General features: G+C 61.5%; 42 protein-coding genes, 1 tRNA gene, 1 pseudogene and 1 riboswitch. Of the genes and pseudogenes, 12 read left to right on the top strand and 32 right to left on the bottom strand.

Translation table 11 applies throughout. From position 1 onward, the window contains the following. Window positions 1-168: 168 nt before the first annotated feature. The 9 genes from HKD46_RS15575 to tadA all read right to left on the bottom strand — a co-directional run bounded on the left by HKD46_RS15575 (window position 169) and on the right by tadA (window position 11,270). Window positions 169-1,578 (bottom strand): basic amino acid/polyamine antiporter, encoded by a 1,410-nt coding sequence (locus HKD46_RS15575; protein WP_171865636.1) that lies wholly within the window; start codon window positions 1,576-1,578, stop codon window positions 169-171. A gap of 9 nt (window positions 1,579-1,587) precedes the next feature. Continuing rightward, the gene (locus tag HKD46_RS15570) at window positions 1,588-2,490 is read right to left on the bottom strand and encodes a homocysteine S-methyltransferase family protein (RefSeq protein WP_039040257.1); all 903 of its coding nucleotides are present in this window, start codon (window positions 2,488-2,490) and stop codon (window positions 1,588-1,590) included. A gap of 295 nt (window positions 2,491-2,785) precedes the next feature. Beyond that, the gene (locus HKD46_RS15565) at window positions 2,786-3,328 is read right to left on the bottom strand and encodes a hypothetical protein (protein ID WP_042017561.1); all 543 of its coding nucleotides are present in this window, start codon (window positions 3,326-3,328) and stop codon (window positions 2,786-2,788) included. 18 nt (window positions 3,329-3,346) lie between these two features. Beyond that, window positions 3,347-4,666, bottom strand: a complete 1,320-nt coding sequence (locus HKD46_RS15560; protein WP_041213150.1) for a hemolysin family protein — start codon at window positions 4,664-4,666, stop codon at window positions 3,347-3,349. A gap of 241 nt (window positions 4,667-4,907) precedes the next feature. Next, window positions 4,908-5,618 carry a phosphate signaling complex protein PhoU gene (gene phoU / locus HKD46_RS15555; RefSeq protein ID WP_029314752.1) on the bottom strand — a complete coding sequence of 237 codons (711 nt, stop codon included), beginning with the start codon at window positions 5,616-5,618 and terminating at the stop codon, window positions 4,908-4,910. A gap of 108 nt (window positions 5,619-5,726) precedes the next feature. Continuing rightward, a complete protein-coding gene (gene pstB / locus HKD46_RS15550) occupies window positions 5,727-6,545 on the bottom strand; it encodes a phosphate ABC transporter ATP-binding protein PstB (protein WP_010675264.1) in 819 nt (272 codons plus the stop codon). A 104-nt stretch (window positions 6,546-6,649) separates the two neighbouring features. Continuing rightward, on the bottom strand, window positions 6,650-8,299 hold the full coding sequence (pstA, locus tag HKD46_RS15545; protein ID WP_124813012.1) for a phosphate ABC transporter permease PstA: 1,650 nt from the start codon (window positions 8,297-8,299) through the stop codon (window positions 6,650-6,652). A gap of 17 nt (window positions 8,300-8,316) precedes the next feature. Beyond that, window positions 8,317-10,554, bottom strand: coding sequence for an ABC transporter permease subunit (locus tag HKD46_RS15540; RefSeq protein WP_043153846.1), 2,238 nt, complete (start codon window positions 10,552-10,554; stop codon window positions 8,317-8,319). Window positions 10,555-10,721: 167 nt separating this feature from the next. Beyond that, complete coding sequence (gene tadA / locus HKD46_RS15535; RefSeq protein WP_080770013.1) at window positions 10,722-11,270, bottom strand: tRNA adenosine(34) deaminase TadA; 549 nt, start codon at window positions 11,268-11,270, stop codon at window positions 10,722-10,724. A gap of 385 nt (window positions 11,271-11,655) precedes the next feature. Here tadA and HKD46_RS15530 point away from each other — a divergent pair. The 4 genes from HKD46_RS15530 to aceA all read left to right on the top strand — a co-directional run bounded on the left by HKD46_RS15530 (window position 11,656) and on the right by aceA (window position 15,812). After that, window positions 11,656-11,732: transfer RNA gene (locus HKD46_RS15530), tRNA-Pro, on the top strand. Between the two features lie 256 nt (window positions 11,733-11,988). Then, complete coding sequence (locus HKD46_RS15525) at window positions 11,989-12,129, top strand: hypothetical protein (RefSeq protein WP_171865635.1); 141 nt, start codon at window positions 11,989-11,991, stop codon at window positions 12,127-12,129. A gap of 692 nt (window positions 12,130-12,821) precedes the next feature. Next, window positions 12,822-14,429, top strand: a complete 1,608-nt coding sequence (gene aceB, locus HKD46_RS15520) for a malate synthase A (protein WP_171865634.1) — start codon at window positions 12,822-12,824, stop codon at window positions 14,427-14,429. Window positions 14,430-14,498: 69 nt separating this feature from the next. Next, window positions 14,499-15,812 carry an isocitrate lyase gene (gene aceA / locus HKD46_RS15515; RefSeq protein ID WP_041214877.1) on the top strand — a complete coding sequence of 438 codons (1,314 nt, stop codon included), beginning with the start codon at window positions 14,499-14,501 and terminating at the stop codon, window positions 15,810-15,812. Between the two features lie 214 nt (window positions 15,813-16,026). On the opposite strand, the gene hda is transcribed toward aceA, so the two are convergent. The 3 genes from hda to upp all read right to left on the bottom strand — a co-directional run bounded on the left by hda (window position 16,027) and on the right by upp (window position 18,627). Beyond that, window positions 16,027-16,728: a DnaA inactivator Hda gene (gene hda / locus HKD46_RS15510; protein ID WP_171865633.1), complete on the bottom strand. Its 702-nt coding sequence runs from the start codon at window positions 16,726-16,728 to the stop codon at window positions 16,027-16,029. A 102-nt stretch (window positions 16,729-16,830) separates the two neighbouring features. Beyond that, on the bottom strand, window positions 16,831-17,859 hold the full coding sequence (locus HKD46_RS15505; protein WP_171865632.1) for a DUF2066 domain-containing protein: 1,029 nt from the start codon (window positions 17,857-17,859) through the stop codon (window positions 16,831-16,833). Window positions 17,860-18,000: 141 nt separating this feature from the next. Continuing rightward, window positions 18,001-18,627 (bottom strand): uracil phosphoribosyltransferase, encoded by a 627-nt coding sequence (gene upp / locus HKD46_RS15500; protein ID WP_005302745.1) that lies wholly within the window; start codon window positions 18,625-18,627, stop codon window positions 18,001-18,003. 176 nt (window positions 18,628-18,803) lie between these two features. Between upp and purM the strand changes: the two genes are divergently transcribed. Both purM and purN read left to right on the top strand, forming a co-directional pair. Then, window positions 18,804-19,841, top strand: a complete 1,038-nt coding sequence (gene purM / locus HKD46_RS15495; protein WP_010675274.1) for a phosphoribosylformylglycinamidine cyclo-ligase — start codon at window positions 18,804-18,806, stop codon at window positions 19,839-19,841. Between the two features lie 32 nt (window positions 19,842-19,873). Next, window positions 19,874-20,512: a phosphoribosylglycinamide formyltransferase gene (gene purN, locus HKD46_RS15490; RefSeq protein ID WP_043153886.1), complete on the top strand. Its 639-nt coding sequence runs from the start codon at window positions 19,874-19,876 to the stop codon at window positions 20,510-20,512. Window positions 20,513-20,626: 114 nt separating this feature from the next. Here purN and HKD46_RS15485 read toward each other — a convergent pair whose 3' ends face one another. The 5 genes and pseudogenes from HKD46_RS15485 to HKD46_RS15465 all read right to left on the bottom strand — a co-directional run bounded on the left by HKD46_RS15485 (window position 20,627) and on the right by HKD46_RS15465 (window position 26,537). Beyond that, the gene (locus HKD46_RS15485) at window positions 20,627-21,388 is read right to left on the bottom strand and encodes a Nif3-like dinuclear metal center hexameric protein (RefSeq protein WP_042864115.1); all 762 of its coding nucleotides are present in this window, start codon (window positions 21,386-21,388) and stop codon (window positions 20,627-20,629) included. Between the two features lie 107 nt (window positions 21,389-21,495). Continuing rightward, window positions 21,496-22,830 (bottom strand): sigma-54 dependent transcriptional regulator, encoded by a 1,335-nt coding sequence (locus HKD46_RS15480; protein ID WP_010675277.1) that lies wholly within the window; start codon window positions 22,828-22,830, stop codon window positions 21,496-21,498. Window positions 22,831-22,900: 70 nt separating this feature from the next. Then, window positions 22,901-23,935 (bottom strand): PAS domain-containing sensor histidine kinase, encoded by a 1,035-nt coding sequence (locus tag HKD46_RS15475; protein ID WP_010675278.1) that lies wholly within the window; start codon window positions 23,933-23,935, stop codon window positions 22,901-22,903. 105 nt (window positions 23,936-24,040) lie between these two features. Then, window positions 24,041-25,458: pseudogene (locus HKD46_RS15470) on the bottom strand (sigma-54 dependent transcriptional regulator). Window positions 25,459-25,697: 239 nt separating this feature from the next. Beyond that, on the bottom strand, window positions 25,698-26,537 hold the full coding sequence (locus HKD46_RS15465; protein ID WP_171865631.1) for a DUF2726 domain-containing protein: 840 nt from the start codon (window positions 26,535-26,537) through the stop codon (window positions 25,698-25,700). A gap of 258 nt (window positions 26,538-26,795) precedes the next feature. Between HKD46_RS15465 and HKD46_RS15460 the strand changes: the two genes are divergently transcribed. From HKD46_RS15460 to ppx, 3 genes are all read left to right on the top strand, one after another. Further along, window positions 26,796-27,308, top strand: coding sequence for a glycine cleavage system protein R (locus HKD46_RS15460; RefSeq protein ID WP_005331931.1), 513 nt, complete (start codon window positions 26,796-26,798; stop codon window positions 27,306-27,308). 76 nt (window positions 27,309-27,384) lie between these two features. Further along, window positions 27,385-29,454, top strand: a complete 2,070-nt coding sequence (gene ppk1 / locus HKD46_RS15455) for a polyphosphate kinase 1 (RefSeq protein ID WP_010675282.1) — start codon at window positions 27,385-27,387, stop codon at window positions 29,452-29,454. After that, window positions 29,444-30,934: an exopolyphosphatase gene (ppx, locus tag HKD46_RS15450; RefSeq protein ID WP_171865630.1), complete on the top strand. Its 1,491-nt coding sequence runs from the start codon at window positions 29,444-29,446 to the stop codon at window positions 30,932-30,934. The genes ppk1 and ppx overlap by 11 nt, the downstream gene beginning before the upstream one ends. A 59-nt stretch (window positions 30,935-30,993) precedes the next feature. On the opposite strand, the gene mgtE is transcribed toward ppx, so the two are convergent. The 14 genes from mgtE to HKD46_RS15380 form a co-directional block, all read right to left on the bottom strand. Then, a complete protein-coding gene (gene mgtE, locus HKD46_RS15445) occupies window positions 30,994-32,337 on the bottom strand; it encodes a magnesium transporter (RefSeq protein WP_139736373.1) in 1,344 nt (447 codons plus the stop codon). Window positions 32,338-32,460: 123 nt separating this feature from the next. After that, window positions 32,461-32,630, bottom strand: a riboswitch (M-box (ykoK) riboswitch). Window positions 32,631-32,807: 177 nt separating this feature from the next. Continuing rightward, window positions 32,808-34,016, bottom strand: a complete 1,209-nt coding sequence (flgL, locus tag HKD46_RS15440) for a flagellar hook-associated protein FlgL (RefSeq protein ID WP_171865629.1) — start codon at window positions 34,014-34,016, stop codon at window positions 32,808-32,810. Between the two features lie 3 nt (window positions 34,017-34,019). Then, entirely contained in the window at window positions 34,020-36,017 is a 1,998-nt protein-coding gene (flgK, locus tag HKD46_RS15435; RefSeq protein WP_171865628.1) for a flagellar hook-associated protein FlgK, read from the bottom strand. A gap of 3 nt (window positions 36,018-36,020) precedes the next feature. Next, complete coding sequence (gene flgJ / locus HKD46_RS15430; protein WP_042017546.1) at window positions 36,021-37,121, bottom strand: flagellar assembly peptidoglycan hydrolase FlgJ; 1,101 nt, start codon at window positions 37,119-37,121, stop codon at window positions 36,021-36,023. 46 nt (window positions 37,122-37,167) lie between these two features. Next, on the bottom strand, window positions 37,168-38,265 hold the full coding sequence (locus tag HKD46_RS15425; protein WP_010675288.1) for a flagellar basal body P-ring protein FlgI: 1,098 nt from the start codon (window positions 38,263-38,265) through the stop codon (window positions 37,168-37,170). Between the two features lie 60 nt (window positions 38,266-38,325). Next, the gene (gene flgH, locus HKD46_RS15420; RefSeq protein WP_010675289.1) at window positions 38,326-38,997 is read right to left on the bottom strand and encodes a flagellar basal body L-ring protein FlgH; all 672 of its coding nucleotides are present in this window, start codon (window positions 38,995-38,997) and stop codon (window positions 38,326-38,328) included. A 16-nt stretch (window positions 38,998-39,013) separates the two neighbouring features. Then, a complete protein-coding gene (gene flgG / locus HKD46_RS15415; protein ID WP_010675290.1) occupies window positions 39,014-39,802 on the bottom strand; it encodes a flagellar basal-body rod protein FlgG in 789 nt (262 codons plus the stop codon). 14 nt (window positions 39,803-39,816) lie between these two features. Beyond that, entirely contained in the window at window positions 39,817-40,563 is a 747-nt protein-coding gene (flgF, locus tag HKD46_RS15410) for a flagellar basal-body rod protein FlgF (protein WP_010675291.1), read from the bottom strand. Window positions 40,564-40,709: 146 nt separating this feature from the next. Then, entirely contained in the window at window positions 40,710-42,056 is a 1,347-nt protein-coding gene (gene flgE / locus HKD46_RS15405) for a flagellar hook protein FlgE (RefSeq protein ID WP_039040233.1), read from the bottom strand. A 10-nt stretch (window positions 42,057-42,066) separates the two neighbouring features. Next, a complete protein-coding gene (locus HKD46_RS15400; RefSeq protein WP_171865627.1) occupies window positions 42,067-42,804 on the bottom strand; it encodes a flagellar hook assembly protein FlgD in 738 nt (245 codons plus the stop codon). Between the two features lie 90 nt (window positions 42,805-42,894). After that, window positions 42,895-43,314 carry a flagellar basal body rod protein FlgC gene (gene flgC / locus HKD46_RS15395; RefSeq protein WP_005329775.1) on the bottom strand — a complete coding sequence of 140 codons (420 nt, stop codon included), beginning with the start codon at window positions 43,312-43,314 and terminating at the stop codon, window positions 42,895-42,897. Beyond that, window positions 43,311-43,712: a flagellar basal body rod protein FlgB gene (gene flgB / locus HKD46_RS15390; RefSeq protein ID WP_010675294.1), complete on the bottom strand. Its 402-nt coding sequence runs from the start codon at window positions 43,710-43,712 to the stop codon at window positions 43,311-43,313. The genes flgC and flgB overlap by 4 nt, the downstream gene beginning before the upstream one ends. A 61-nt stretch (window positions 43,713-43,773) precedes the next feature. Beyond that, a complete protein-coding gene (locus HKD46_RS15385; RefSeq protein ID WP_128295959.1) occupies window positions 43,774-44,598 on the bottom strand; it encodes a protein-glutamate O-methyltransferase CheR in 825 nt (274 codons plus the stop codon). Window positions 44,599-44,615: 17 nt separating this feature from the next. Beyond that, window positions 44,616-45,527: a chemotaxis protein CheV gene (locus HKD46_RS15380; RefSeq protein ID WP_010675296.1), complete on the bottom strand. Its 912-nt coding sequence runs from the start codon at window positions 45,525-45,527 to the stop codon at window positions 44,616-44,618. A gap of 237 nt (window positions 45,528-45,764) precedes the next feature. On the opposite strand from HKD46_RS15380, the gene flgA reads away from it, so the two are divergent. The 3 genes from flgA to HKD46_RS15365 all read left to right on the top strand — a co-directional run bounded on the left by flgA (window position 45,765) and on the right by HKD46_RS15365 (window position 47,198). After that, entirely contained in the window at window positions 45,765-46,370 is a 606-nt protein-coding gene (flgA, locus tag HKD46_RS15375; protein WP_039040281.1) for a flagellar basal body P-ring formation chaperone FlgA, read from the top strand. A gap of 94 nt (window positions 46,371-46,464) precedes the next feature. Next, window positions 46,465-46,785: a flagellar biosynthesis anti-sigma factor FlgM gene (flgM, locus tag HKD46_RS15370; RefSeq protein WP_010675298.1), complete on the top strand. Its 321-nt coding sequence runs from the start codon at window positions 46,465-46,467 to the stop codon at window positions 46,783-46,785. After that, window positions 46,782-47,198: a flagella synthesis protein FlgN gene (locus tag HKD46_RS15365; protein ID WP_039040232.1), complete on the top strand. Its 417-nt coding sequence runs from the start codon at window positions 46,782-46,784 to the stop codon at window positions 47,196-47,198. The genes flgM and HKD46_RS15365 overlap by 4 nt, the downstream gene beginning before the upstream one ends. A gap of 43 nt (window positions 47,199-47,241) precedes the next feature. Here HKD46_RS15365 and yfcE read toward each other — a convergent pair whose 3' ends face one another. Next, window positions 47,242-47,805, bottom strand: coding sequence for a phosphodiesterase (yfcE, locus tag HKD46_RS15360; protein WP_311699276.1), 564 nt, complete (start codon window positions 47,803-47,805; stop codon window positions 47,242-47,244). Between the last annotated feature and the right edge of the window lie 139 nt (window positions 47,806-47,944).

The raw sequence follows: 47,944 nt of genomic DNA, 5'->3' as shown, positions 1-47,944 counted from the left end.
AGGACAGGCGTGAATGAAGTCGAGAGCTTGGTCGATACGCATAAAAAAATCCGAAACCCAACAAGGAGTTTCGGATTCTTACACAGCCTGAGGATCGGTCAATGGATCCTTAACTGATCGGCATTACGCCCAGGGGCGCTCTTTTTCATGACAGGGACAACCCCCGGGTCAGACGTGAACGAAGGACCAGACGGCGGGGATCAGGCTCAGCAGCGTCACCCCGGCCAGCAGCCGTTCGCGCCCGCTGAGCCGCTGTTCGGCGCCGAGCTGGCGACGGCTGTAGAGAAACAGCAGCAGACCCGGCCCGTAGAGCAGAAGCGACAGCAGCAGGTACTCCACCCCGGCGGCGTAGAGCAGCCAGAAACCATAACCGCTCGACACCAGCGCCACCACCCGCATCAGGCCGCGGCCCTGCCCCCCCTTGCCACCGAAGACCAGCTTGAGCAGGAAGAGGCCGATGAGCAGGTAGGGCACCAGGATCATGGAGGTGGAGATGAGCAGCAGGTTGGTGTAGCCCTTGCCAAGCAGCCACACCAGCAGCAGACAGCCCTGCACCGTCAGGCTGGTAAGCCAGAGCGAGGCGATGGGGGTTCCGTTGTCGTTCTGGCGCCGGAAGATGGCCGGGAAGGCCCCGTGACGCGCCGCGCTGAACGGCACCTCGGCCGAGAAGAGGGTCCAGCTCACGTAGGAGGCGAGCACCGACACGATGAGGCCGGCGCTGATGAGCAGCTTGCCCCAGGAACCCGTCATCTGGGCCATCAGTCCCGCCATGGAGGGGTTGGGCAGGGCCGCAAGCTCCGGGCGGCTCAATATTCCGAGCGCCAGCACCGAGATGAGCACATAGAGCAGCAGCGCCAGTACCACACCGAGCACGGTGGCGGTGCCCACGTCCCGCTTGTTTCTCGCCCGGGCCGAGAGCACCGCTGCCCCTTCGATGCCGGTGAAGACCCAGAGGGTGATGAGCATGGTGTTGCGCACCTGCTCGGAGACCGGTACCGCCAGGGTGCTGCCCTCCTGATCCGCCGCAAAGGTGACCGGATCGAACCAGTAGCAGGCGAACAGGATGAACAGCAGCAGCGGCAGGCTCTTGGCCAGGGTCGCCACCAGATTGAACAGGGCCGCCTGCTGTACGCCTCGGGCCACCAGCAGGTGCACCGCCCAGAGGATGCAGGACTCGCCGATGAAGGCCGCCAGGGTGTTGCCCTCGCCAAACCAGACCCGCTCCGGCGTGTCGACGAAGCTGCCCAGCGCCGCGAAGGCGATCACCAGATAACCCACCACGCCGATGGTGGCACAGAGCCAGTATCCCCAGGCGGAGAAGAACCCCACCAGCTCGCCAAAGCCTGCCCGGGCATAGCTGTAGATGCCGCTGTCGAGCTCGGGTTTGAGCCGCGACAGGTAGAGGAAGCTCATGGCCAGCGCCAGTATGCCGACCCCGGTGACGGCCCAGCCGATCAGCACGGCGCGAGCGCCCGCCACATCGGCCATGTTCTGGGGCAGGCTGAAGATGCCGGCCCCCACCATGGAGCTGAACACCAGCGCAGTGAGGGACCAGAGCCCGATCTTGCTCTCTTTCATGGGCGCTCCTTAACGCAGCCGGCTGGCCAGCGCCTCGATGTGTTCCGGGCCGATGCCGCAGCAGCCGCCGATGAGGTTTGCCCCGGCTCTGCGCCAGCGCTCGGCCCAGCCGAGGTAATCCAGCGGCCCCAGATCGCCACGGATCTCGTCCAGACCGTCATTGGCAGTCGCCTCCTTGGGCTGGGGCGGGAAGGCGTTGGCATAGGCGCCGAGGCGAACGTCGGTGCGCCCCTGAACCTGCAACGCGGCGACGGCCACCTTGAGCGCCCCTTCAATCACCTCGGGCTGGCAGCAGTTGAACAGGATGGCATCCACCCCGGCCGACGCCAACGCGGTCACGGCATCCGCCACCCGCTCGCCGGAGCGCAGGGTGGGCTCACTGCCCGGCGCCTCGTCTTCCAGAGTAAAGGAGACCCAGAACGGCTTGCCGTCCTCGGGCAGCAGGGCCTTGAGGGCCAGGGGCTCGGCGATGAGGCTCATGGTCTCCGCCAGCCAGAGATCCACATGGGGTGACAGGGCCCGGATAAGCGGTGTCGCCAGCTCGCTCACCCGCTCGGCTTGATAGAGGTCCGCACGATAGGAGCCAAAGAGCGGCGGCAATGAGCCGGCCACCTTGACGGCTCCCCCCTGCTCGTCGGCCACGTCTCGGGCCAGTTGCCCGGCCAGGGCTGCAAGTGCCTCCCCTTGGGCGGCAAAGCGTGCCTCACCGATATGGAAGGGCACCAGGGCATAGCTGTTGGTGGTGATCACCCGGGCACCGCTCGTCGCATAGGCCTGGTGTACCTCGCGCACCGTCTCGGGCGCTTCCATCAACGCCAGTGCCGACCACTCCGGTTGACGGAACGGCGCACCACGCCGCGCCAGTTCACGGCCCATACCGCCATCGAGTACCCACAAATCCTGCTTGTCCATCTCTGTCTCTCTGCGTCTCCCCGCCATGACGGGTGTTTATTGTGTGAAACCACATTAAGCCATCAAAACATCTAGACGGCTAGAAATCCCAAATATCATGACCCAAAGTAGAACAAGAGGCAATCGGGGGCTACGAACAAATCCGGGCAAGCTCAGTATGATGGCGGCAAAGGGAGGTCTCCCCGGCACAGGCATCACCTGGCCAGGCACTGAAACGACAAGAGGCCACCCCGGGGGGTGACCTCTTGTGAAACAGGGGATCAAGGCGGGCACAGCCGCCGATAACCAGAGGGACTCAGCGCCCGGCCAGCACCCGCTTGGTCTGCTTGACCCAGTCGGAGACCCGGCCCTGCTGGGGATAGCCCTGCCAGATTTGCTCCCACTGGGCGGGGCTGAGCGGGCGGCCCAGCCGACGCTGCACCCCGGCATAGAGGTAGTCGTGGGCCGTGGTGCGGGCCTGGGCCGAGGTGAGGAACTTGGCAACAGGGTCAGTGAGACGCACGTCCCGCATGCCGAGCAGCGGATAGTCGCTGTGCACCGCCGCCAGCATGGTCTCCCGCATGGCGGATTCGATGTAACCCCGGGCAAACAGGGCGGTGACCGATTCAAGCGACCCTTGATCCGGGCCGTGATACTCCTCGTCGAACACCGGGCTGGGCTCTGCCACGGCGCTTTGCACCACCGCATCGGGATCCTGCTGCGGGACCACCACGGCAGGCTCGGGGGTAACGGGTTTGGCAGGCGTCACCGGCTTGCGCGGTGCGCTCTGGCTGCAGGCACCCAGTGCCAGGGCGAGCGCCACACAGGCCAGCGCACGGGAATGAGTCTTCATCTTCATGATTGCTAACGAACTCCTTTAGGATTCCTGAGCGGGCTTCTCATTGCTCGCAGGTTCTACCCGGGTGACCAGCAACTGGTCAATCTTGTAACTGTCGATGTCCACCACTTCGAACTTGTAACCGGCATATTTGACCGAGTCGGTGCGCTTGGGGATCTTGCGCAGCATGTACATGATGAAACCGGCGATGGTCTCGTAATTCTGGTTTTCCGGGAACTCCTCGATGTCGAAGGCGCGCATCACGTCGGAGATGGGGGTCACCCCGTCCACCAGCCAGGAGTTCTCGTCCCGCTGGACGATCTGCTCTTCCACCACGTGGGTGGCCCACTCCCCCATGACGGTACTCATCAGGTCATTCATGGTGACGATGCCCACCACCAGGGCGTATTCGTTCATCACCACCGCAAAATCGCCGCGATGGTTCTTGAAGTACTCCATTGCCTCGTAGAGGTTGAGGGTGTCGGGAATGATGATGACGTTCTGCACCAGGGAGCCGCTGTTGAGATCGATGCTCTGGCCGCTGATGACGCGGATCAGCAGCTCCTTGGCATCCACGAACCCCTTGATGCTGTCGAGGTTGTGGTCGCACACCAGGAACTTGTTGTGGGGGTGCTCGGCGATCTTCGCCTTGATGCTCTCCTCCCCCTCTTGCAGGGTGAAGTAGATGAGGCTCTCCCGCGCCGTCATGGCGGAAGTGACACCCAGAGACTGGAGCTCGAACACGTTCTCGATGAGCTGGTGCTCCTCGCGCTGGATGACACCGGCTTCGGCACCTGCATCCATCACCGCATAAATATCGTCGGAGGTGATCTCGTCGTTGCGCACCATGGAGATGCGCATCAGCCGGAACAGGCCGTTGGCCATGCCGTTGAACAGCCACACCAACGGCATCAGCAAGGTGACGCACAGCATCATGGGACGCACCACCACCACGGCGATCCGCTCGGGCATGGTCATGGCAAGGCGCTTGGGCATCAGATCCGCTATCAGGATGAACATGCCGGTGACGAAGACGAACGAGGCCGCAGAGCTAATCTGGCCGAGCCAGGGCCCCTGGTAGAAGCCAGCAATCAGCTCTCTGATGGCGGGATTGAGGGCGGATTCCCCCAGGATACCACCGAGGATGGCGACGGTATTGAGGCCTATCTGCACCACGGTAAAGAAGTTGCCCGGCTGGGCCTGCAATGCCAGCACCTTCTCGGCGTGGCGGTTGCCCTCGTCGGCCATCACCTGCAACTTGATCTTGCGGGAGGCGGCAAGGGAGATCTCGGAGAGTGAGAAGAACACGCTGCCGGCGACCAGCAGCATCAGAAAGAACAAACTATCGGCAAAACTCATGATTAACCTATTGCTACAGCCGCCTTAGCACAAGACGGCAAACTGGGCCCGGGAAACCGGACCGTGACTCCATCCGGGACTCACACAGGGGCCATATTCTAGCAGAAAAGCGCCCGCTGGGTGGCGTTATCTTGAACTGCCGTGACATGCAATGAAAAAGGCGCTCAAAGCGCCTTTTTATTCAATCAGGGTTGGATTCCCGTCGTGCAGCCGCGACGGGAGCTCCACCCAAGGCGCCCCATCAGCCCTTGCCCAGCAGATCGCTCAGGTCATCGGCCTTGGTGTGACGCACATCCTTGCCCTTGACGTAGTAGACGATGTACTCGCAGATGTGCTGGCAGCGATCGCCGACCCGCTCGATGGCCCGTGCCGCCCAGAGCACGTTGAGCACCTGGGGGATGGTGCGGGGATCTTCCATCATGTAGGTCATCAGCTCGCGGATGATGGACTCGTACTCCCGATCCACCTTGTCATCTTCCTTGTAGACCGCCAGGGCTGCATCCAAATCCATGCGGGCGAAAGCGTCGAGCACGTCGTGGAGCATCTTGATGGTGCGACGCCCCATGTTCTCCAGCGACACCAGCGGCGGCTGCGGCTTGTTGGCGTTGTCGGTCAGCATGCGGGCAATCTTGTCCGCCACGTCGCCAATCCGCTCCAGATCCGTGATGGTCTTGATGATGGCCATCACCAGCCGCAGGTCGGACGCGGTGGGCTGACGCTTGGCGATGATGCGGGTGCACTCCTCGTCGATCGCCACTTCCATGGCGTTGACCTTGTGGTCGTTGGCCACGATCTTGCGCGCCGCATCCAGATCCTGGCCATGGATGGCGGCGATGGCGTCGGTGAGTTGCTTCTCCACCAGCCCCCCCATCACCAGTACCTGGTTGCGCACGCTCTCAAGCTCGGCATTGAACTGACCGGAGATGTGTTTGTTGAGGTTCATATTGTCCATACCAGTAATCCTTGTTGCTCCGATTATGCCTTAGCCGTTGAACTGACTGCCAATCTGTTTGTTGATGCTCATCTTGCTCATCTTGCTCATCTCAATCAGCGGCATCCCTTAGCCGTAACGACCGGTAATGTAGTCTTCGGTCTTCTTCTTGGCCGGGGTGGTGAAGATGGTGTTGGTATTCGAGTACTCGATGAGTTCCCCCATGTACATGAACGCGGTCTGATCCGAGACCCGCGCCGCCTGCTGCATGTTGTGGGTCACGATCACCACGGTGAACTGACTCTTGAGCTCGTTGATGAGCTCCTCGATGGTGAGGGTGGAGATGGGGTCCAGCGCCGAGGTCGGTTCATCGAGCAGCAGCACTTCCGGCTCGATGGCGATGGCACGGGCAATCACCAGACGCTGCTGCTGACCACCGGAGAGGCCGAAGGCGTTGTCGTGCAGACGATCCTTCACCTCCTCCCACAGGGCGGCACCGCGCAGGGAACGCTCGGCGGCCTCGTCCAGGGTACGGCGGTCATTGATGCCCTGCAGGCGCAGGCCGTAGACCACGTTCTCGTAGATGGACTTGGGGAAGGGGTTGGGGCGCTGGAACACCATGCCCACCTGACGGCGAAGGGCGGAGACATCCACGCTCTTGTCATAGATGTTGTGGCCGTGCAGTTGGATCTCCCCCTCGATGCGGCAGATCTCCACCAGATCGTTCATCCGGTTGATGCAGCGCAGCAAAGTGGACTTGCCGCAACCGGACGGGCCGATGAAGGCGGTGACCTGACCCTTGGGGATCTTCATGTTGACGTTGAACAGCGCCTGCTTGTTGCCGTAGTACAGGTTGAGATCCTTCACCTCCAGCGCAGTCTGCTCCGGGGTCAGGTTGAGCAGGTCGGTGGCGGTGTGCGGGGCCGAACTCGGTGTTACGTTGATCATCTGTTTACCTCAAATTCTCTTGGTGGCAGCGGGCAAACGTCTTGCCCGCTGCCGGAATATCTGGTTGGCAGGGAAGACCCCTGCCCGTCTCTGTAATGGCTGGATTAATGTTCCAGCGACCGGAATTTCTCGCGCAGGTGGTTACGAATACCGATCGCCGTCAGGTTGAGGCCGACGATCACCGTCACCAGCAGGAAGGAGGTGGCGTAGACCAGAGGACGCGCCGCCTCGACGTTCGGGCTCTGGAAGCCCACGTCATAGATGTGGAAGCCCAGGTGCATGAACTTGCGCTCCACGTGCAGGTACGGGAAGTTGCCGTCCATCGGCAACGTGGGAGCAAGCTTCACCACCCCCACCAGCATCAGCGGCGCCACCTCGCCCGCCGCACGGGCAATCGCCAGGATAAGGCCGGTCATGATGGCCGGGCTGGCCATGGGCAGCACGATGCGCCAGAGGGTCTCGGCCTGGGTGGCACCCAGCGCCAGCGAACCCTGGCGAATGGTGCTCGGGATCCGGGCCAGCCCCTCTTCGGTGGAGACGATCACCACCGGCAGGGTCAGGATGGCCAGGGTCAGCGCCGACCAGATGACACCAGGGGAGCCGAAGGTCGGGCTCGGCAGCGCTTCCGGGTAGAAGAGGCGGTCGATGCTGCCCCCCAGGGTGTAGACGAAGAAGCCCAGACCAAACACGCCGTAGACGATGGAGGGTACCCCCGCCAGGTTGATCACCGCGATGCGGATGATCTTGGTCAGGCTGTTCTTGCCCGCGTACTCGTGCAGGTAGACCGCCGCCACCACCCCGAGCGGGGTCACGATGATGGCCATCAGGATCACCATGAAGACGGTGCCGAAGATGGCCGGGAAGACGCCACCCTCGGTGTTCGCCTCCCGAGGGTCATCGGAGACGAACTTGCCAATCTGGTGGAACCAGTGACCCACCTTGGCCATCAGGCTCATGTCGTTGGGCCAGACTACATCCAGCACCCGGGACATGGGCATGGTCACCAGCTCGCCGCGCATGTCCTTGACGGTGATGCTGTCTCTGTCCGCCTGGGTACGCAGGGAGAAGAGCTCTTTCTCCAGCACCTGGTAACGGTCGTTGAGCGCCTGACGCTCGCTCGCCAGCTCGGCTTTAAGCTGATCGGTCAGCTTGTCATCCAGCTCGGCCTTGCGCTCTTTCAGGCGCAGGCGCTCCAGCTGGTAGTTGATGCTGCCGATGGCCCCTTTTTGCAGGTCGTTGGCTTGGCTTGAGAGGCCGTTGGCACGGGCCAGCACCCGCTGCAAGGCGGGATGCAGTTCCGTGGTCAGCTCCTGGCCATCTTCCTTCACCGAGGTGATGTAACCATAGAAGTTGCCGTTGGTGGCGCGTTCCACCATGGCGAGCTCCGCCGGCTGGGCGCGCGATTTGATATCGGTCTCCAGCACCCAGCGAAAATCGAGGTCCACGAACTCCCGGTTGCCGGTCTTGACCAGATAACGGGTAATCTCTTCGCGATCCTCCCCTTCCAGCGCCTGGCCTGCGGCGCGCAGGCGCTCCACCGGCACCAGCTCCCGGTCGTTGATCTCGCCAATCAGGACGCTCTTGTTGCCGCTTGCATCTTCAAGTTGCCACTCATAGATGGGATGGGGCCAGAAATAGACCAGACCACGCCAGCCAATCAGCAACAACAGACCCAGTACGGCCACCAGACTCAGGCTGACGGCGCCCCCCGTCATCCAGATCCAGGGGGCCCCCGATTTAAACCACTTACCCATTGTCGATTCCTTAGTCCTTACAGAGAGCTGTACTTTTCACGCAACCGCTGGCGGACGAATTCGGCCAGGGTATTGAACAAGAAGGTGAACACAAACAGCACGAAGGCGGCGAGGAAGAGCACCCGGTAGTGGGAGCTGCCCACTTCCGATTCCGGCATCTCCACCGCGATGTTCGCCGCCAGGGTCCGCAACCCCTGGAACATGGAAAAGTCCATGATGGGGGTGTTGCCGGTGGCCATCAGCACGATCATGGTCTCGCCCACGGCGCGGCCAAGGCCCATCATCACCGCCGAGAAGATGCCCGGGCTCGCGGTGAGGATCACCACCCGGCTCAGGGTCTGCCACGGGGTCGCCCCCAGCGCAAGCGAGCCCTGGGTCAGGTGCTTGGGCACCGAGAAGACCGCGTCTTCGGCGATGGAGAAGATGGTGGGGATGACCGCAAAGCCCATGGCAATACCAACCACCAGGGAGTTGCGCTGGTCAAACTTGATGCCCATGTCGTGGGTCAGCCAGATGCGCGAATCACCGTGCATGAAGGCGTTCTCGATGATGGGGCTCAAGGCGAAAGCGCCCCAACCGATGAACAGCAGCACAGGGATAAGCAGAATGGCGTGCCAGCCTTCCGGCAGCCAGGTGCGGCCGCGCTCCGGCAGATAATTCCACACCAGGGCGGTGAGCAGCATACCCATGGGCAGCAGGATCAGCAGCAGGATCACCCCGGGCAGGGCCCCTTCGATGATGGGAGCGAGCCACAGACCCGCCAGGAAGCCGAGGATGACGGTCGGCAGCGCCGCCATGATCTCCACCGTCGGCTTGACGTATTTGCGCAGCCCCGCCGACATGAAGTAGGCGGTATAGATGGCTCCGGCGACACCCAGGGGCACCGCGAACACCATGGCATAGAAGGAGGCTTTCAAGGTACCGAACACCAGGGGCACCAGGCTCAGCTTGGCTTCGAAGTCGTTGCTGGCGGAGGTGGACTGCCACACGTACTGGGGCTCGGGATAGCCTTCATACCACACCTGTTGCCAGAGGGCAGACCAGGTTACCTCGGGGTGATCGTTCTCGACGTCAAAGACCTTGAAGTCATCCCCCTGCTGGGTCAACAGCAGGTTGTGGCGAGGAGAGATGGCAACGGCAGCCAGGTTGCCCCCGTCAATCTTCTCGCCAAGCAGCTTGGCTTCGCCGGTGGCATGGAAGAAGTTGATGGTGCCGTCGCTGCCTGCGCTGATGAAGCCCTTGCGAAAGTGCTCGGGGGTCAGCAGGGCGACCGGCGCGTCACCCTTGAAGTCACGGATCTGGGTGAACTGGCGCTTGCCATCCTTTGCCACCTCGAACCACTGGGAGATGACGCCGTTGTCGTTGCCCACCAGCAGGGAGGACGCACCGGAGAGCAGGGCCACCTGGGTCACGCTGGCATTGGGGGCGTTGATCTCCATGACATTGCGCAGGGAGATGTCGCTCAGGTTGTGGATGTCATAGACCGACAGGCGGTTGCCCTCGCGCACGAACAACAGGCGCAGGTTCGGGGTCAGCAGCATCTGGTCAACATGGCGTGGCAGGGACGGAATGGTGTAGGTCTGGCTGCTCCACTCGATTTCGCCGGAGAGGAAATTCTCCTCGCCGCTCATCACCATCAGCACACCACGACCATCTTCGGTCACGGCCGCGGTCGCCATCTTGTCCTTGGTCGCCTCGAAGACCATGCGCGTCAGCGCCTTGCCCTGGGGATCGATCACCACGGGGGTCTCGCCGAAGGGATATTGCAGGCTGGGCTCAATGACGCGAACGTCATTGGGATAGGAGATCTTGAAATAGGGTTGCACCACCTGAGCCTTGCCGTTGGCAAACCCATAGGCGATGAGTTTCTGGCCCGGCGCAGGCGGCGCGACCGCCGTGATCTCGCCGTTCACCTGCGCCTCGCCAATCACCTGTCCGGTCTTGATCTTGCCATCCGGTTGCACGGCAAAGAATTTGACCTTCCCCAGGTCGCTGAAGCGGTAACCTATCTCGTTTTGCTCCTCGACCCCGAGCCAGGCGGTCTTGCCCTTGATGGGCAGAGTGAAGGAAGCGGTGCTCTCCATGCTGGCGCCATTGAAGATGGGCTTCACCACATAAAGCAGGTAGAAGAAGATAAGCAACAGCGCCACCAGCACCAGGGCTCCCCCTGTGGTGACGCCATATTTGGCCAATTTATCCTTGATCCGGCGTTTTCGACTGCCCGCCATGACCAGATTTAACGATTCCGATGACATGCAAGACCTCAATGTGAGCTAGGCTTGGCGGCATTATATGGCGGATGCATGACAGTTTTGTTACATCAACAGCGGCAAAGAGCGCGGGCTTCATCGCAGGGGTGGCAGTTGATATTCGGTGGGAAGCAGGCCGCCGGTCTGGCAGTGAAAAAAAGCAAACGGGGCCATCAGGCCCCGCTGTCATCTTGAGGAAGCGCCTCTTTCGCGGCGAGTCTGGCCGCCTTCTTCTCGGCGCGGCGCCGTTTGAAGAAATCCGACAGCTGGGCCGAGCAGGCGTCGGCGAGTACCTCCCCCGTCAGTGCCACCTGGTGGTTGTGGCGGGGATCCAGCAGGATGTCGAACACAGAACCTGCCGCCCCCGTCTTCAAATCCCGGGCACCATAGACCACCCGCTTGACCCGGCTGTGGATGAGGGCGCCGGCACACATGCAGCAGGGCTCCAGCGTCACATAGAGGGTGGTGTCGAGCAGGCGATAGTTTTCAAGCTGCTTGCCCGCTTCCCGAAGCGCCATCACCTCGGCATGGGCGCAGGCGTCGTGCTCGCTGATGGAACGATTCCACCCCTCTGCCACTATCTTGTCCCCCAGCACCAGCACGGCGCCCACCGGGATCTCGCCTATCCCCTCTGCCCTGGCTGCCAGGGCCATGGCATGGCGCATCCAGCGTTCGTCCTGCTCGCGCTGGCTGATCTGTGCTGCAACTTCAGATGGTTTCACGCCCTGATCCTCTCGTCGATATGATGTCGGCTTGCCTGGCCCCTGCACGGCATCGGCCGCGCACTCCCGGATTGCTGCGTCCCGGCCCTGGGCACACCGGGCCCCTTCCCCCTCGCGCTGACCGGTAGCCGGTAGCCCACGGCAGAAGATGCTGTCAATGAAAGAGAGGCCAAAGGCCCCGGCGACATCGGAACGCCCCGAGTTGGGTGTTCGCCACCCTGTGCCCGCCTAAGGGGGCGGCGATTATGCCAAAACTCCGGCCGGGGCCCAAGTTGCATCTTGGCTGAACAATAAAGAAGCAGTCGGCATCTCCCTGATAAAAAAGGAGTTGCGCCCGCCATATCATCCGATTAGACTTCCTCCCCGTCAGCCGAGCTGACTCCGTCGGTGTGTAGCGCAGCCAGGTAGCGCATCTGCATGGGGTGTAGAGGGTCGGAGGTTCGAATCCTCTCACACCGACCAAATTCCCCGAAAATAGCCCAGTCAAACGACTGGGCTATTTTTTTGCCTGCACGCCCGACGCTTGCCTCTTTTCCTCTCGCCTCCCCCGTTCATCGGGTCGCCGCTTTTTATTGGCATGAATTTTATACAGAACCACTTGAAGCTTTCATAAAGTGCCGCTAGGATACGCAACTTTTCCGCCGGCCATAAAAACAGGGAGGTGGACACTAGGGTGATGGAATCACCGACCGGCTTGCAATCAATGAGGCAAGCATCCATGACCCAAGCTGCTGACTCCCAGCCCGTTCAGCCCCTGATCTCCCCCACGCCCTCCGAGCTCGATTCCGCAGAGCACGGGTTTGGCAGTTCAGTGCACCTCGATGTGATCGATCTCGCCGCCCCGGATGAAGATTACTGAGACGAGCCCGTGCCATAGTGCGGTTCAAGACGCCGGTTTTGCTGTCCGGCACCGCCCTTGACCCAGGCCAACAGACCGCCACCGCAAATAACGACAAAATGCTAGTTTTTCTTCAAAAATCAGTTTAATTGACCATCTCCTGCGTTCCAACCTCCCTCTCCTTCATGGACACGTCTTGATACAAACCTACGTTATTGCTCGTCATTTCCCTCTCTCCTGTTCGCCTTCGCCATTTTGACTCAATTTGACATTTTAGTTTTAAACGCCAGTTCACTACTCGGTTACTTCATAGCCCCCATGCAGGCTGGATTGAACGAAGGCATTTCATACAGCTGTTTTTGCAAAGCTTGGAGTAATGTCGGGATTTGTTTTTGCATTTGTAATTTTATTACGTAATTAATTACATTTTTAGCCCATCCCCTCTACCGAAATTCTCCCCCCTGCCGCCCCGGCGACCCAAGAGCATAACCATCTGCAAAGAGCTTTTGCACTAATCACATAAATCAATTTAAAACAGCATCTTAACCATCATCAAAAAACACCTGTTTTAAAAATCAAGTTGACGAATCCGCCATTCTTTTGCACCTTATGAATCGTGTTACCCCGCTGTTATGGGGAGTTTAAAAGAAAGGGATATAGACGTTAGTCGTAGTTAATAAATTCAAAATGTAACTTTTGGAGGAGTACCCACTATGTCGGCACCGGCCCAGACCATCAGCAGCCCCCGCCTGCGCATTCAAGGCGAGATGCTTCCCGATTACGCGCAGATCCTGACGCCGGATGCGGTGGCCCTGGTGTCCGAACTGGTGGAACGTTTCGCTCCCCAACGCAATGAGCTGCTGAAGCAGCGAGTCGCACGCCAGGCCCGTATCGATGGCGGTGAGTTGCCGGACTTCCTGCCAGAGACCGCCCATATTCGCGATGGTGAGTGGACGGTGCGCGGCATTCCCGCCGATCTGCAGGACCGCCGTGTGGAGATCACCGGCCCGGTCGAGCGCAAAATGGTGATCAATGCCCTCAACGCCAACGTCAAGGTCTTCATGGCCGACTTCGAGGACTCCCTGGCCCCGGCCTGGAACAAGGTGATCGAGGGCCAGATCAACCTGCGCGATGCGGTCAACGGCACCATTGCCTACCAGAGCCCGGAGGGGAAGGCCTATACCCTGAATCCCAACCCGGCCGTGCTCATCTGCCGGGTTCGCGGTCTGCATCTGCCGGAGAAGCACGTCACCTTTGATGGTGCCCCCATTCCCGGCGGCCTGTTCGACTTCGCCCTCTATTTCCTGCACAACCACAAGGCGTTGCTGGCCAAGGGCTCCGGTCCCTACTTCTACGTACCCAAGCTGCAGAGCCATCTGGAAGGGCGCTGGTGGAGCGAGGTGTTCGCCTGGACCGAGGACAAATTCGGTCTGCCCCGCGGTACCATCAAGGCCACCGTGCTCATCGAAACCCTGCCGGCGGTATTCGAGATGGACGAGCTGCTCTATCAGATGAAGGATCACATCGTCGCCCTCAACTGCGGTCGCTGGGACTACATCTTCAGCTATATCAAGACCTTGAAAAACCACCCGGATCGCGTCCTGCCGGATCGTCAGGTGGTGACCATGGACAAGCCATTCCTCTCTGCCTATTCGCGACTCCTTATCAAGACCTGCCACAAACGCGGCGCGCTGGCGATGGGGGGCATGGCTGCCTTTATTCCGGCCAAGGACGCGGCCGTCAACGAGCAGGTGTTTGCCAAGGTGCACGCGGACAAGCAGCGCGAGGCCGACAACGGCCACGATGGCACTTGGGTGGCCCACCCCGGTCTGGCCGATACCGCCATGGCGGTGTTCAACGCCACCATTCCGGCGGGTGCCCAGAACCAGATCGGCGTGCTGCGCGAGCAAGATGCCCCCATCACGGCCGCCGATCTGCTGGCCCCCTGTGAGGGTGATCGCACCGAGGCGGGCATGCGCACCAATATCCGCGTCGCCCTGCAATACCTGGAAGCCTGGATCAACGGCAATGGCTGCGTGCCCATCTACGGACTGATGGAAGATGCCGCCACCGCCGAGATCTCCCGCACCTCCATCTGGCAGTGGATCCGCCACGGCAAGACCCTCTCCAACGGTCAGGCAGTGACCAAGGCGCTGTTCCGCCAGATGCTGGCCGAGGAGCAGGAGGTGGTCAGAGGCGAAGTGGGCGAGGCCCGCTGGCAATCGGGCCGTTTCGCCGAGGCAAGCGCCCTGATGGACGAGATCACCTGCGCCGACACACTCATCGATTTTCTGACGCTGCCCGGCTACGAGCGGCTGTGAGACCCGGGCCGGTAACGGCCCCCATAACAAGTCAATGGAAACGTGAAATCAATGAAAGAGGGAACTGATATGGCACTGACCCGTGAGCAACAGATCCAGGCTATCGAGAAAGACTGGGCAGAAAACCCCCGCTGGAAAGGGATCAAGCGCGGCTACAGCGCCGAGGACGTGGTGAACCTGCGTGGCAGCCTGCAGCCGGCACACACTCTGGCCCAACGCGGCGCCGACAAACTGTGGGAGCTGATCCACGGCGGCGCCAAGAAAGGCTATGTAAACTGCCTCGGCGCCCTGACCGGCGGCCAGGCGGTGCAACAGGCCAAGGCCGGCATCGAAGCCATCTATCTCTCCGGCTGGCAGGTGGCGGCGGACAACAACCTCTCCTCCACCATGTACCCGGATCAGTCCCTCTACCCGGCCAACTCCGTCCCCTCCGTGGTGGAGCGCATCAACAACTCCTTCGCCCGGGCAGACCAGATCCAGTGGGCCAACAAGGTTGGACCAGAGGACAAGGGCTTCATCGACTACTTCCTGCCCATAGTAGCGGATGCGGAAGCCGGTTTCGGCGGCGTGCTGAACGCCTTCGAACTGATGAAGGGGATGATTGAAGCGGGCGCCGCCGGCGTGCACTTCGAAGATCAGCTCGCGTCCGTGAAAAAGTGCGGCCACATGGGCGGCAAGGTACTGGTCCCGAGCCAGGAAGCGGTGCAAAAGCTCATCGCAGCCCGCCTCGCGGCAGATGTCTGCGGTACCACCACCCTGGTCATCGCCCGCACCGACGCCAACGCAGCGGATCTGCTGACCACGGATGCCGACCCCTACGATGCCGGCTTCCTGACCGGTGAGCGCACCAGCGAGGGCTTCTACAAGGTGCAGGCCGGCATCGAGCAGGCCATCTCCCGCGGCCTGGCCTACGCCCCTTACGCCGACATGGTGTGGTGCGAAACCGCCAAGCCCGATCTGGACGAGGCGCGCAAATTTGCCGAGGCCATCAAGGCCCAGTACCCGGACAAGATCCTGGCCTACAACTGCTCCCCGAGCTTCAACTGGAAGAAGAACCTGGACGATGCCACCATCGCCCGCTTCCAGCAGGAGCTCTCCGACATGGGCTACAAATACCAGTTCATCACTCTGGCGGGTATCCACAACATGTGGTTCCACATGTACGAGCTGGCCTACCAGTACGCCCGTGGCGAGGGAATGAAGCACTATGTCGAGATGGTGCAGCAGCCGGAATTCGCCGCCGCCGAGCGGGGCTACACCTTCGTGGCACACCAGCAGGAAGTGGGTACCGGTTACTTCGACAAGGTGACCACCGTCATTCAGGGCGGCCAGTCGTCGGTGACCGCGCTGACCGGCTCGACCGAAGAAGATCAGTTCCACTGATAGCTGTGTAATGCTCGCAAACAAACCCCGGCCAAGTCCCGGGGTTTGTCGTTATGGGGCTTATAACCTATTAACCTATCCCAGTAGGCGTAATCGTTGAAGGCAGTTTGAACACGGACAGCGCGCAGAAACCGGAGCGTACTGTAGTACGTGAGGATTTCGAGCACTGCCCAGGTTCAAAATGGCGAATAAGATAGCCTAATGGGATAGGTTTTCAGAGCTCGAGGATCTCTTTGACGAAAGGTATGGTGAGCTTGCGCTTGGCACGGAAGGAGGCGTTGTCGAGACGATTGAGGGTGGCAAGCAGGGTGCGCATGTCGCGGGAGAGGCGGTTGAGCAGGAAACGGCCCACGTCGATGGGCAGCTTGAAACCCCGCAGCTCGGCGCGCAGTTGCAGGGCGCTGAGTTTGCCCTCGTCGTCCAGCTCGTCGAGGTGGAAGGTCACCCCCCAGTCGAGACGGGACGCGAGATCCGGCAGTTGCAGCCCCAGCTTGCGTGGCGCGCTGCAGCCGGTAACGATGAGCGTCCCCTCCCCCTTCTCCTTCCAGCGATTGTAGAAGTCGAACAGGGCCCGCTCCCACAGGGCGTTGCCGGCGATCGCCTCCAGGCTGTCGAGACAGACCAGGGGCAGGCTCTCCAGGGCATCGAGCATGCTGGGGTCAAGCTGTTCGAACTGATCGAGGGAGAGATAGGCCGCCGCCGCGTCGCGGGCGTTGACCTCGGCACAGGTGGCATGGAGCAGATGGGAGCGGCCCGACCCCTTGGCTCCCCAGAAATAGAGGAAGGGTGAGCCCTGACCGATGGCCGCATTCTTGAGGGCGGTGATCAGATGGGCGTTGTTGCCGGGATAAAAACTGACGAAAGTTTCATCATCCGGTAGTTGTACGGCTAAAGACAGTTGGGCCGGTTGCTTCACTCGTTGGGCTTTGACTGTGATATTTGCGGGCAAGTGTATCACCAGCGGGGCAGATAGAGAACCGCCCGGACCATGCCGGGCGGTCAGGATCCTTCCCCGGGATCAGGGCTGCGACCATTGATAGCGCAGGCCGCTCTCGTTGTCTTCCACCTGATGCAGGCGGCTCTCGAGTTGCAACCCCCTCACCAGCTCGGCCTTGTCCCCCTGCAGCGAGAGGTTGAAGGTCACCTTGTCCCCTTCCAGCTTGCCGATGGCCACCTTGGTGACACTTGCCATCCCCTGCAGCAGCTTCTGGATCTGGATCATGCCATCGATGTCGGACAGCCCCTCCACCACCAGGGTCTGGCTGGAGGCGACACCGGAGAGACGGGTACCGTACTGCTGCACCAGCCAACCGGCAAGGGCATCGGCAAAGCCCTTTGCCACCTCGGCCTGGGTACCTGAACCCGAGCCCTTGGTCAGCTCGCTCAGCTCTCCTGCCTGCGCCCCCGGCTTGGTCCCATAAAGACCCCAGTCGATGCTCCAGGCCTCCCCCTCAAGGGTGAGTTTGCCGAGCACCACCATTTCAGCGCCGTAACGCTGGCTCGCCTTGAGCACGGGATCGGCAAAGCGGCCCCAGACATCGGTGGCATTGACCGCCATATTGTCATCCAAGTCCATCAGCGGGAGACTGACCGGCAGCCCCATGGCCTGGGTCTGAACACGCAGCGCCTCGGACCAGCCATCGCCGGACTGATCCGGCAGAATGCGCCGCTCCCCTTCGTCGACCACCAGCCAGATGGCGACCTGCGGCCGCACCGGGCCCAGCAGGGCAAACTTGCTCTGGCCGACCAGGGCGTTCACCTTGGCCACATTGAAATCCGCCTTGAGAAACTTGACCGAGCCGATGTCCTGATAGCTGTATTGCTGCACGTAATCCGCCGGCGCCGCCAGGGCCTTCACCACATCCGGCTGGGTGAGGATATCGCGCTTGCCCGTCACCTTGACGAGCACATCTCCCAGCGCCTGGGACTGGGCGGCCGTCATGTCGCCACTGGTGGGAGCCTTCCCCTGATAGAGGTCGGTTACCTGGGCGGCCGACACCACGAGTGGCAGACAGCAGCAGAGGAGAGTCGCTAAGCGTTTCAGCATAAAGAAGATTCTCGAAATGGGGGATGGTGCTTATGGTAGCGGCAAGGCGCGCATGGCAGCAAGCAAAGGGGGGGAGAAACAGCGGAGCCGGCAGGGTGCCGGCTCCGTTTGCGCGCCTTGGGCGCGGCGATGGGGTGATGCTTACTTGGTGCCGAAGATCTTGTCGCCGGCATCACCCAAGCCCGGGACGATATAGCCCTTCTCGTTCAGCCCCTGGTCGATGGAGGCACAGAACAGCTCCACGTCCGGGTGAGCGGCTTCCAGCGCCTTGATGCCTTCCGGCGCGGCAACCAGCACCAGCACCTTGATGGACTGGCAACCTTTCTTCTTGAGCAGATCGATGGTGGCGATCATGGAGCCGCCGGTGGCCAGCATGGGGTCGATGACCAGGGCCAGACGCTCTTCGATGTTGCTGACGATCTTCTCGAAGTAGGGGACAGGCTGCAGGGTCTCTTCATCGCGATAGATACCGACCACGCTGACGCGGGCGCTCGGCATGTGCTCCAGCACGCCGTCCATCATGCCAAGACCGGCGCGCAGGATGGGCACGACGGTGACCTTCTTGCCCTTGATCTGGTCGACTTCCACAGGGCCGTTCCAGCCATCGATGGTCACTTTTTCGGTTTCGAAGTCAGAGGTCGCTTCGTAGGTCAACAAACTGCCCACTTCCTTGGCCAGTTCACGGAAACGCTTGGTGCTGATGTCGCCTTCGCGCATCAGGCCGATCTTGTGCTTGACCAGGGGGTGTTTGACTTCAACGACTTTCATTATTATCTCCTCTAACCGGCGCCAAAAAAATCGCGGAATCATACAACAAAAGCCACGGCTTGTAGAGCTTTTCGATTCAAAAACGCGCAAACGATTTTCTTTCTGGTTTTTCGTGCCCGCTGGTAGAATACGCCCCGAATTTTACCCTCCACTTCTTTATATGACGGGGAATACGCGTGACTGACAAAACCTCACTGAGCTACAAGGATGCTGGCGTAGATATCGATGCCGGCAATGCACTGGTTGAACGTATCAAGGGCGTGTCAAAACGCACTCGTCGTCCTGAAGTCCTTGGTGGTCTTGGCGGCTTTGGGGCCCTGTGTCAAATCCCTGCTGGCTACAAGGAACCGGTACTGGTCTCCGGTACCGACGGGGTGGGCACCAAGCTGCGTCTGGCCATCGACCTGAAGAAGCACGACACCGTGGGGATCGACTTGGTCGCCATGTGCGTCAATGACCTCATCGTGCAGGGCGCCGAGCCCCTCTTCTTCCTCGACTACTATGCCACCGGCAAACTGGACGTGGACACTGCCGCTGCCGTGGTCACCGGCATCGGCGCCGGCTGCGAACAGTCCGGCTGTGCCCTGGTCGGCGGTGAAACTGCCGAAATGCCTGGCATGTATGAAGGGGAAGATTACGACATCGCCGGTTTCTGTGTCGGCGTGGTGGAAAAGAGCGAGATCATCGACGGCAGCAAGGTTGGCGAAGGGGATGCCCTGATCGCCCTGGCCGCCAGCGGTCCCCACTCCAACGGCTTCTCCCTCATTCGCAAGATCCTGGAAGTCTCCAAGGCCGACGTGCAGCAGCCGCTGGGTGATACCACCCTGGCCAACGCCCTGCTGGAGCCGACCCGCATCTACGTGAAGCCCGTGCTCAAGCTTATCAAGGAGTGCGAGATCCACGCCCTGTCCCACATCACCGGCGGCGGCTTCTGGGAGAACATCCCGCGCGTGCTGCCCGCCAACACCCAGGCGGTCATCGACGAGCAGAGCTGGCAGTGGCCGGCGGTGTTCAGCTGGCTGCAACAGGCAGGCAACGTCACCCGCCACGAGATGTATCGCACCTTCAACTGCGGCGTCGGCATGATCATCGCCCTGCCGGCGGATCAGCTGGACAAGGCACTGGCCCTGCTCAAGGCCGAAGGCGAGAACGCCTGGCACATCGGCCACATCGCCAAGGCGGCCGATGGTGAGGAGCAGGTCATCATTCAATGAATGATCGGATCAACGGCCAGATGACCTCCCCTATGAAACGCATCCTCGTCCTCATCTCAGGCAGCGGCAGCAACCTGCAGGCCATCCTCGACGGCTGTGCCGGCGGCAAGATTGCCGGTCAGGTGGTCGGCGTCATCAGCAACAAGGCTGATGCCTATGGCCTGGTGCGTGCCAGGGAAGCCGGGGTGGCAACCGCCATCCTGGCCCAGCAGCAGTTCGCCAGCCGGGAGGAGTATGATGTCGCCCTGCTGGCTCTGATGGCGGATTATCAGCCGGATCTGGTGGTGCTGGCCGGCTTTATGCGGATCCTGAGCGCCGACCTGGTGCGGCACTTTGCCGGGAGGATGATCAACATCCACCCCTCGTTGCTGCCGAAATACCAGGGTCTGCACACCCACCAGCGCGCCATCGAGGCCGGTGATGACGAGCACGGCGCCAGCGTCCACTTCGTCACCGAAGAGCTCGACGGCGGCCCGGTGATCCTCCAGGCACGGGTCCCCATCTTCGAAGGGGACAGTGCCGACGAGGTGGCGGCCCGGGTCCAGGTGCAGGAGCACAGCATCTACCCCCTGGTGGTGCAGTGGTTCTGTGAAGGGCGCTTGCAGATGCGAGAAGGGTCTGCCTGCCTCGATGGCAAGCAGCTTGGCCTGGCAGGCTATGCCAGCGAGTAACCGCGAGCAGCAGTAAGACACCACAAGGGAGGCTCAGGCCTCCCTTGTCATTTCTATCGACCAGCGCAATGGCTGTCATCACGTCCGATGACGCCGCTGCGCGGCTAATCGGCCCTACACCGGATTGTCGATATCGATAAAGGTGACCTCCAGCCCGTGCACGGTGGCGAGCCACTCTCCCAGCGCCTTGACGCCGTAGCGCTCGGTGGCGTGATGGCCTGCGGCGTAGAAGTGCATGCCCATCTCCCGGGCAGTGTGGATGGTCTGCTCGGAGGCTTCGCCGGAGATGAAGGCATCGATGCCCTGCTCCGCCGCCTGGCTGATGTAGCTCTGACCACCGCCGGTGCACCAGGCCACGGAGCGGATGAGCTCGGGACCACTGTCACCACAATGAAGCGGCTCGCGACCGAGACGCTCGGCAATCAGCTTGGCAAAATCGCTGCCGCTCATGGGCTCCTCCAGCTTGCCCACCATGGCCACGCTCTTGCTGTTCCAGGGTTCGAGGCCGCGACGCACCTTGATGCCGAGCAGCCTGGCAAGCTGGGCGTTGTTCCCCACCTCGGGGTGCACGTCCAGCGGCAGGTGGTAGGCAAACAGGTTGATGTCGTGGGTCAAGAGGGTCTTGAGACGACGCTGCTTCATGCCGGTGATCTGGGCCGGCTCGCCGCTCCAGAAGTAGCCGTGATGAACCAGGATGGCATCGGCCCCGGCGGCCACGGCGGCATCGATGAGAGCCTGGCTGGCGGTGACGCCGGTCACCACCTTGCGAATGCGCTCGCGCCCCTCCACCTGCAGGCCGTTGGGGCAGTAATCCTTGATGGCATGGGGTTCGAGCAGGTGGTTGAGCAGGCTTTCCAGTTTACGATGAGAGATCATGGGGGTCTCCTAGCTGGGCTCCCCACGCACTGTGCGGGGAGCCGGATTCCGATCGTCAGGGCCCATGATAATCGAGCCGGACCGGCAAGGCCATGCGCCTGTCAGGCCTAGGCGGGCAGCTCGATGCCGGCGTCACGCATCTGGGCCAGCTTGTAGCGCAGGGTGCGCGGGCTGATGCCGAGCTTGTCGGCCACCGCTTTGCGACTGCCGTTGCACTCCTGCAGGGTGTCCAGAATGATCTGGTGCTCCTGCTGCTTGAGTTCGCCACCGAGCCCCTCCCCTGACAGCCGCTCGAGCGGGCGCACCAGGGTCTCGTCCGTCTCCTCCAGGATCAGGTGCTCACAGTCGATGAGGCCGTCTGGACAGAGGATCAGGGCGCGCTGCACCACGTTGTCGAGCTCGCGCACGTTGCCGGGCCAGGGGTGAGCCATCAGACGCTCTCGGGCGTCCTCTGCGAGCTGCGGCGTCGGCAGCCCCATCTGGCTGGCATGCAGCGCCAGCAGATGCTCCGCCAGGGGAAGAATGTCACCCGGGCGTTCCCAGAGCGCCGTCCAGCGCAGGGGGAAGACGTTGAGGCGGTAGTAGAGATCTTCGCGGAACAACCCGTCCTGCACCGCTTTTTTCAGATCCCGGTTGCTGGTGGCAATGACCCGCACATCGAGGGGGATCATTTTGCGGCTGCCGAGCCGCTCCACCTCTTTCTCCTGCAAGACCCGCAGCAGCTTGGCCTGCAGCCCCAGATCCATCTCGGTGATCTCGTCGAGCAGCAGGGTTCCTCCCTGAGCCTGCTCGAACTTGCCAGGGCACCCCTGCACCGCACCGGTGAAGGCGCCCTTCTCGTAGCCAAACAGAGTCGCTTCCAGCATGTTCTCCGGAATGGCGGCGCAGTTGATGGCGACGAAGGCCTGCTCTGCCCGGCTGGAGTGGTCGTGAATGTAGCGAGCCAGCACTTCCTTGCCCGTCCCGCTCGGTCCGGTCACCATGACGGTGGCTTCGCTTCTGGCCACCCGGGTCGCCAGCTGGAACAGCTCCGCAGTCCTGGGGTCCCCGTACACTACGGCACGCTTCTCCACCTTCTGGGCCGGCACATAACGGCTGACCTGGTTGAGCAGCACCTCGGGGGAGAAGGGCTTGGCCAGATAGTCGATCGCCCCCTCGCGCATGGCGCGCACCGCCCCGTCGATGTTGGCGTAGGCAGTCATCAGGAGCACAGGCACCTGGGGATATTGCTGGCGGATGTTGGCGAGCAGGGTCAGACCATCCATGCCCCCCATCTGGATGTCGGAGATCACCATGTCAAAGCGCTGACGGGACAGGGCAAGCAGGGCCCGCTCGCCGCTGTCCACCTCGCGGCACTCATAGCCACCGAGCAGCAGGGTATCCACCAGCGCCTCGCGCAGGCCGTTGTCATCTTCCACCACCAGAATGCGAGCCTGGGTCATGCCACACCTCCTACAACCAACATGGCCTTGTCGAGAATCATCTTCACCGGCGCTCCGGCTTTTGCGCGCCTCATGCCACTCCCCCCAACTGAACCTGTTGCTGATGCAGGGGGAAGGACAGGGTAAAACAGGTGCCCTCGCCAGGGACCGAGGCCACGCTTACCTCCCCCTGATGAGCTCGTACCACCGACTGCACCACCGCAAGACCGAGGCCCGTGCCCTGGGATCGGGTGGTAAAGAAGGGTTCGAAGATCTGGTTGAGCAGGGAGGGGGCCATCCCCTTGCCGTTGTCGATGACCCGCATCTCCACCCGGTTGCCGCTGCGCACAGCGCTCACCAGGAGCGAATCGGCGCCGGCCTGCCGGGCATTGGCGATGAGGTTGTTGATGGCCCCCGCCAGGGCACTGCTGTTGGCAAGCAGACAGAGATCGGGCTCAGGGGCCTCCAGATGCAAGGCGCAGCCCTGCTGCTGGCAGAAGGCTTCGGCCCCCGCCTGCACTTCCGCCAGCAAGCCCTGCACCGAGAGGGGCGCCACCACCTGGTTGTCGCCATTGCGGGCAAACAGCAGGATGTCGTTGATCTGCTTCTCGAGATCCTGCAGGCGCGCCATCAATTTTTGCTGGAACTGGCTGCGGGATTCAGGCTTGAGGGTGCGGTTGGCCAGGTTGGCCGCATAGAGCATGGCCGCGGAGAGCGGGGTGCGGATCTGGTGCGCCAGGGAAGCCGCCATGTTGCCAAGGGCGGAGAGGCGCTTCATGTGGTTGACCCTGTCCTGCAACTGGCGGGTCTCGGTCAAGTCGGTAATGAACACCAGTTGGCCGGGCTGATCCGGCAGCGGCTGAGTCGACAGCTGGACCCGGCGGCCGTCGCGCAAGGAGATCTCGTGACCGTCATCCTCACGGGGTTCGAAACAGCGGGCGATGATCTGGCGCCAGGAAAGGCCTTCAAGTGGCTCTCCCAGCAGCGCCAGGGCGGCAGGGTTTGCGCGGGTGATCAGCCCCTCGCCATCGAGCAGCAGCACGCCGGTCGGCAGCGCCGTGAAGATGGCGTAAAGCTGACTCACTTCATGTGACTGGAGGGGGGCATCCTGCTGCAAGATTGTCATAAAGCTGACCTCAAACTGGCGATTGAGTCAGCTTATTCAATTTCCATGCCATCAAAATAGGCTTTATTTATCAATGCATTGGCTCAATGCGTCAAAGCATTGACCTCAATTGTCCTTGCTCATGCCGTACTTCTTCATCTTCTCCACCAGGGTGGTGCGGCGCATGCTGAGCAGGTCGGCGGCGCGGGCCACCACCCCGTCCTGGGACTCCAGGGCCTGGCGGATCAGCTCCACCTCGAGATCGGCCAGCATCTCCTTGAGGTTGACCCCCTCTTGAGGCAACTGCATGGGCAGGGGCATGGCGATGCCGGGATCCAGCTCTGGTGGGGACTGGAACACGGCAGCCAGGGCGTCCCGCTCGTCCATCTCGGTGAGCCGTTCATCTCGTGGCTCGCAGGGCAGCAGGCGATAGCGGCCGGGCAGATCCGCCACATCGACGATCTGGTTCGGATAGAGGATGAGCAGGCGCTCGATGAGGTTGGACAGCTCGCGCACGTTGCCGGGCCAGGCGTACTGCATCAGGGACTCCATGGCGCGCTGGGTCAGACGGATGATTCCCTTGTGCTGTTCGGCATGGCGATTGAGCAGCTCCTGCAGCAGCAGCGGGATGTCGTCGGCCCGATCCCGCAGGGGGGGGTCTCGATGGGAAACACATTGAGGCGGTAGTAGAGATCTTCGCGAAACGCCTGGGTGCGGATCATGGCTTCCAGATCCCGGTGGGTCGCCGCGATCACCCTCACATCGGCCTGGACGGCCTTGCCGCCCCCGACACGGTCGAACTGGCGCTCCTGCAGCACCCGCAGCAACTTGACCTGCATCGGTAGCGGCATGTCGCCGATTTCGTCGAGGAAGAGGGTGCCCCCCTGGGCCAGTTCGAAGCGGCCGCGCCGGGCGGCAATGGCACCGGTGAAGGCCCCCTTCTCGTGACCGAACAGCTCGCTCTCGAGCAGTTCAGCCGGAATGGCGCCGCAGTTGATGGGCACGAAGGGGCCCGCGCTTCGGGCGGACAGCTCGTGGATGGCGCGAGCCACCACCTCCTTGCCGGTTCCGGACTCACCGAGGATCAGTACGTTGGCGTCGGTCTCGGCCACCTGGCCGATGAGACGGCGCACCTCCTGGATGCCCCTCCCCTTGCCCACCAGCAGGCGCAGCAGGGTCTGACCCTTGTCGTGGGTCTGATGACGGGGATGCAGGGAGATGAAGGCCTGGCAGAAGTGCAGGTGACGGGTGAGGGACTCATAGGTAAAGGGCGCCTCGGCCACCCCGATGAAGTTGCTGCAGCCATGGCTCGCCGGCATCAGGGAGAGAAAGGGCAGACGAGGATGGGCGGCAAGCAGCTCACTCAGGGCGCGCTCGCGCAGTTCCCCGGCCAGAATCCCCTGCAAGGGCCCGGCAGTCTCGATGGCCACATCGAGATCGCTCTCCACCACCTCCTGCCAGGGGATCCCCATGAAGGAGAGCACAGTCCCCAGTTGCTGGCGCCGCACATCATCGGCATCAACAAGCAGCACACCCATAGCCATCCTATCCATATTTTCACACCTGACGCCAAGTTATTGTTTTTTAAGTGCTTATTAAAACCAATTTCGCACTGTGTCATAAGGGGGACAAAGTGCCAAAATTCTGGCGGATTGTCAAAACTTGTCGCATCCTCCCGGACCCTGGCGGGACGGGGATCACGCTTCCAGCCAGATTGAGTATCGGATGAAAACCAGCGAAGGGGAAAGAATGACGCCGACAGGGTGCGGCGTCAGAGGAGGGATCAGTGTTTCACGCTTTCCTGGGGAGCGGCATAGCGGCACTCGGGAAACCGGCTGCAGGCGAGGAACAGGCGACCGGCATGGGGACCCTTTCGTGCTTCCCGTGCCACCAGGGGCGCGGCACAGCGGGGGCAATGAGGGGTCGTCTTCCGGGGCTCCTCCTCATCCGGATCGAGGAAGGGATTCTCCTCCATCAACGCGGGCATTGCCTCTTCGGCCTGGGGGGGCGGCACCTGGGGCTCCCTGGCAGCCCCCGGGTGTGACGTACCCAGATCGACACCATCGAGCAGCAGCGGGCTGAAGGTCGGTTCGCGGCGCTCGCCGGGCAGCAGGTCATCCACCGGCGCCGTCGTTCTCGCCAGCAGGGGCAGCAGTTGCTCCCGCAACTCGTCGACCTGGTAGTGGCTGCTGGCCGGGATCTGCAACAGCGGCAGGCCGGCGCCATCGCAGGCCGCCTTCAGGAAGAGATCCCGCGACTTGCGCTTCTGGTGGCGGTGCCCCTCGTCATCCAGCTCCACGGCACACAGGAAAGAGAGATCCGTCGGGTGGCAGAGCAGAAAATCGAAGTGCTTCTCCCCTATCTTGCCGAGCGCCTGCTGGCGCTTGCCCTTGCCAAGGTGCGCCTCGGGCGTCAATACATAGGAGGCTCGTACCTTGGCAAAGACACGGGCCTTGTCCCCCACCGCCTGATCCAGCACCCCGAAGAAGGTGCGCTCGGCTGGGCTCATCAAGGTTTCCTGCAGATCATAGGGCTCGGCCTTGCCCTCTTTCTCCCTGCGCCAGACGATCACCAGCAGGAGCAACCCCAGCAACACAGCTCCCGATACGACAAGGCTATTCATACACGCACATCCCGTTTACAAGACAAATTCAGTTCACACCAAAGGAAGGGGCACACTCTACCACGGGGAAAGCGACTCAGGCAGCGCAGAAATCAAGCCCGTCCCGGCATTCGCGTTTTTTCACTGAATTTGCGCAAGGCGGGCTTCATATGGCCTGTCACAGCAGGCACAATGCTAGAGCCCATGGACGTTCTGGCGCGCACCCCGTCGCCGCCAGGCGTCAACGGACCCCACGCAGCCCCATTCAAGGAGAGCAGGATGCAAAAGCAATTGGTCGTCACCGTGATCGGCGCAGACAAACCCGGGATCGTCGAGAGCCTGGCCGATACCATCACCCGGCAGCAGGGTAACTGGCTGGCCAGCTCCATGAGCGAGCTGGCGGGGCAATTTGCCGGCATTTTGCACGTCGCCGTGCCTGACGAGCATTACCGCAACCTGTGCGAGGCCCTGGTGATGCTGCCTGGCCTCACCGTGAGCTTCGCCGAAGGGCAGCTGAGCCCGCAACCGGCCCATCAGGTGATGCTGAGCGTCACCGGCAACGACAGACCGGGCATCGTCCACGAAGTGGCCAGCATCCTGCGCCAGCTCAACATCAACGTCGCCGACCTCACCACAGGTTGCGAACCTGCGCCCCACTCAGGCGCCCCCCTCTTCTATGCCCACGCCCTGGTGGCTATGCCGCCGCAGCTCGAACTGGACGATCTCGTCACGGCCCTGGAGTCCCTCTCCGACGACCTCGTCGTCGACATCGATCAGGATCTGAGCGAATAGTGTCGCCTGTCATAAATTTGTCATGATTTGACGCCATAACTTCCGCGCAGACGCAACCAGAGCAAAGAGGCACCAGATGAGCACCGACAAGCAGTATGAAGAGAAAGAGCTTAGCTGGCTCTCATTCAATGAACGGGTGTTGCAAGAGGCGATGGACAAGACGGTACCCCTCATCGAGCGGGTCCGTTTCCTCGGGATTTTCTCCTCCAATCAGGACGAGTTCTTCAAGGTACGGGTGTCGGACGTCAAGCGCCGCATCCTCATCAACGAAGTCCACGGCGGCGACGACGAGGCCAAGGTGCTGCTGCGCGCCATCCAGCAGAAGGTGATGGCGCTCGGCGAGGCGTTCGACAACACCTACAAGGAGCTGCTGATCGCGCTGGCCCGCCACAACATCTTCCTGGTGAACGAAAGCCAGCTCTCCGAGTCCATCCAGCAGTGGCTGCGGATCTTCTTCCGGGAAAAGGTGCTGCGCCACATCATCCCGATCCTGCTCAACAAAGAGGTCAACCCGGTCAAGTTCCTGAAAGACGAGCACACCTATCTCGCCATCGAGATGAAGAAGAACGGCCAGGTGATCCAGTACGCCCTGGTGGAAGTGCCCACCGACGATCTGCCCCGCTTCTTCCAGCTACCGCCGGAGGGCACCCGTCGCAAGAAGCAGATCATCATCCTGGACAACGTTATCCGCTTCTGTCTGGACGAGATCTTCAAGGGCTTCTTCGACTACGACGAGATTGCCGCCTACGCGGTCAAGCTGACCCGGGATGCCGAATATGATCTCTCCGACCAGCTGGACCTCAGCCTGGTGGACAAGATGAGTGACGGCTTGAAACAGCGCCTCACCGCCATGCCGGTGCGCTTCGTCTACGAGCGGGAGATGCCGGCGGCCATGATAAGCTTCTTGAAGCTCAAGCTGCAGATCAGCTCCTACGACGCCATCATGCCCGGTGGGCGCTATCACAACTTCAAGGATTTCATCGGCTTCCCCAATGTGGGCCGGGATTATCTGGAAAACCCCAAGCTGCCGGCCCTCGATTGCCGCGACTTTGACGGCTTCGTCAACGCCTTCGACGCCATCGCCAAGCAGGACATCCTGCTCTACTACCCGTACCACAAGTTCCACCACTTCACCGAGCTGGTGCGCCAGGCGGCCTTCGACCCGGCGGTCAGCGCCATTCGCATCAACATCTACCGGGTGGCCAAGAAGTCGCGGATCATCCACTCCCTCATCGACGCCGCCAACAACGGCAAGAAGGTGACCGTGGTGGTGGAGCTGCGCGCCCGCTTCGACGAGGCAGCCAACATCGACTGGGCCAACATCCTGACCGACGCAGGCGTCAAGGTGGTGTTCGGGGTGCCCAGCCTCAAGATCCACTCCAAGCTCTGCCTCATCACCCGCCACGAGAACGGCGAGGCGGTGCGCTACGCCCATATCGGGACCGGCAACTTCAACGAGAAGACCGCCAAGATCTACACCGACTTCTCCCTGCTGACCCGCCATCCGGACATCACCGCCGAGGTGGAGAGCGTGTTCGAGTACATCGAGTACCCGTACCGGCGCTACAAGTTCAACCACCTGCTGGTCTCCCCCATCAACAGCCGCCGCCAGCTCTATCGCCTCATCGACAACGAGCTGGCCAACGCCAAGGCGGGGCAACCCAGCGGTATCACCCTCAAGATCAACAACCTGGTGGACAGAGACCTCATCAACCGGCTCTATGCCGCCGGCCAGGCCGGGGTGCCCATCCAGATGATCATCCGGGGCATGTGCGCCCTGCGCCCGGGGGTGCCGGGTCTGAGCGACAACATCCGGGTCATCAGCATCATCGACCGTTTCCTCGAACATCCGCGGGTGATGGTGTTCCACAACAAGGGCAATCCCCAGCTCTATATCTCCAGTGCCGACTGGATGAGCCGCAACATCGACGGTCGCATCGAGGTGGGCACCCCCATCTATGACGAGCGGCTCAAGCAGCGCATCCTCGACATTCTCGAGCTACAACTGAGTGATACCTGCAAGGCGCGGGTGATCGATGCCGACCAGAAGAACGAGTACGTGAAGCGGGGCAACCGCCGCAAGGTCCGTTCCCAGGTGGCGATTTACGACTACCTCAAACGCATAGAGTCAAACCATGGACAATAGTCTGTACGCCGCTGTCGATCTGGGCTCGAACAGCTTCCACATGGTCATTGCCCGCCTCACCGAGGGGCGGATGCAGATCATCGATCGCATCAAGGAGCGAGTGCGCCTCGCCGAAGGGATGGATGAGCAGCGCCGCATGTCCCCGGAGGCCATGGCGCGCGGGCTGGACTGCCTCGCCCTGTTCGCCGAGCGGCTCACCAACATCAAGCCGGATCAGATCCGCATCGCCGGCACCTACACATTGCGCCGCGCCAGCAACGCCCGCGACTTCGTGCGCGAGGCGGCCAAGGTGCTCAACCACCCCATCGAGATCATCAGCGGCCAGGAAGAGGCCCGCCTCATCTATCAGGGGGTCGCTCATACCCAGCACATCGAGGGCCAGGTGCTGGTGGTGGACATCGGCGGCGGCAGCACCGAGCTCATCATCGGCGAAGGGTTTGAGCACAAGGCGCTCACCAGCCGCAAGATGGGCTGCGTGAGCTTCACCCAGAGCTTTTTTGGCAACGGCAAGCTCGGCGAGAAGGCCTTCAACGCCGCCGTGCTGGAAGCCCAGCACCAGCTCGCCCCCATCATCAACCAGTACCGCAAGCTGGGCTGGCAGAGCTGCCTCGGCAGCTCGGGCTCCATCCGCACCGTGCGCGACGTGTTGCAGGGGGAAGAGTGGACCGATGGTGCCATCACCCTGGCGGGACTGGAGCGGCTGAAGGAAGAGATGCTCAAGCACAAGCGGGTCGACCAGCTCAAGCTGGCGGGCCTCACCGAGGAGCGTCAGGGGGTGTTCGCCGCCGCGGTGGCCATCCTGCTCGGACTCTTCACCTCCCTGCCCATCGAGCGGATGGAGTACTCCGACGGCGCCCTGCGCGAAGGGCTGCTCTACGAGTTCGAGGAGCGCCTGCAGCATCACGACATTCGCGAACGTACCGCGCTTGCACTCAGCACTCACTATCGCATCGACAAGCGCCAGGCCACCCGGGTAGAGAGCAGCGTCCTCTCCCTGTTCGACGTCCTGAGCGGCCCCTGGGAGATGCCGGAAGAGCCCTATCGCGCCATCCTCGGCTGGGCTGCGCGGCTGCACGAGATCGGCCTTGCCATCAACTACAGCGGCATCCACAAACACTCCGCCTATATCTTGCAAAACACCGATCTGCCCGGCTTCAACCAGGACGATCAGGCCCTGCTGGCGGCCCTGGTACGCTTTCACCGCAAGGGGCTCAAGCTCTCCGAGCTGCCGGCCCTGCCCAACCACGACGAGCAGACGGTGCTGCGCTGCATCCGCATCCTGCGCCTCGCGGTGGCGGCCCACCACAGGCGTCAGGACAACCTGCTGCCCGAGTGGAACGTGCAGGCCGCCGGGGATCAGCTGGTGGTCACCCTGCCCCTGGACTGGTGCGACGAGAACAAGTTGCTGATGCAGAACCTGGAAAAGGAGCACCGCTACTGCCACGAGCAGGGCTGGCCCCTGCTGTTCCAGCTCGGGTGATCCGCCCCTCTGTGCAAAAAGGCAGCCGATGGCTGCCTTTTTTTGTCTCTTGTCTTTTCCTACTGCAGATCCGGCAGGATCAGCTTGGCTATCTCGAAGTAGATGATGAGGCCGGTACCGTCCACCAGGGTGGCGATGAAGGGGGCGGAGACCACCGCCGGGTCGATGCGAAAGCGACGCAGCACCATGGGGATCACCGAGGCGACAGTGGCGCTCCAGAGCACGATGGCGACGATGGTCAGGGTCACCACCATGCCGATCTCGGGCCCCACCCCCAGGCTCCAGGCCCGCACCCAGGCCGCCAGCGCGATGGCGGCCGAGATGAGCAGACCGGTGGAGATCTCCTTTTTCAGCACGGTGCCGAGGTTTTTCAGGCTCACCTCCCCCACCGCCATGGCACGCACTATGGTGGTGGTGATCTGGGTACCGCTGTTGCCACCGGTACCGATGAGGAGCGGGATGAAGAAGGCCAGGGCGATGGCCGCCTCCAGTTGCTCTTCAAAGGCCCGCAGCACGGTGCCTGTGTAGGCTTCCGCCACGAACAGGATCAGCAGCCAGCCCACCCGCTTGCGCCACAACTGCCAGGGGGTGGCCTGCAGATAGGGGGTATCCAGCGGCGAGGAGCCCCCTTGCAGCTCCGCATCCTCGGTGGACTCCAGCTCCAGGATGTCGGCGGCATCGTCCACGTGGAAGACCCCCACCAGACGACCCTGATCTTCCACCGGCAGGAGCGAGAGGTCGCGGTCAATGAGCAGGCGGGCCGCCAGCTCCTGATCCGCCCGGGCGTTGATGCGCACCGCCTCCCCCTCCATCAGGTCCCCTACCGGCAGCAGCGGATCGGCGATCAGCAACGACTTGAGGGAGACGCTGCCAAGCAGGCGCTGCTCGCCGTCAACCACATAGAGATGACCAAACAGCCTGGCCTGATCCCAGGCCCCGTGGATCAGCTGCTTGGCGCTTTCCACCGTCGCATTGGCCTCCACTGCCAGGTATTCGTGGCGCATGTTGGCCCCCACCGACTCGTTCGGCCAGGCCAGCAGGGACTGGAAGGCTTTACGGGCGGGGTCTGGCAGCCGGGCGAGCAGGGTCTTGCGATCGTGCTCGTCGAGCCTGCGCAGGATGGCCAGCAGGTCCCGACGGGCCAGGGTGCCCTGCAGTATCCCCACGATGCTGCCATGCAGCCTGAGCAGCAGATGGCCGGCACACTCCGCCGGGAGGGAGGCGAGCAAGGACGCCCCTTCCGGCATGGAGAGGGTATCGAAGATGCAGTTGAGCTCTTCCGGGCGCAGGGTCAGAAGCTGATCGGCACGGGCCACCGGATCCAGGTTGTGCGCCAGCCAGTTGCGCAGGGCAACCGGGTCGAGCAGTTGATGACGATTGAGCAGGGTGTGTGTTTTCTTCATCACAGATGTCCTCATGTGATTTCAGGCGAACCTGAACGCCTCCGGCAACGGGCCGGATGCAACGGCAAGAAAACAGCAATTTGATTGACGAGTAACAGGCAGGAAATGACGCCGTCCGGCGTGTTTTCATCCCCACGTACCAGCTTTAGCACTGCATAACGTATCCGGCATGCCGGAAGCCACTTGGGTTGACACCTTAATCCGATGAAAACTGTCCTGATCTTGGGCGTCTCTGGACGTCGTGAGATCAGTGGCCTGTGTTTATGCAGGAGCCTCGCCTAACGAGATGCTGCGAACATTGATTGCACGGCGCTACCGTGCGGGCGGCATCATCTGCCCAGGCGCAGGTCGAGTCAAGGCAAACGGGCCCCTGGCAACGGGTTGTTACAAATTGGCCGGACGGCGGGCCCTTCATGAAACGAGGCTCCCCCGTGCGTGGCACGGGGGAGCCTGCGGTCAACGGACGAACGTCAGCGGATATAGTCGAAGAGGGTCAGCTTGCTTATCTTGCTGAAGGCTAGCTGGGAGGCGCTCATGGCTGCATCCTCCTTGGAGAGGGCCGCGATCACCTCGTACATGTCCGCCTCGGACACCTTGGCCCGCGCCTGCTGGTTCAGGGTGCTGAGTCCATCGTTGGAACTCATCACCTGCTCCAGGCTGTTCATCCTTCCCCCCAGCTCCCCCAGTCCCCGGTCTATCTTGGTTCTGGCGTTGCTCATGTGGGTGGTGGCATCGGAGACCGCCAGCTGGAAATCGCTCTCGGACAGGGTCGGATCACGCATGGCGGAGATGAAATCGGACATGCCATTGAGGATGTTGTCGTTTTTCGGGGTATCCAGCACGAAGTTCTGGGTCGCCGACCCCGCAGGGAGGTCGAGGGTGAGCGCCAGGCCGTTGAAGGGGATCTTGTTGCCCGCCACATAGTCGCCGCTTTGCAGCAGGGTTCCACCGCTGTCACGGATCTCGTAGGTGTCCGGCGGCCCGGCCAGGGTGCTGACCGCATATTGGTTGCTCGGCAGGGAAGAGTCATAGTTGTTGCGATAGAAGCTCTCGAAGTTCCCCTGATCCGCCACCGACACCTGGATGTTGCCACTAGCGGCGCTGGCAGTGCGCCGGGTCGCCACTATCTCGAACAGATCGAAACCGGAGTCGTTGGCCGGGATCTGCACCGTGGGTGAGACCTGGATGTTGCGCTGCCCCGTGTCCCCCTGGAACACATAGTTGCCACTGGCATCCTTGACGAAGGGCTGGGTCTTGCTCTGATTGCCGCCGAAGATGTACTCCCCCTGGGAGTTCTTGCTGTTCATCAGGTCGAACATCTGCTTTTGCAGCCCCTCCAGCTCGCTCGCGATGGCGCTGCGCTCCTCGGAGCCCATGGCGGAGTTGTTCGCCTTCTGGATCAGGGCCTGGGCACTCAGCATGGCGTTGTTGAGGGAGGTCAGCACCGTCTCCTCGTGGCCAAGGCTGTTCTCCAGCAGGCTGCCGTTGACGCCGTACTGCTTGAAGAGATCGATCTCCTTGGTCAGCGCCATCTTCTGGCTCATGCCGGCCGGGTCCTCCCCGGAGCGGGAGAATTTATCCCCCGTCATCAACTGGTTGTAGGCGGTGTTCTGGCGCTCGCTCACCTTGCTCATGGAGGCAAGGTTGCGGTCATAGATCATGTTGGTGGTGATGCGCATGACTTACCTCACGGAGGAGAGCAGGGTGTCGAAGATGGTCTTGGCGGTGTTCACTATCTGGGCCGAGGCCGCATAGGACTGCTGGAAGCGGATGAGGTTGGCCGCCTCCTCCTCCAGATTGACGCCGGAGACACTCTCGAAGATGGCGGTACTCTGGGTCAGCTTCGCCTCGTTGGCCTGCAGCAGGGTCTTGGCCTGGCTGGTCTTGTTGCCAATGCCGCTCACCAGACCCGAGTAGGCATCGTTGAAGGTCATCTTGTCGTTGCTGGTGGCGGCGTTGTTGTTCTTGCGCACCAGCTCCTTGTTCTGCAGCTCCGCCAGCGCCAGGCCGTTGGCGTTGTCCGCAAAGCCGTCCTTGTTGTAGCTGAGCGTGAAGCTGTCGCTGGCCTCCACCTTGCCGGTGATGCTGAACTCATAGCCCGGGCTCTGGGTCGGATCGGCGTAGACCTTGGGCCCCCCCAGGGGGCTCTCGAGGGCGGCCATCAGGTTCTGTCCCTTGCTGGAGGCGGGGGCGACACCCAGCAGGTTGTTGTTCTTGTCATAGACCTCGTAGTTGCCGCTGCCGTCGATCTTGATGACCTGGGGGGCACTCGGGTCCAAAGTGTTGGTGCCAAAACCCGAGCCCGTGCCGGTGTTGTAGACACCGCCCAGCGTTATTTCGCCCGAGCCCAGGTTCTGGGATCCCTTGTCCGCCTTCAGGGGGGATGCCAGCGCGATATCCTCGGGACGGGTGATCGCCTGCTCCAGGTTGGCAGCCGCATTCCGGGTGGGTTGCAACAAGATCTTGTCACCCGCGACCGGAGTGCCGGAGAGATCGATTTCGATGCCATGTCCCGCCACCTCGAAGGTGGCTGGCGGCGTGGTCCCCGTGGCGAGCGAGGTACGCTGCCCGCTGCCGTCGATGGCGAACACCTCGTAACCGGTGGCGCTGTTGAACCGCACCTCGTAGTCGAAGGTGGTGACCTCGCTCCCCTTGCCGGGGACGAAGTTGACGCTGGCCGCCCCGTTACCCTGGTTGCTGGCGTAGGGCAGCCCCTGGCTTCCCTTGAGGGTGAAGAGATCCCCCCCAAGCTCGTTGTCGAGATCCATCCCCAGCCGGTTCTGCTGGTTCATGGCATCCCCCAGGGCGACGGCCAGCTGCCCCAGCTCCCGCTTGGCGGGCTCCAGATCCCGGCGCGCGGTGAAGAGGCCACCGATGGCACCGCCAATATCCTTGTCGTTGATGCTGGCCTGGTTCTTGCCCAGGGTCAGCTGCAGGGAAGGCTCACGGGAATCCGGGTCCCCCGGCACCACCTTGAACTGGGCCACGCCGCCATCGAGCACCAGGGAGTGCCCTGTACTCATGTTGACCAGCATGCTGCCATTGGGCTGGGTCACGGTGCGGATCTCCATCTTCTCGGAGAGCTGGCGAATGGCCTCATCCCGCTGATCGAACAGCATCAGATTCTCTTCAGGGGAGCCTTGGGTGCGGACGATGGCCTGGTTCAGATCGTTGATGCTGTTCAGCAGGCTGTTCACCCTGTCCGTCTCGTCCCCTATGGTGGCGTTGATGGTATCGGACTGCTTGTCGAGCTGGGCGGAGAGGGTATGGAATCTGTCCACCATGCCGCTCAGTTCACTCAGGGTCGTCTTGCGCCCCCCGATCTCGGACGGTGACTCGTTGGCGGTGTGGAAAGCCTTGAAGTAGGAGGTGATGGTGGTCCCCACGCTGTTGCTGGCATCACCGAGCAGGCTGTCGAGCCGGAACAGTTGATCGTAGCGGGTGTTGGCCGCCTGATAGGCGGACGTATCCCGGCGCACCTCGGCCTGGGCATAGGCGTTGATGATGCGCTCGCTCACCATGTCGCCCGTCCCCAATCCGACGGAATTGGTGTAGATCAGGGTGCGTTCACGTACATAGCCCTGGCTATTGACGTTCACTATGTTGTTGCTGGTGGTCTGCAGCAGTCGCTGCTGGGCCAACACACCCGAGGTCCCAATTCCAAGCAGATCGCTTGCCATAGCTTACAGCTCCATCTCTGTGTTCCTGTCTGCAATGTTGCCGGGCGTCGAGTAACCGGCGATGGCATCACTGCGCAACACTTGTTTAAGTTTCCTGGCGTACTGGGGATCGGTGGCATAACCGGCCTGCTGCAACGCCTCGAAGTAACGGTCCGGGCTGTCCACCTTGGCCAGCGCCCCCTTGTAGCGACTCCCAGAGGTCAGGAAATCCACGTAGTCGTTGAAGCTCTCTTCGAACGACTCGTAGGAACGAAACGCCGCCTTCTGGCGCGAGGCCACCCCTTGCTCGTATTCCAGGGTGCTCACCACCGCCTTGGGGCCTTCCCAACGCGGATCGGCCTTGATGCCGAACAGGTTGTGCGTCACGTTTCCGTCTGCATCCTTGATCACCCGCTTGCCCCAGCCACTCTCAAGGGCGGCCTGGGCCACCAGCACCGCCGGGCTCAACCCCAGCTTGTCCGCCGCCTTCTTGGCCAGCGGCATCAGCCTGTCGACGAACTCTTCCGGGCTGTCAAACACCTTCGCGCTGCCATCCAGGGCCGAAGGCCTCTGGCTGCTGCCCATGGGCGGCACGGTGCGGTGGGGGCGTCTTGGCAGGGCCAGCGTACGCTCGGCCCCATTCAGCTCACCCTTCATTTCGTTATCAGCAAAATCTTTGCCAACTTTGGAGGCAGCAATCAGATCGTTGGAGGCACTGGGGGGTTGATAGGGCTTGTAGACTCGCTCGGTACGCTGGGGCAGCTTGAGTACCCGGCCATCCTGATGGGTGAAGGTCTGCTCGGGTGAGAGCTGCCTGGCCACCATCTCGGCAATGCCCAGCCCCCCCTTGCTCGACATGTCGGCAACCCGCTGCTCGTCCAGCATCCCTTCATAGAACTGGGTGTAGCTGCTGTTCATCGGGTTGCCCTCGGTGAGCACCGAGTTGGCCTGGCGCATCCCCTTGAACAGGGTCTGGGTGAAGATGGATTCGAACTGGCGGGCGGCCGCCATCAGGGCCCCTTGCTTCCCCTCCTTGCTCAGGCTCATCTGGCGCAGTTTGTCCAGGTTCTGGACGTCCTGCACCATGCCAATATTGATACCGCTCTGGGTGTCGAACTCTGCCATAACCTACCTCTTTGCCGCCCGTGGCAACCGCTTGCCGCTCACGAAATTACAGAATGACCAGTTGGCCCTGGATCGCGCCCGCCTGCTGCAGCGCCTCCAGGATCGCCATCAGATCCCCGGGGGCGACCCCCACCTGGTTCACCGCCCGCACCAGGTCGTCCAGGGTCGCGCCGGTATCGAGCTTGAACATCCGACCGGGATCCTGCTGCACGTTGATGGTGGAGTTGTTGGTGACCGCCGTCTGCCCGCCAGCGAGCGGATTGGGTTGGGAGACCTGCTGGTTCTCGGCGATGGTGACCGTCAGCCCACCGTGGCTGATGGCCGCCGGGCGCAGCTTGACCTCGCTGCCGATGACGATGGTCCCGGTGCGCGAATTCACGATGATCTTGGCGGACTCGCTCGCCGGGTCCACTTCCAGGTTCTCGATGGTGGAGAGGTAGGAGACCCGCTGGGCCGGATCCCGCGGTGCGAATACCTTGATGGAGGTGGCGTCCATCGCCTGGGCGGTGTTCGGACCCACCAGATCGTTGACCACGTCCGCCAGACGGCGGGCGGTGGTGAAGTCCGGCCGGTTCAGGTTGAAGGTGATGGTGTCGCCCTGGCTGAAGGAGTTGGGAACCTCCCGCTCCACGGTCGCCCCGTTGGCGATGCGCCCCACTGTGGGCGTGTTCACCACCACCTTGGAGCCGTCCGCCCCTTCGGCCCCGAGGCCACCGACCACCAGGCTGCCCTGGGCCACCGCATAGACGCGGCCATCCAGTCCTTTCAGGAAGGTCTGGAGCAGGGTGCCGCCACGCAGGCTCTTCGCCTCGCCGATGGCGGAGACGGTGACGTCTATGGTCTGACCCGGCTTGGAGAAGGGGGGCAGATCCGCGTGGATGGCCACCGGCGCCACGTCCTTGATCTTGGGCTTGATGTTGTCAGGCACCTTGATGCCGAAGTTGTTGAGCATGGTCCTGAAGGTCTGCTCGGTGAAGGCGTTGTTCTTCTCCCCCGTGCCGGGCAGGCCCACCACCAGACCGTAACCGATAAGCTGGTTGCTGCGCACTCCTTCCACCGAGGCGAGGTCCTTGATGCGGGATGCGTGCGCCAGCCCGAAGGGCAGCAGGCAGCACAGCAGGGCAAGCAGACGGAATCGGTTCATGACATCTCCTAACAAAACCTTCCTGTTCCAGGGCCCGTGAACGCCCCGGACTCTTGAGTCTTAAATGGGCCACCAGGGGCCGTTGAAGAAGCTGGTGAGCCAGCCCTGTTCCTGGGTGTTCGCCAGATCCCCGGTACCGCCGTAATAGATACGCGCATTGGCCACCCGCTGGGAGGAGACGCTGTTTTCCGAGCTCACGTCCTCCGGGCGCACCAGACCGGTGATACGGATGTATTCGTTGCCATTGTTGAGCATGATCCACTTCTCGCCGCGCACCAGCAGGTTGCCGTTTGGCAGTACCTTGACCACGCTGACCGAAATGTTGCCCTGCAGGCTGTTGCTCTGATCCGCCTTGGCCTGCCCCTTGAAGGCACTGTTCTGGCCGATGGAGGCCGACAGATCGTAGGGCCCCGCCGTGACCGGCACGCCACCCAGGGTGACGGGGTCGAGCGCCAGCTTGTTGTCCTTGCCGCTCTGGGTGTTGGCCTTTTTCGACGCAGAGGTCGACTCCGCCAACTGGATGGTGATGATGTCACCCACCCGGTGCGCCTTGATGTCCGAGTAGATGCCGTTGACCTGCTCGGGCTGGAAGATGGCGCCGGTCGGGCGCACCGACACCGGCTCCGACTCCCCGTAGACGGGGGCGAAATCCGGGTCATCCGGTTTGGCGGTATTGGGGGTACTGGTGCAACCCGCTAGCGTCAGCAGTCCCAGCATCCATATGGCTTTCATCATGGCACTCCTTTCATCAGGTCCGCTGGGTCAGGAAGGACATCATGGAGTCGACGGCGGAGATGACCTTGGAGTTCATCTCGTAGACCCGCTGAGCCTGGATGAGATTCACCAGCTCCTCGGTCACGTTGACGTTGGAGGTCTCCAGCATCCCCTGCTTGATCACCCCCAGCCCGTCCGCACCGGCAGTCCCCTGAATGGGGGCGCCGCTGGACTGGGTCTCGAGGAAGAGGTTCTCCCCCATGGGCTGCAGGCCGGTGGGGTTGACGAAGTCCGTGGTGTTGATCTGGCCCACCACCTGGGATTGGCCATCCCCCTTGAGCTGGACGGAGACCTGGCCATCCTCCCCCACGGTGACGCTCTGGGCGTTCTCGGGGATCTGGATCTCCGGTTGCAACGGGTAACCGTTGCCCGGGGTGACGATGGTCCCCTCGTCGTTCAGGGTGAACTGGCCGTTGCGGGTATAGGCGGCGCTGCCATCGGGCAGCTGGATTTCGAAGTAGCCGCGGCCGCTGATCATCAGGTCAAGGGAGTTGTCCGTGGTCTGGACGTTGCCCTGACTGTGGTTTTTCTGGGTGGCGACCACCTTGGCCCCCGCCCCCAGCATCAGGCCGGAAGGGAGCTCGGTGTCCGCCGAGGAGCGACCGCCAGGCTGGTTGATGTTCTGATAAAGCAGATCCTCGAAGATGGCCCGCGCCTTCTTGTAGCCCACTGTGCTGGCGTTCGCCAGGTTGTTCGAGGTGACCGAGATGTTGGTCTGCTGGGCATCGAGGCCGGTCTTGCTGATCCAGAGTGCAGGATTCATGGGGTGCTCCTTGATTAGCTGATACGCAGCAGCTGGGTTTGTGCCTCGTCGTTCTCCTCGGCGGTCTTCATGATCTTGACCTGAGTTTCAAACTGACGTTGCAAGCGAATAAGGTTGGTCATCTCGTCGACCACGTTGACGTTGCTCCCCTCAAGGGAGCCGGCGATCAGGCCCACATCCGCAGACGCGGCCTCATTCTGGCCATCCTTGCGGCGAAACAGGCCGTCCTGACCTTTCTCCACCGCATCTGCCGCCGGGTTGACCAGCTTGATACGTTGGAAATCTTCCGGCAGGTTGGCGGCTGCCCCCTCGGGACGGCCGCTGATGGTACCGTCACGATTGATCTCGATCTTCTCCATGGGCAGGGGCAGCACGATGGGCTGACCGGCATCATCCACCACGTTCAGACCGGTGGAGGTCTGCAGATTGCCGGTGGCATTGAGCTGCAGGTTGCCCATGCGGGTATAGGCTTCCGCACCGTTGGGATCCTGCACCGCAATCCAGCCCGGTCCATCGACGGCAACGTCAAGATCCCGACCCGTGGTCATCAGCATGCCGTGCTGCAGGTTCTGGCCCGGCCGCTCGGTCATGGCGAACACCCGCGTGGGCAGCCCTTCGCCAAACGCCTGCATGCTGCGCGCCTGCTCGAAGTCAGACTTGAAGCCAATGGTGTTGGCGTTGGCAAGGTTGTTGCCACGAACAGCCAGGCTGTTCATGTTCTCCTTGGCCCCGGACATGGCGATGTAAAGCAGGTGATCCATGGGATCCTCCGTCAAACAGATGACTCTCACAGCTCAACTGCAAGTTGAATGCCAAGAGAGATGACGAAGACGGAATGAAAGGAGGAAATGAGGCGGGACGGAAATGACAAGGGGCGCCGAAGCGCCCCTGCCAACTACCCGCCGTCTTAGCGGATCTGCAGTATGTTCTGCTGCAGGGAGCTGTTCACTTCCAGGGAACGGGAGTTGGCCTGGAAGTTGCGCTGGGCAGTGATGAGGTCGACCAGCTCGGTGGTGAGATCCACGTTGGACTGCTCCAGTGCCGACGACTTGATGGAGCCGAACGTGCCGGAGTTCGGGGTGCCGGGCAAGGCATCGCCAGAGAGCAGGGACTGGCGCCAGGAGGTGTCGCCGACCTGGGTGAGACCCTGGGCATTGGCAAACTTTGCCATGGCCACCATGGCCACCTTGACGGTGGTGGCGTTGCTGTAAGTGGCGGAGACTATGCCATCCGCCCCGATCTCCACCTTGGTCAGGCGGCCGACGGTGGAGCCGTCCTGGGTCAGCTTGCTCACTTCAAAGGGGGAGGCGTACTGGGTCACGGTACCAAGCTTGAACTCAATCTCCTGGGTGCCATCGGCGCCATTGGTGATGATACCAGCCCCTGTCGCCCCCAGGGGTTCCGTCTTGATGACCGCCGGGGTGGTGGGTGTGACCATCTTGCCGGAGGCATCGAAGGTCACCCGGGCGCTCAGGGGGGCCTGGCTCAAACCGGTCGCCATGGTGGTGGCCGTACCGCCTACGATGTCGATGGGCTTGTCCCCTTCATAGAGGTACATGCGCCAGGCAGTCGGCACCGCCGCTTGGGTAGGATCGGCCGGATCCGCTTCCTTGGTGAAGTACTGGGTGATGGTGTGTGGCTCGCCCAGGGAGTCATAGACCACCACGGAGGTGGAGGAGGAGTAGGTGGTCGAGTCAGTGGGATCGAATTTGGAGGCATTGACATCCATCAGCGTTTTCGTGCTGGAAGGCAGGTTGAAACCAGCCTCGACCGTCGTGGTCTGCACCGGCTCACCGGCCTTGTCCGGGATCTGGATGGGCTTGGTGGCGTTGATGCTCACCGCCTTGGGGGTGCCGTCAGAGTTGATCTCGTACCCTTGCAGATAACCGCCGGAGTTGCTGACCATGTAGCTGCTTTCATTGAGCTTGAAGGCGCCCGCACGGGTGTAGGTGCGATCCAGGTTGGTCAGGCCGTCCGAGGTCACGAAGAAGCCGTTGCCCTGGATGGCGAGATCCAGCGCGTTGTTGGTGAATTGCAGCGCGCCCTGGTGGAACTGCTGGGCCACAGCGCCAGTCGCCACCCCGTTGCCGACCTGGGTCTTGGCGTTGACGAAGATGGAGTTGGCGTAGACGTCGGCGAACTCGGCGCGGGACTCCTTGAAGCCGGTGGTATTGACGTTGGCAATGTTGTTCGCGGTGACGTTCAGGTCTTTTTGAGCCGCATTGATGCCGCTGAGGGCATTGTTGAATGACATGTCTTTCTCCTTAGATCACTGCGTTAGAGGACGAAGCCGACTGGGTGGTGGTCTTGCCGGTCGTCGCGCCAATTTCCAATACATCGGTCAGGTAGATGCCGCCCAGTCCCTTGAGTTTGAGGGTGCTGGGGTTGGTGCTCGTTCCCAGGGTGACGCTCTCCACCTTGGCGTAAGTCAGGGCGGGGACGCTCTCCGACTTGCCGTCGACGGTGGCATGCGCCTCTATCGAATACTTGCCGCTCTTGACCTGGTTGCCGGACTTGTCCTTGCCATCCCATTCAAAGGCCACGTTCCCCTTGTGGCTCCCTTCGATGGCGAACTCCCTGATAACCTGGCCGCTCTCGTCCTTCACCGTCACCTTGATGTTGCTGCCGCCATCGCCGGTGGCGATGACCCCCGTGAGGGTGCCTCCCTTCTCCACGTAACCCGTGTTGGACGGGATCAGCACGTTCTGTCCCACCAGCGCGGAGGCCTGCAGCGCCTGGCTGGAGGTCATCAGGCTGTTGAGGCTCTCCATCTGGGAGGAGAGGCTGCTGATCCCCTGAGACGTCGACATCGAGGTCATCTGGGAAAGCATCTGGGCGTTGTCCACCGGTTTGAACGGATCCTGATAGGAGAGCTGCATGGTCAGCAGCTTCAGGAAGGACTCCTGATCCAGCTCCTTTTTCTGGGTACTGGTGTTGACCGTACTGGTCTGGGCCGACGTCGTCCGGTTGACGCCCAGCAGGCTGTCATAGGTATCTGCCACTTATGCTCCCCCCTCTAGGGCGTGCCCACTGGGCCGATTGTTGCCGCCTGGCAGGCGATCACGGGTCACTCTCATCCGGGTTCACCTCTGTCAGGACTTGCCCAGACCCAGGGTCTGCTGCAACATTTTCTTGGCCGCGTCGGCCACCTGGACGTTGGTCTGGTAGCTGCGCGACGCCGCTATCATGTCCGCCATCTCTTCCACCATGTTGACGTTGGGCTTGAAGATGAAGCCATCCTTGTCCGCCATGGGGTGATTCGGGTTGTACTCCTTGAGCAGGGGCGCATCACTCTCGACGATGCCCTTCACATCCACCCCGACCGAGGCCTGCTTGTCGGACATGGCCTGATCCAGCTGGGCGGCAAAGACTGGCCGCCTGGCGTGGTAAGTTTTTTCCACGCTGGAGCTGACGCTGTCAGCGTTGGCCATGTTGCTCGCCACCGTGTTGAGGCGAACGGACTGCGCGCTCATGGCAGAGCCTGCAATGTCAAAGACCTTGAACAAACTCATCCTTGCTCTCCTTTCAGTGCCTTGAGCAGGCCGCTTATCTTGCTGTTCATAAATTCAAGGGAGGCCTGGTATTCGAGGCTGTTGCGCAGGAACTCGCTGCGCTCCTGCTGCACGTCCACCGTGTTGCCGTCACCGGTATCCGGTTGCAGGGGATTGCGGTACTGGGTCGTGCCCGGGGTATCCATCTGCAAGGCGAAGTGCTTCTCGCTGGTGGTGCTGAGCCCGAACCCTTGCTGGCCCTGGGCATCCTGCAACGCCTGTGAGAAGTCGATGTCACGGGCCTTGAAGCCCGGCGTGTCCGCATTGGCGATGTTGCTGGACAACACCTCGGCACGCTTGGCGCGCACGCTTAGCGTGTACTGATGAACACCGAATGCCTTGTCGAATGAAATTGCCATAGCACACCTCCTGCTTCATGAATATTTAGCAAGAGATGTGCCAAGAGGGTATTGAGCGGGGTTATTTGACCTTGTAGACGATGCCGGGGTTGCAGCGGATCATCTCGAACTTGTCGGTGAGGCCGGCCAGAGACTCGGAGGCCCCCAGCATCAGGTAGCCGCCAGGATTGAGGCTGCTGGCGAACTGGTTGAGGATCTTGGATTTCACTTCGGGCGCAAAGTAGATGAGCACGTTGCGGCAGAAGATGATGTCAAACTTGCCGAGCAGGCTGTAGCTCTCCAGCAGGTTGAGGGGACGGAAGCTGGTCAATTTTCTGACACGCTCCACCACCCGCATCTTGTTGTCGCCAAAGGGTTCGAAAAAGAGTCGCTTGCGCTCGGGGGAGAGCCCGCGGGCCAGCGCCAGGCTGTCGTAGACCCCCTCCTTGCACTGGTTGAGCATGGTGCTGGAGATATCGGTCCCCACTATCTGCACCCCGCCCGGCAAGGTACCCGGCCGCTTGACTTGCTGCTCCAGCGCCGTCATGGCGATGGAGTAGGGTTCCTGCCCGGATGAAGAGGCGGCAGACCATATCTTGATGGGACGACCGCTCTTGCCAAGCTCCGGGAAAATCTTGTCGCTCAGCAGCTGGAACGGATAGGTATCGCGAAACCACAGGGTCTCGTTGGTGGTCATGGCATCGACCACCGCCATCTTGAGCTCCCGCTCGCGCACGCTCATCGCCCGGGTGACCAGATCAGACAGACTCTCGATACCAAACTGAGTCATCAAGGGCGACAGGCGGCTCTTGACCAGATACTGTTTGTTGTCACCCAGCACTATGCCGCTCTGTTGCGCCAGAAAATTGCTGAATTGCCTGTATAAGTCGTCCGAAAGTGTCTTCATGCAGTTGTTCTTCTTGATTAGAGAGCGCCTTGTACGGCCTTGGCCAATTCATCCGGCTGGAATTTGGCAATGAAATTGTTCGCTCCGACTTTCTGCACCATGGCCTGATTGAACACCCCACTGAGGGAAGTGTGCAGGATAACATGCAAATCCTTGAGGTTGGGATTGTTGCGGATCTCGGCGGTGAAGGTATAACCGTCCATCTCCGGCATCTCGATGTCCGAAATGACCAGGGCTATCTGATCCTTGATGGGACCGTTCTTGGACATCTCCAGCAACATGTTGAGCGCTTCCCGTCCATCCTTGGCCAGCACGCACTGCACCCCGATAGCCTCAAGTGCCCGTTGAACCTGCTTGCGCGCCACCGAAGAGTCGTCCGCAACCAGCACGGGACGCCCGTGAGGATTGCGCTCCACGCTTGCTTCCACCAGTTCGGTGGACACCTCGGTGGAGACCGGCGAGATCTCGTTGAGAATGCGCTCCACGTCCAGGATCTCCACCAGCTCACCATCTACCTCGGTCACCGCCGTCATGTAGTTGATGCGACCTGCCCCTTTGGGTGGCGGCAGGATGGACTCCCAGTTCATGTTGATGATGCGCTCGACCGAGTGGACCAGGAACCCCTGAATGGAACGGTTGTACTCGGAGATGATGATGAAGCACTTGGAGAGGTCCTGGATGGGGCGCTTGCCCATCGCCATGCTGAGATCGATCACCGAGATGGTCTGGCCACGGATATGTGCCACGCCGCGAATGCAGGAGTTGAGCTTGGGCATGACGGTCAGAGGGGGACACTGCAGCACCTCGCGTACCTTGAATACGTTGATGCCAAATCTTTGACGTCCATTGAGACGAAACAACAGCAGCTCCAGCCTGTTTTGTCCCACTAGCTGGGTTCGCTGGTTGACCGAGTCCAGAATACTCGCCATAAACACTCCCTAAAAATGCTTGGCACTGATCGTGCATGTCATTATGCGTGCACATTGGCTTGCATCAGATCATCGTTGTTTCAACAATCGAATAATTCTGGAGCAAGCATAGTTAACTACGGTGGTATACGTGAATAACTTATCGACCGGTAAGCAAAAATGATTAGTAGACTTTTCCTTATCTTACTGCCGTTTTGCAGTCTGTCTCACGCCATGGCGTCCGAGGTCACCGACTATCTGCAAGAACAGGCACAGGCGTTCGTGCTCGACCAGCTCGATATTCCCCTCGATGCACAGGCCGACGTCAAGGCCGGTACCATTGACGAGCGCCTCCCCCTCACGCGCTGCGAAGATGCCCTCACCATTTCCCTCCCCGCCAGGATGGAGATCCGTCGCAACACCACCGTCTACCTCAAGTGCGAGGGAGAGAAATCCTGGGATCTCTATCTACCGGTCCGGGTCAGCATCCAGAAACCCTATGTCACCGTCGCCGTCCCGGTTGCCAAGGGAGACATTCTGAGTGAACCCATGCTGACCCTGGCATACCAGGACCAGACCCTGATCCGTGGCGACTACCTTACCGACCCGACCGCCCTCATCGGGGTACGCAGCAAGCGTGAGCTCAAACCGGGTCAGCCAATCAGGCTCACCCAGGTATGCGTGGTCTGCAAGGGGGACCAGGTCACCCTGAGCGCCGAAAACAGCAGCATGCAGATCAAAACCATGGCCCGCGCCTTGCAAGATGGCAGCTTCGGAGACATGATCCGGCTTGTCAACACGCGCTCGGGCAGAACGGTGCAAGGCCAGGTCAGTGCAGTGGGCTCCGTGGTCGTGACATTCTGACACAGGAATGCACTGCGCAATTTTTTTCTAAAGTTCTGACCGCCGTCACCGATATACAGGTAAGCGAACAGCAAAGCAGACGAAGGTAAACCTTATGGCTATCAACAATATCAACAACTTGGCTAACAACCGCCTGCAAAACAGCGGAAGCAGTCAAGGTGTAGCCACCAAGTCGGCGACCTCCAGCGAGAGCAGCCGTGCGACGACCGTCAAGAGCGACTCTGTCTCCTTGACCAGTGAGGCGCAGCAATTGCAACAGATGCAGAAGACCCTCAACACCGCCTCCACCGGTAACGAGAGCCGCGTCGAGAGCCTGAAGAAGGCCGTGGCCAGTGGGGAGTACAAGGTCAACAGCGAAGCCGTGGCCAGAAAGATGTTCAGCTTCGAAGCCGATCTGGATAAACGGTTGGGATGATGGACCTCCCTTCGCTGCTGCGCGCTCAGGACGACAACCTCTCCCAGATGCAAGGCTTGCTGGCAGAGGAGTTCGACCTCCTCAAGGCTCACCGGGCCCTTGCCTTGCCGGCACTCGCCGATCGCAAGCAACAACTGCTGGTGGCCATCGAGACGCTGGACAAGACTCTGGCAGAGCTACCCGACTTGCAGCAACAGCTGGGCGCCTTCCCGACCCAATTGCAGGCCCTTCAAGCCAAGCTGGAAGCCTGTCAGGAGCAGAACAACCTCAATGGACGTCTGCTCGAACTCAGCATTGTCTCCAATCGCCGTCTCGCCAGCTTCCTCAGCAAGCTCAGAGACAGCAGCTCCCTGACCTATGACGCCAAAGGCAATACCCGCTCAGGCACCCGCTCTTTCGGGATCAAGGCCTGATCTCCTCTCCCCCTTCTGATTTTCTCTCCTTGTCAGCCCCTAGTCAGAGCACCAGCTGCATCAGGGTTTCTCCATCCTTGCAGGCATGGATGCTCATGCAGCCCTCGTCATAGCGCCCATAACTGGCCACCCACTCGCCCCTTGGAAAACAGATAGATCCCGGGTTCATCAGGATCATTTCTCCCTCCTGGCGCAGCACAGGCACATGGGTATGACCGCTGATGAACAGGCTCCCTGCTGGCAGGGGCACGTTGCCGGGCTCATAGAGATGACCGTGGCTGACAAACCAGCGCCGCCCATCCACCAGCAGCTGGTTGTAGGGCGCCGTGATGGGGAAGTGGAGCAGCATCTGGTCCACCTCCGAATCGCAATTGCCACGCACCGCCATGATGCGGGGGGCCAGCTGGTTGAGCCTTGCCGCCACGGCAGCAGGATCATACCCCGCCCGCACCGGATTGCGCGGCCCGTGATTGAGCAGATCCCCGAGCAGCAGATAGTGATCAGGCTGCCAGGGAGCGAGTTGCGCCAGCACCTGCTCGAGGGCAGTCAGACTGCCGTGCAGATCCGAGATATTGACATCCTCCCCCACCTTAGCGCTTCGCGTCACAGGAGGGGGATTCCCATTACTGGGTGATAGCTGCTCGCGCAGTACCGGGTTCCTGCTTCATCGGGCGGCCTGATTGCACCGCGCCTCCACAGGCTAAAACGGCGTGTCCCGCCGCTAAAATATTGCGAGCGCCATTCAC

This window comes from Aeromonas sp. TW 6 (assembly GCF_013168745.1).
In the GTDB taxonomy this organism is placed as follows: Bacteria; Pseudomonadota; Gammaproteobacteria; order Enterobacterales; family Aeromonadaceae; genus Aeromonas; species Aeromonas caviae.
Note: the sequence above shows the minus strand (reverse complement) of the source record. Positions and strands in the feature narration are given on the sequence as shown.

Bases quoted from the DNA above. Each gene is read 5' to 3' on its own strand.
- HKD46_RS15575 (WP_171865636.1), bottom strand. From the start codon at position 1,578: ATGAAAGAGAGCAAGATCGGGCTCTGGTCCCTCACTGCGCTGGTGTTC.
- HKD46_RS15570 (WP_039040257.1), bottom strand. From the start codon at position 2,490: ATGGACAAGCAGGATTTGTGGGTACTCGATGGCGGTATGGGCCGTGAA.
- HKD46_RS15565 (WP_042017561.1), bottom strand. From the start codon at position 3,328: ATGAAGATGAAGACTCATTCCCGTGCGCTGGCCTGTGTGGCGCTCGCC.
- HKD46_RS15560 (WP_041213150.1), bottom strand. From the start codon at position 4,666: ATGAGTTTTGCCGATAGTTTGTTCTTTCTGATGCTGCTGGTCGCCGGC.
- phoU (WP_029314752.1), bottom strand. From the start codon at position 5,618: ATGGACAATATGAACCTCAACAAACACATCTCCGGTCAGTTCAATGCC.
- pstB (WP_010675264.1), bottom strand. From the start codon at position 6,545: ATGATCAACGTAACACCGAGTTCGGCCCCGCACACCGCCACCGACCTG.
- pstA (WP_124813012.1), bottom strand. From the start codon at position 8,299: ATGGGTAAGTGGTTTAAATCGGGGGCCCCCTGGATCTGGATGACGGGG.
- HKD46_RS15540 (WP_043153846.1), bottom strand. From the start codon at position 10,554: ATGTCATCGGAATCGTTAAATCTGGTCATGGCGGGCAGTCGAAAACGC.
- HKD46_RS15525 (WP_171865635.1), top strand. From the start codon at position 11,989: ATGACCCAAGCTGCTGACTCCCAGCCCGTTCAGCCCCTGATCTCCCCC.
- aceB (WP_171865634.1), top strand. From the start codon at position 12,822: ATGTCGGCACCGGCCCAGACCATCAGCAGCCCCCGCCTGCGCATTCAA.
- aceA (WP_041214877.1), top strand. From the start codon at position 14,499: ATGGCACTGACCCGTGAGCAACAGATCCAGGCTATCGAGAAAGACTGG.
- HKD46_RS15505 (WP_171865632.1), bottom strand. From the start codon at position 17,859: ATGCTGAAACGCTTAGCGACTCTCCTCTGCTGCTGTCTGCCACTCGTG.
- upp (WP_005302745.1), bottom strand. From the start codon at position 18,627: ATGAAAGTCGTTGAAGTCAAACACCCCCTGGTCAAGCACAAGATCGGC.
- purN (WP_043153886.1), top strand. From the start codon at position 19,874: ATGAAACGCATCCTCGTCCTCATCTCAGGCAGCGGCAGCAACCTGCAG.
- HKD46_RS15485 (WP_042864115.1), bottom strand. From the start codon at position 21,388: ATGATCTCTCATCGTAAACTGGAAAGCCTGCTCAACCACCTGCTCGAA.
- HKD46_RS15480 (WP_010675277.1), bottom strand. From the start codon at position 22,830: ATGACCCAGGCTCGCATTCTGGTGGTGGAAGATGACAACGGCCTGCGC.
- HKD46_RS15475 (WP_010675278.1), bottom strand. From the start codon at position 23,935: ATGACAATCTTGCAGCAGGATGCCCCCCTCCAGTCACATGAAGTGAGT.
- HKD46_RS15465 (WP_171865631.1), bottom strand. From the start codon at position 26,537: ATGAATAGCCTTGTCGTATCGGGAGCTGTGTTGCTGGGGTTGCTCCTG.
- HKD46_RS15460 (WP_005331931.1), top strand. From the start codon at position 26,796: ATGCAAAAGCAATTGGTCGTCACCGTGATCGGCGCAGACAAACCCGGG.
- ppk1 (WP_010675282.1), top strand. From the start codon at position 27,385: ATGAGCACCGACAAGCAGTATGAAGAGAAAGAGCTTAGCTGGCTCTCA.
- ppx (WP_171865630.1), top strand. From the start codon at position 29,444: ATGGACAATAGTCTGTACGCCGCTGTCGATCTGGGCTCGAACAGCTTC.
- mgtE (WP_139736373.1), bottom strand. From the start codon at position 32,337: ATGAAGAAAACACACACCCTGCTCAATCGTCATCAACTGCTCGACCCG.
- flgL (WP_171865629.1), bottom strand. From the start codon at position 34,016: ATGCGCATCACCACCAACATGATCTATGACCGCAACCTTGCCTCCATG.
- flgK (WP_171865628.1), bottom strand. From the start codon at position 36,017: ATGGCAAGCGATCTGCTTGGAATTGGGACCTCGGGTGTGTTGGCCCAG.
- flgJ (WP_042017546.1), bottom strand. From the start codon at position 37,121: ATGGCAGAGTTCGACACCCAGAGCGGTATCAATATTGGCATGGTGCAG.
- HKD46_RS15425 (WP_010675288.1), bottom strand. From the start codon at position 38,265: ATGAACCGATTCCGTCTGCTTGCCCTGCTGTGCTGCCTGCTGCCCTTC.
- flgH (WP_010675289.1), bottom strand. From the start codon at position 38,997: ATGAAAGCCATATGGATGCTGGGACTGCTGACGCTAGCGGGTTGCACC.
- flgG (WP_010675290.1), bottom strand. From the start codon at position 39,802: ATGAATCCTGCACTCTGGATCAGCAAGACCGGCCTCGATGCCCAGCAG.
- flgF (WP_010675291.1), bottom strand. From the start codon at position 40,563: ATGGATCACCTGCTTTACATCGCCATGTCCGGGGCCAAGGAGAACATG.
- flgE (WP_039040233.1), bottom strand. From the start codon at position 42,056: ATGTCATTCAACAATGCCCTCAGCGGCATCAATGCGGCTCAAAAAGAC.
- flgC (WP_005329775.1), bottom strand. From the start codon at position 43,314: ATGAGTTTGTTCAAGGTCTTTGACATTGCAGGCTCTGCCATGAGCGCG.
- flgB (WP_010675294.1), bottom strand. From the start codon at position 43,712: ATGGCAATTTCATTCGACAAGGCATTCGGTGTTCATCAGTACACGCTA.
- HKD46_RS15385 (WP_128295959.1), bottom strand. From the start codon at position 44,598: ATGAAGACACTTTCGGACGACTTATACAGGCAATTCAGCAATTTTCTG.
- HKD46_RS15380 (WP_010675296.1), bottom strand. From the start codon at position 45,527: ATGGCGAGTATTCTGGACTCGGTCAACCAGCGAACCCAGCTAGTGGGA.
- flgM (WP_010675298.1), top strand. From the start codon at position 46,465: ATGGCTATCAACAATATCAACAACTTGGCTAACAACCGCCTGCAAAAC.
- HKD46_RS15365 (WP_039040232.1), top strand. From the start codon at position 46,782: ATGATGGACCTCCCTTCGCTGCTGCGCGCTCAGGACGACAACCTCTCC.